General features: G+C 70.3%; 54 protein-coding genes, 2 tRNA genes, 2 pseudogenes and 1 riboswitch (2 of these 59 cut by a window edge). Of the genes and pseudogenes, 24 read left to right on the top strand and 34 right to left on the bottom strand.

Annotated features, from left to right (window positions below):
- Positions 1–324 carry the 5' end (the start) of a hypothetical protein gene (locus tag IE160_RS08870; protein WP_191150852.1) on the bottom strand. The gene continues 450 nt to the left of window position 1, outside the view, so only the first 324 of its 774 coding nucleotides appear in the window; its start codon is at positions 322–324; the stop codon falls past the left edge of the window.
- 103 nt (positions 325–427) lie between these two features.
- Positions 428–1621: pseudogene (locus tag IE160_RS08865) on the bottom strand (IS3 family transposase).
- Between the two features lie 132 nt (positions 1622–1753).
- Between IE160_RS08865 and IE160_RS08860 the strand changes: the two are divergent.
- Both IE160_RS08860 and IE160_RS08855 read left to right on the top strand, forming a co-directional pair.
- A complete protein-coding gene (locus IE160_RS08860; protein ID WP_191150851.1) occupies positions 1754–2713 on the top strand; it encodes an aldo/keto reductase in 960 nt (319 codons plus the stop codon).
- Positions 2714–2730: 17 nt separating this feature from the next.
- Positions 2731–3591, top strand: coding sequence for a DUF3097 family protein (locus IE160_RS08855; protein WP_224744428.1), 861 nt, complete (start codon positions 2731–2733; stop codon positions 3589–3591).
- 233 nt (positions 3592–3824) lie between these two features.
- Here IE160_RS08855 and IE160_RS08850 read toward each other — a convergent pair whose 3' ends face one another.
- Positions 3825–4028 (bottom strand): cold-shock protein, encoded by a 204-nt coding sequence (locus tag IE160_RS08850; RefSeq protein WP_152583240.1) that lies wholly within the window; start codon positions 4026–4028, stop codon positions 3825–3827.
- A 262-nt stretch (positions 4029–4290) separates the two neighbouring features.
- On the opposite strand from IE160_RS08850, the gene IE160_RS12575 reads away from it, so the two are divergent.
- From IE160_RS12575 to IE160_RS08825, 5 genes are all read left to right on the top strand, one after another.
- The gene (locus IE160_RS12575; RefSeq protein WP_224744427.1) at positions 4291–4836 is read left to right on the top strand and encodes a hypothetical protein; all 546 of its coding nucleotides are present in this window, start codon (positions 4291–4293) and stop codon (positions 4834–4836) included.
- Position 4837: 1 nt separating this feature from the next.
- Positions 4838–5335: a DUF427 domain-containing protein gene (locus tag IE160_RS08840; protein WP_152583241.1), complete on the top strand. Its 498-nt coding sequence runs from the start codon at positions 4838–4840 to the stop codon at positions 5333–5335.
- A gap of 83 nt (positions 5336–5418) precedes the next feature.
- Positions 5419–6498 carry a VIT1/CCC1 transporter family protein gene (locus IE160_RS08835; RefSeq protein WP_152583242.1) on the top strand — a complete coding sequence of 360 codons (1080 nt, stop codon included), beginning with the start codon at positions 5419–5421 and terminating at the stop codon, positions 6496–6498.
- Between the two features lie 222 nt (positions 6499–6720).
- Positions 6721–7404, top strand: a complete 684-nt coding sequence (locus IE160_RS08830; RefSeq protein ID WP_165638052.1) for a M23 family metallopeptidase — start codon at positions 6721–6723, stop codon at positions 7402–7404.
- A 126-nt stretch (positions 7405–7530) separates the two neighbouring features.
- Positions 7531–9012, top strand: coding sequence for a radical SAM domain-containing protein (locus IE160_RS08825; RefSeq protein ID WP_191150850.1), 1482 nt, complete (start codon positions 7531–7533; stop codon positions 9010–9012).
- A 19-nt stretch (positions 9013–9031) separates the two neighbouring features.
- Here IE160_RS08825 and IE160_RS08820 read toward each other — a convergent pair whose 3' ends face one another.
- From IE160_RS08820 to IE160_RS08805, 4 genes are read right to left on the bottom strand one after another with little or no spacing between them, the layout of a single operon-like run.
- On the bottom strand, positions 9032–10096 hold the full coding sequence (locus tag IE160_RS08820) for an ABC transporter ATP-binding protein (RefSeq protein ID WP_165638053.1): 1065 nt from the start codon (positions 10094–10096) through the stop codon (positions 9032–9034).
- Positions 10093–11001: an ABC transporter permease gene (locus IE160_RS08815; protein WP_210416772.1), complete on the bottom strand. Its 909-nt coding sequence runs from the start codon at positions 10999–11001 to the stop codon at positions 10093–10095. The genes IE160_RS08820 and IE160_RS08815 overlap by 4 nt, the downstream gene beginning before the upstream one ends.
- A 9-nt stretch (positions 11002–11010) precedes the next feature.
- Positions 11011–11928 (bottom strand): ABC transporter permease, encoded by a 918-nt coding sequence (locus tag IE160_RS08810; protein WP_224744426.1) that lies wholly within the window; start codon positions 11926–11928, stop codon positions 11011–11013.
- Positions 11901–13145: an ABC transporter substrate-binding protein gene (locus IE160_RS08805; protein WP_224744425.1), complete on the bottom strand. Its 1245-nt coding sequence runs from the start codon at positions 13143–13145 to the stop codon at positions 11901–11903. The genes IE160_RS08810 and IE160_RS08805 overlap by 28 nt, the downstream gene beginning before the upstream one ends.
- Before the next feature lie 144 nt (positions 13146–13289).
- Here IE160_RS08805 and IE160_RS08800 point away from each other — a divergent pair, with 144 nt between their 5' ends.
- The gene (locus IE160_RS08800; protein WP_224744424.1) at positions 13290–13970 is read left to right on the top strand and encodes a TVP38/TMEM64 family protein; all 681 of its coding nucleotides are present in this window, start codon (positions 13290–13292) and stop codon (positions 13968–13970) included.
- Positions 13970–14596, top strand: a complete 627-nt coding sequence (locus IE160_RS08795) for a CDP-alcohol phosphatidyltransferase family protein (protein ID WP_191150848.1) — start codon at positions 13970–13972, stop codon at positions 14594–14596. Before IE160_RS08800 ends, IE160_RS08795 begins: the two co-directional genes overlap by 1 nt.
- Positions 14597–14813: 217 nt before the next feature.
- Here IE160_RS08795 and IE160_RS08790 read toward each other — a convergent pair whose 3' ends face one another.
- Positions 14814–16256 (bottom strand): dihydrolipoyl dehydrogenase family protein, encoded by a 1443-nt coding sequence (locus IE160_RS08790; RefSeq protein WP_191150847.1) that lies wholly within the window; start codon positions 16254–16256, stop codon positions 14814–14816.
- Positions 16257–16348: 92 nt separating this feature from the next.
- Between IE160_RS08790 and IE160_RS08785 the strand changes: the two genes are divergently transcribed.
- The gene (locus IE160_RS08785; RefSeq protein ID WP_224744423.1) at positions 16349–16885 is read left to right on the top strand and encodes a GNAT family N-acetyltransferase; all 537 of its coding nucleotides are present in this window, start codon (positions 16349–16351) and stop codon (positions 16883–16885) included.
- Between the two features lie 29 nt (positions 16886–16914).
- A complete protein-coding gene (locus IE160_RS08780; RefSeq protein ID WP_224744422.1) occupies positions 16915–17772 on the top strand; it encodes a glycosyltransferase family 2 protein in 858 nt (285 codons plus the stop codon).
- Here the strand turns inward: IE160_RS08780 and IE160_RS08775 are convergent.
- The 4 genes from IE160_RS08775 to IE160_RS08760 all read right to left on the bottom strand — a co-directional run bounded on the left by IE160_RS08775 (position 17766) and on the right by IE160_RS08760 (position 22114).
- The gene (locus IE160_RS08775; RefSeq protein ID WP_191150845.1) at positions 17766–18845 is read right to left on the bottom strand and encodes a baeRF3 domain-containing protein; all 1080 of its coding nucleotides are present in this window, start codon (positions 18843–18845) and stop codon (positions 17766–17768) included. The genes IE160_RS08780 and IE160_RS08775 overlap by 7 nt on opposite strands.
- A gap of 151 nt (positions 18846–18996) precedes the next feature.
- The gene (locus tag IE160_RS08770; protein WP_191150844.1) at positions 18997–19653 is read right to left on the bottom strand and encodes a response regulator; all 657 of its coding nucleotides are present in this window, start codon (positions 19651–19653) and stop codon (positions 18997–18999) included.
- Positions 19650–21266 (bottom strand): GAF domain-containing sensor histidine kinase, encoded by a 1617-nt coding sequence (locus IE160_RS08765; protein WP_191150843.1) that lies wholly within the window; start codon positions 21264–21266, stop codon positions 19650–19652. The genes IE160_RS08770 and IE160_RS08765 overlap by 4 nt, the downstream gene beginning before the upstream one ends.
- On the bottom strand, positions 21263–22114 hold the full coding sequence (locus IE160_RS08760) for a TerC family protein (protein ID WP_191150842.1): 852 nt from the start codon (positions 22112–22114) through the stop codon (positions 21263–21265). Before IE160_RS08760 ends, IE160_RS08765 begins: the two co-directional genes overlap by 4 nt.
- A gap of 30 nt (positions 22115–22144) precedes the next feature.
- Positions 22145–22255: riboswitch (TPP riboswitch) on the top strand.
- A gap of 58 nt (positions 22256–22313) precedes the next feature.
- Here IE160_RS08760 and IE160_RS08755 point away from each other — a divergent pair.
- The 3 genes from IE160_RS08755 to IE160_RS08745 are packed head-to-tail and all read left to right on the top strand — an operon-like array spanning position 22314 to position 25711.
- Complete coding sequence (locus IE160_RS08755) at positions 22314–22943, top strand: ECF transporter S component (protein WP_191150841.1); 630 nt, start codon at positions 22314–22316, stop codon at positions 22941–22943.
- A 4-nt stretch (positions 22944–22947) separates the two neighbouring features.
- On the top strand, positions 22948–25221 hold the full coding sequence (locus tag IE160_RS08750) for an ATP-binding cassette domain-containing protein (RefSeq protein WP_191150840.1): 2274 nt from the start codon (positions 22948–22950) through the stop codon (positions 25219–25221).
- Positions 25208–25711 carry a nucleoside/nucleotide kinase family protein gene (locus IE160_RS08745; RefSeq protein WP_191150839.1) on the top strand — a complete coding sequence of 168 codons (504 nt, stop codon included), beginning with the start codon at positions 25208–25210 and terminating at the stop codon, positions 25709–25711. The genes IE160_RS08750 and IE160_RS08745 overlap by 14 nt, the downstream gene beginning before the upstream one ends.
- Before the next feature lie 9 nt (positions 25712–25720).
- Here the strand turns inward: IE160_RS08745 and IE160_RS08740 are convergent, their stop codons facing one another.
- From IE160_RS08740 to IE160_RS08710, 7 genes and pseudogenes are all read right to left on the bottom strand, one after another.
- Positions 25721–26965 carry a D-alanyl-D-alanine carboxypeptidase family protein gene (locus IE160_RS08740; protein ID WP_191150838.1) on the bottom strand — a complete coding sequence of 415 codons (1245 nt, stop codon included), beginning with the start codon at positions 26963–26965 and terminating at the stop codon, positions 25721–25723.
- Positions 26962–27333 carry a metallopeptidase family protein gene (locus tag IE160_RS08735; protein WP_224744421.1) on the bottom strand — a complete coding sequence of 124 codons (372 nt, stop codon included), beginning with the start codon at positions 27331–27333 and terminating at the stop codon, positions 26962–26964. Before IE160_RS08735 ends, IE160_RS08740 begins: the two co-directional genes overlap by 4 nt.
- Positions 27323–27838 (bottom strand): annotated as a pseudogene (locus IE160_RS12570) (DUF2017 family protein). Before IE160_RS12570 ends, IE160_RS08735 begins: the two are co-directional and overlap by 11 nt.
- Positions 27835–28170 (bottom strand): ATP-dependent Clp protease adapter ClpS, encoded by a 336-nt coding sequence (gene clpS, locus IE160_RS08725; protein WP_179872241.1) that lies wholly within the window; start codon positions 28168–28170, stop codon positions 27835–27837. The pseudogene IE160_RS12570 and the gene clpS overlap by 4 nt, the downstream one beginning before the upstream one ends.
- Positions 28171–28256: 86 nt before the next feature.
- Positions 28257–28332 (bottom strand) — tRNA-His (locus tag IE160_RS08720).
- 38 nt (positions 28333–28370) lie between these two features.
- On the bottom strand, positions 28371–28991 hold the full coding sequence (gene orn, locus IE160_RS08715) for an oligoribonuclease (RefSeq protein WP_191150835.1): 621 nt from the start codon (positions 28989–28991) through the stop codon (positions 28371–28373).
- Positions 28992–29000: 9 nt separating this feature from the next.
- Positions 29001–29648, bottom strand: a complete 648-nt coding sequence (locus tag IE160_RS08710) for a GDSL-type esterase/lipase family protein (RefSeq protein ID WP_191150834.1) — start codon at positions 29646–29648, stop codon at positions 29001–29003.
- A 165-nt stretch (positions 29649–29813) separates the two neighbouring features.
- On the opposite strand from IE160_RS08710, the gene IE160_RS08705 reads away from it, so the two are divergent.
- A complete protein-coding gene (locus IE160_RS08705) occupies positions 29814–30077 on the top strand; it encodes a thioredoxin family protein (RefSeq protein ID WP_191150833.1) in 264 nt (87 codons plus the stop codon).
- Here IE160_RS08705 and IE160_RS08700 read toward each other — a convergent pair.
- Positions 30014–30772, bottom strand: coding sequence for a potassium channel family protein (locus IE160_RS08700; protein ID WP_191150832.1), 759 nt, complete (start codon positions 30770–30772; stop codon positions 30014–30016). The genes IE160_RS08705 and IE160_RS08700 overlap by 64 nt on opposite strands.
- Positions 30773–30845: 73 nt before the next feature.
- Here IE160_RS08700 and IE160_RS08695 point away from each other — a divergent pair.
- Positions 30846–30918 (top strand) — tRNA-Arg (locus IE160_RS08695).
- A 140-nt stretch (positions 30919–31058) separates the two neighbouring features.
- Here IE160_RS08695 and IE160_RS08690 read toward each other — a convergent pair.
- The 3 genes from IE160_RS08690 to IE160_RS08680 are packed head-to-tail and all read right to left on the bottom strand — an operon-like array spanning position 31059 to position 33892.
- The gene (locus tag IE160_RS08690) at positions 31059–31844 is read right to left on the bottom strand and encodes a hypothetical protein (RefSeq protein WP_191150831.1); all 786 of its coding nucleotides are present in this window, start codon (positions 31842–31844) and stop codon (positions 31059–31061) included.
- Between the two features lie 55 nt (positions 31845–31899).
- Positions 31900–32928 carry an EamA family transporter gene (locus IE160_RS08685; protein WP_191150830.1) on the bottom strand — a complete coding sequence of 343 codons (1029 nt, stop codon included), beginning with the start codon at positions 32926–32928 and terminating at the stop codon, positions 31900–31902.
- The gene (locus IE160_RS08680) at positions 32873–33892 is read right to left on the bottom strand and encodes an aldo/keto reductase (RefSeq protein ID WP_191150829.1); all 1020 of its coding nucleotides are present in this window, start codon (positions 33890–33892) and stop codon (positions 32873–32875) included. Before IE160_RS08680 ends, IE160_RS08685 begins: the two co-directional genes overlap by 56 nt.
- Positions 33893–33955: 63 nt before the next feature.
- On the opposite strand from IE160_RS08680, the gene msrA reads away from it, so the two are divergent.
- Together msrA and IE160_RS08670 are read left to right on the top strand one after the other, a co-directional pair.
- The gene (gene msrA, locus IE160_RS08675; RefSeq protein ID WP_191150828.1) at positions 33956–34483 is read left to right on the top strand and encodes a peptide-methionine (S)-S-oxide reductase MsrA; all 528 of its coding nucleotides are present in this window, start codon (positions 33956–33958) and stop codon (positions 34481–34483) included.
- Positions 34484–34575: 92 nt separating this feature from the next.
- Positions 34576–34788, top strand: a complete 213-nt coding sequence (locus IE160_RS08670; RefSeq protein ID WP_191150827.1) for a methyltransferase — start codon at positions 34576–34578, stop codon at positions 34786–34788.
- Between the two features lie 26 nt (positions 34789–34814).
- Here IE160_RS08670 and IE160_RS08665 read toward each other — a convergent pair whose 3' ends face one another.
- Complete coding sequence (locus IE160_RS08665) at positions 34815–37160, bottom strand: PAS domain-containing hybrid sensor histidine kinase/response regulator (RefSeq protein ID WP_224744420.1); 2346 nt, start codon at positions 37158–37160, stop codon at positions 34815–34817.
- Between the two features lie 203 nt (positions 37161–37363).
- On the opposite strand from IE160_RS08665, the gene ssb reads away from it, so the two are divergent.
- Entirely contained in the window at positions 37364–37858 is a 495-nt protein-coding gene (gene ssb, locus IE160_RS08660) for a single-stranded DNA-binding protein (protein WP_191150825.1), read from the top strand.
- A 26-nt stretch (positions 37859–37884) separates the two neighbouring features.
- Here ssb and IE160_RS08655 read toward each other — a convergent pair whose 3' ends face one another.
- From IE160_RS08655 to IE160_RS08640, 4 genes are read right to left on the bottom strand one after another with little or no spacing between them, the layout of a single operon-like run.
- Complete coding sequence (locus IE160_RS08655) at positions 37885–38544, bottom strand: response regulator (protein WP_191150824.1); 660 nt, start codon at positions 38542–38544, stop codon at positions 37885–37887.
- Positions 38541–41219, bottom strand: coding sequence for a hybrid sensor histidine kinase/response regulator (locus IE160_RS08650; RefSeq protein ID WP_191150823.1), 2679 nt, complete (start codon positions 41217–41219; stop codon positions 38541–38543). The genes IE160_RS08655 and IE160_RS08650 overlap by 4 nt, the downstream gene beginning before the upstream one ends.
- Positions 41216–41608 (bottom strand): response regulator, encoded by a 393-nt coding sequence (locus tag IE160_RS08645; protein ID WP_191150822.1) that lies wholly within the window; start codon positions 41606–41608, stop codon positions 41216–41218. Before IE160_RS08645 ends, IE160_RS08650 begins: the two co-directional genes overlap by 4 nt.
- Positions 41609–41663: 55 nt before the next feature.
- Entirely contained in the window at positions 41664–43076 is a 1413-nt protein-coding gene (locus tag IE160_RS08640; RefSeq protein WP_191150821.1) for a hypothetical protein, read from the bottom strand.
- Between the two features lie 385 nt (positions 43077–43461).
- Here IE160_RS08640 and IE160_RS08635 point away from each other — a divergent pair, with 385 nt between their 5' ends.
- The 4 genes from IE160_RS08635 to IE160_RS08620 are packed head-to-tail and all read left to right on the top strand — an operon-like array spanning position 43462 to position 47440.
- Entirely contained in the window at positions 43462–43926 is a 465-nt protein-coding gene (locus IE160_RS08635; RefSeq protein ID WP_191150820.1) for a DUF6993 domain-containing protein, read from the top strand.
- 2 nt (positions 43927–43928) lie between these two features.
- Entirely contained in the window at positions 43929–45611 is a 1683-nt protein-coding gene (gene ettA, locus IE160_RS08630; RefSeq protein ID WP_179872226.1) for an energy-dependent translational throttle protein EttA, read from the top strand.
- Positions 45612–45653: 42 nt separating this feature from the next.
- The gene (locus IE160_RS08625; RefSeq protein WP_191150819.1) at positions 45654–46982 is read left to right on the top strand and encodes a DUF2254 domain-containing protein; all 1329 of its coding nucleotides are present in this window, start codon (positions 45654–45656) and stop codon (positions 46980–46982) included.
- Positions 46979–47440 (top strand): acyl-CoA thioesterase, encoded by a 462-nt coding sequence (locus IE160_RS08620; RefSeq protein WP_191150818.1) that lies wholly within the window; start codon positions 46979–46981, stop codon positions 47438–47440. The genes IE160_RS08625 and IE160_RS08620 overlap by 4 nt, the downstream gene beginning before the upstream one ends.
- A 41-nt stretch (positions 47441–47481) precedes the next feature.
- Here the strand turns inward: IE160_RS08620 and IE160_RS08615 are convergent, their stop codons facing one another.
- Positions 47482–48369 (bottom strand): acyl-CoA thioesterase, encoded by an 888-nt coding sequence (locus tag IE160_RS08615; protein ID WP_191150817.1) that lies wholly within the window; start codon positions 48367–48369, stop codon positions 47482–47484.
- A gap of 20 nt (positions 48370–48389) precedes the next feature.
- Between IE160_RS08615 and IE160_RS08610 the strand changes: the two genes are divergently transcribed.
- Positions 48390–49058, top strand: a complete 669-nt coding sequence (locus tag IE160_RS08610) for a DUF8185 domain-containing protein (RefSeq protein ID WP_191150816.1) — start codon at positions 48390–48392, stop codon at positions 49056–49058.
- Between the two features lie 19 nt (positions 49059–49077).
- Here the strand turns inward: IE160_RS08610 and IE160_RS08605 are convergent, their stop codons facing one another.
- The 5 genes in view from IE160_RS08605 to IE160_RS08585 are tightly spaced (at most 58 nt apart) and all read right to left on the bottom strand, a layout consistent with a single transcriptional unit that may run on beyond the window.
- Positions 49078–50730 carry an FAD-binding dehydrogenase gene (locus IE160_RS08605; protein WP_191150815.1) on the bottom strand — a complete coding sequence of 551 codons (1653 nt, stop codon included), beginning with the start codon at positions 50728–50730 and terminating at the stop codon, positions 49078–49080.
- A gap of 47 nt (positions 50731–50777) precedes the next feature.
- Complete coding sequence (locus IE160_RS08600) at positions 50778–51194, bottom strand: globin (RefSeq protein ID WP_191150814.1); 417 nt, start codon at positions 51192–51194, stop codon at positions 50778–50780.
- On the bottom strand, positions 51191–52168 hold the full coding sequence (locus IE160_RS08595) for a mechanosensitive ion channel family protein (protein ID WP_191150813.1): 978 nt from the start codon (positions 52166–52168) through the stop codon (positions 51191–51193). The genes IE160_RS08600 and IE160_RS08595 overlap by 4 nt, the downstream gene beginning before the upstream one ends.
- A 34-nt stretch (positions 52169–52202) precedes the next feature.
- Positions 52203–54746, bottom strand: coding sequence for an aminopeptidase N (gene pepN, locus IE160_RS08590; protein WP_191150812.1), 2544 nt, complete (start codon positions 54744–54746; stop codon positions 52203–52205).
- Positions 54747–54804: 58 nt separating this feature from the next.
- A protein-coding gene (locus IE160_RS08585; protein ID WP_224744614.1) for an alpha-amylase family protein crosses the window boundary here: on the bottom strand, positions 54805–55888 show its 3' portion. 827 nt of this gene lie beyond the right edge of the window; 1084 of the gene's 1911 nt are visible here — the last part of the coding sequence; its start codon lies beyond the right edge, outside the window — the gene reads right to left on this strand; its stop codon occupies positions 54805–54807.

Genomic DNA, 55888 nt, shown 5'->3' with positions numbered 1-55888 from the left:
GAGCAGCGCGAGGGCGGCGCCGGCCCCGATGCGGCGACGCACGGCGGGGTCGGGCAGCGGTTCGGGTTCGAAGGGGTACAGGATGCGCTGCCGCGGTTCGAGCGGCGTGCTCGCCGCGCTGTCCGCGCCGCCGAGCTCGCGAGGGCTCAGGCTGCGCAGTCCGCGCGCGACGGCGGCGAGGTTGAGCGCACCGCCGAGCAGGATGAGGGCGAGCGCGAGCCAGCCGAGCGCGGCGCCGAAGGGCAGCACCCACCAGGCGAGGAGCGTGAACGGCACGAGCAGGAGGCACGTGAGCCCCCACCGGAACAGTGCGGCAGCGCGCATCCTCATCATCTCCTCGAGTCGGCGCCCACCCTATCGAGCGCGCGTGACCGATCACCGGCCAGCGGGAGCGCCTACGGTGGACTCACGACCTCTCGCACTCGCACTACGGCAGGAGCCACCATGAAGATGCGCACCTGGCCTGACCCCGTGTTTCGGTCCACGCCGTTTGGGAGTCGTCACGGGTTTCGATGCGTGCAGTCCCGAGCATAGGCCGCCGGGGTCCGGTAGCCGAGCGCGGAGTGGCGACGGCCATGGTTGTAGTCCCTTTTCCAGTCGCCGATCACGACCCGGGCATGGTGCAGGCTGTAGAAACTGTTCAGGTTCAAACACTCGTCGCGAATGCGGGAGTTGAACGATTCCACGTAGCCGTTGCGCCACGGCTGGCCCGGCGGAATGTAGGAGATCCCCACCGAGTCGTTCGCCCAGTCGGCGAGGGTTTGGGAGACGAACTCGGGCCCGTTGTCGCACCGCAACACAGTCGGCAGGCCACGGTGGGCGACGATGCGCTCCAGTTCGTCCACGAGCCGGTCGGCGGTGATCGAGCGCTCCACGAGCCCGCCGACGCATTCGCGGGTGTGCTCATCGATGATCGAGGCGATCTTCAGGTTGCGACCGTTCTCGGTGGCATCGAACTGGAAATCCACCGCCCACACCGTGTTAGGCGCGTCAGCCGGGATAGGTTCAGCGGTGGAGGCGCCGACGCGTTTGCGGCGACGACGCACGATCACCCGCAGGCCTTCCTCACGCCAGAGCCGTTGGATCTTCTTGACGTTCACCACCCAGCCCTCACCGACGGCGTCGGCGTGGGCGTTGCGGTAGCCGCGCCGAGGATGAGTCTTCGCCCACGCTCGCAGCCACGTCCGCAATGCAGCGTCTGGGTCGGCGCAGGTCTCCGAGACCAAGGGTCGGCGCCAGGCCGATCTGCTCAGCCCGACCAGACGACACGCCATCCGCTCACTGATGTCGAACACGCTCAGCAAGTGACGGATCGCGGCGCGGCGTCTGCCCGGGCCTAAAAGTTTCCCTCTGCCAGCTCCTTCAACGCCGCCTTCTCCAGCTCCGCCTCAGCCAGCAGTCGCTTCAAGGTCGCGTTCTGTTTCTCGAGCTCTTTGAGCCGTTTCGCGTCTTCTGCTTTCAGGCCGCCGTATTGGTTGCGCCACCGGTAGTAGGTCTGCTCCGACACGCCGAGCTCCCGGCAGGCAGCTGCAACGTCGCCGCCATCGGCCAGGACACGGTCAGCGATGCCGAGCTTGCGAACGATCTGTTCCGGCGTGTGCCGGCGCCTTCTCGTGGTCATGATGAATCCAGTCTTCCTCCCCGACGAGCGGGGCAACAAGACGACTCTCATAACGAACGGACCGAAAATCTGGGGTCAGGCCACACCCTCGGCAGCACCGGCACGATCGTCAGCAGCGTCGCCCTCGGCACCATGACGTTCGGCGCGGAGTCGGACGAAGCCGAGAGCCACGCGATGCTCGACGCCTTCGCCGCGGCAGGCGGCACGCTCATCGACGCGGCCGACGTCTACAGTGCGGGGCTCAGCGAGCAGATCATCGGGCGCTGGCTCGCGGCCAACCCCGAGACGGCCGAGCGCATGGTCGTCGCGACGAAGGGCCGGTTCCCCATGGGTGCCGACGCGAACGACCTGGGCACCTCGCGCCGCCACTTGCGCCGCGCACTCGACGATTCGCGGCGCCGTCTTGGCCTCGACCACATCGACCTCTACCAGCTGCACGCGTGGGACCCGATCACGCCGCTCGACGAGACGCTGCGCTTTCTCGACGACGCGATCCGCTCGGGGGCGATCTCGTACTGGGGCGTCTCGAACTTCACGGGGTGGCAGCTCACGAAGGCCGTGCACCGCGCCGCCGCGATGGGCATGCCCGCTCCCGTGACGCTGCAGCCGCAGTACAACCTGCTCGCGCGCGAGATCGAGTTCGAGATCGTGCCAGCCGCGCTCGACGCCTCGGTCGGCCTGCTGCCGTGGGGCCCGCTCGGTGGCGGCTGGCTCACGGGCAAGTACCGGCGCGGCGAAGCCCCCACGGGAGCGACGCGCCTGGGCGAGGACCCGTCGCGCGGCATGGAGGCTGTCGACCGCCGCGGCACCGATGAGCGCACGTGGCGGGTGCTGGATGCCCTGCACGAGGTCGCGGCCGCGCACGAGGTGCCGCCGGCTCGGGTCGCGCTCGCGTGGCTGCAGTCGCGCCCCGGCATGACCTCGGTGATCCTCGGCGCACGCACGGTCGCGCAGCTGGAGGACAACCTCGCGGCGGGCGAGATCGAGCTCACGGCGGAGCAGCTCGCCGACCTGGACGCCGCGAGCGCGCCCGTCGTGCCCGACTACCCGTACGGCGAGCTCGGCGTGGATCAGCGCTCCCGCGCGTTGTAGCCCGTAGGGTCGCGGTCGTGGACCGCTACAGCAACGACGTGCTCTCCGGCGACTGGCGCGCAGTGGGGCGCCGGGTCGTGCCCGAGGTGCCCGCCGAGCGCGACCTCGTGGTCGAGCTACCGGACGACGGTCTGGAGGGCAGCGGATTCGTCGGAGCCGTCGTGCTCGTCGACGCCGGCAACGTGCACCTCGAGGATCGCCGGGGGAGGGTGCGGGCGTTTCCCCTGGGCGGCGGCTTCCTCGTCGAGGGCGAGCCGGTCATCCTCGTTCCGCCGGCCGCGCGCACCGCACCGGTCGCCCGACAGCGAACCGCGAGCGGGTCGTTCGCTGTCGCGGATGCGCCCGCTCGCGTGGCGCGCGCGAGCCGCATCTGGGTCGAGGGGCGCCACGACGCCGAGCTTGTCGAGCAGGTGTGGGGCGACGACCTGCGAGTGGAGGGCATCGTCGTCGAGTACCTCGAGGGCGTCGACCACCTCAGTGACCGCCTGCGCGAGTTCGCGCCGGGCGCGGGGCGCCGGGTGGGGGTGCTCGTCGACCACTGGGTGGCCGGGTCGAAGGAGGAGCGGCTCGCGCGCGAGGCGCTCGCGAGCCTCGGCCGCGCGGCGGCGAGCAGCGTGCGCGTCGTCGGGCATCCGTTCATCGACGTGTGGCAGGCGGTGAAGCCCGAGCGGGTGGGCATCGCGGCGTGGCCGGAGGTTTCGCGCGGCGTCGACTGGAAGACGGGCACGTGCCGCGCCCTCGGCTGGCCGCACGACTCGGCGGCGGACCGCGCGGCCGCGTGGCGGCGCATCCGCGGCAGCGTGCGCGGGTTCGCCGACCTGGAGCCGGCGCTGCTCGGCCGCGTCGAGGAGCTCATCGACTTCGTGACCGCCGACTAGGTGGACCTCCGGCTTTTCTCACGGTTTCCGACACCTCGCACGCTTGTGAGCATGCGAGGTGTCGGTTTCGGTGCGACGCGCGCGAGCGGCGTCACCGGGCGAGGAGTTGCGCCGGCAGAGAGCGCCCTGGCGACGAAACGTCGCCGGGAACGACGAAAGCCGCCTCACATCGTCGGGAGGCGGCTGTCGTTCAGTCATCGGCAGGCAAGCCCGCCGAGACGCAAGGGGTCGAACTAGATGGGGCGGATGTTCTCAGCCTGCAGACCCTTGGGGCCCTGCGCGACGTCGAATTCGACCTTCTGGTTCTCGTCGAGCGAGCGGTAGCCGCTCGACTGGATGGCGGAGAAGTGCGCGAACACGTCGGCGCTTCCGTCATCGGGGGTGATGAAGCCGAAACCCTTTTCGGCGTTGAACCACTTAACAGTGCCTGTCGTCATTTACTGACTCCTTGTTACTCACGGAGTTTCGACTGTCGAAACCACCAGTCGAACCACTCATGAATCCTGCTCTATACGAGAGCAACCTGCTGCTGTCACACTGCATGTTTCGGATCGCCGAGGCGTATCAACTTCACCGCTCACAGTAGTGCACAAAGGTGCACGCGAGAACATCCTTCACCGAGTTGTTACCGGGCTGTCACTCAGCCCCTCCCTATCGTCGCGCCGTAGCGTGGGGCTCATCGCACCCTCGGGAGGACCCATGAGTTTCTTCGACCGACTGTTCGGCGCCCCCACGCCGGAACCGCAGGCCCGCGACGACGCCCCGCGCGGCGTTCGCGGCGACGATGAGCGCGCCGTCGAGCGCTATCGCTACCTGCTCGAGACGGCGCCTCCCGAGGCGATCGAGCAGGTGCACGCCGAGGCCTTCGCGAAGCTCACCCCCGAGCAGCGCCGCCTCGTCTTCGCGCAGCTCACCGAGAACGCGCCGGCGGGGGATGCGCCTCGCGCCGACGACCCCCAGTCGCTCGCGCAGTCGGCCACCCGATCTGAGCTGCGGCAGCCTGGCACGATGGAACGCTCGCTCGCCGGCCCAGGGTTCGGCCAGATGCTCGGGGCCTCGCTGCTCGGCACGGTCGCGGGCTATGTCATCGGCTCGGCGATCGTGAGCGCCTTCCTGCCGCCGGTCGACGCAGGGCTCACCGATGCTGGTGCAGATGCGGGTGCCGGCGCCGACGCCGACCCGGGTGCCGATGCGTTCGGTGATGCGGGCGGCGGGTTCGGCGACTTCGGCGATTTCGGGTTCTGACATGCCTCGACCTCAGCGCCAGAAGCCCGGGCCCGGCCAGGAGTCCGTCTGGGACTACCCGCGCCCACCCCGCGTCGAACCCGTGCACGCCCGCGTGACCGTCGAATTCGGCGGCCGCACTATTGCCGAGTCGACGCGAGCGGTGCGCGTGCTCGAGACGAGCCATCCGCCCGCGTTCTACCTGCCGCCGGGGGACTTCGTCGAAGGTTCTCTCGTGCCGGCCGAGGGCACCTCGTTCTGCGAGTTCAAGGGCCGCGCGCAGTACTACGACGTCGTGAGCGGCACGGAGTCTGCGCCGCGCAGCGCCTGGTACTACGCGAGCCCGAGCCCTGGCTTCGAGTCGATCGGGGGCTTCGTCTCGGTGTACCCGGGCCGCATGGACCGCTGCACCGTCGACGGCGAGGTCGTGCAGGCGCAGGAGGGCGACTTCTACGGCGGCTGGATCACGGCGAGCATCGTCGGGCCGTTCAAGGGCGCGCCCGGCACGTGGGGCTGGTAGCCGCCCTCGCGTGATCTACCTCGTGATGGGGCTTTCGGGCCGCCGAACTGCGGAGCGAGGGAGGCCGCTGGCAGGATGACCGGATGACCGACCCTGCGCCGCGCCCCGCCGAGATCCGCCGGTGGCGACGCTATCTGGCCGATGAGCGCGCCGAAGCCGCCGTCTACCGCGACCTCGCGGTACGTCGTGAGGGGGAGGAGCGCGCTATTCTTCTGGCGCTCGCCGACGCCGAGGGTCGCCATGAGGCGCACTGGCTCGAGCTCTTGGGCCCGCATGCCGCGCGCGTGCCCGCAGTCTCGGTGCGCACGCGCATCCTCGCCTTCTTCGCGCGCCGATTCGGCAGCGTCTTCGTGCTCGCCCTCGCTCAGCGTGCCGAGTCGCGGTCGCCCTATGAGCGGGATGCCGATGCCACGCCCGCGATGGCCGCCGACGAGCGCATCCACGGCGAGGTGGTGCGCGGGCTCGCGGCGCGCGGGCGGCAACGGCTGGCCGGTTCCTTCCGGGCAGCGGTGTTCGGCGCGAACGACGGCCTCGTGAGCAACCTGGCACTCGTGCTCGGCATCGGAGCGACGGGCGTGGCGACCGGGACGGTACTGTTCACGGGCCTCGCGGGGCTCCTGGCGGGTGCACTCTCCATGGCGGCGGGCGAGTTCGTGTCGGTGCGCTCGCAGCGCGAACTGCTCGCGGCCTCCACCCCCGACCCTGATGCGCACACGGCGGTCGCCGATCTCGACGTCGACGCGAACGAGCTGGCGCTCGTCTATCGAGCGCGCGGCATGAGCGAAGCGGATGCCGAAGCGCGGGCGGCGGCCGTCATCGGCGCGACGGGCGCAGGCCGGCGTGAGCGGCTCGGCCCCGCGGCGCCTGTCGACGAGCACGAGGCAGTGGGGTCGGCGTGGGGTGCTGCCGGGTCGAGCTTCGCGTTTTTCGCGTCTGGGGCGGTCATCCCCGTCATCCCGTATCTCGTGGGCCTGGAGGGCATCATCGCGGTTCTCACCGCGGCGGTCCTCGTCGGCGCCGCGCTCCTGCTCACCGGTGGGATCGTCGGGGTGCTCTCGGGCGCCTCGCCCGGCAAGCGCGCCTTGCGGCAGCTCGCGATCGGCTACGGCGCGGCGGCCGTGACCTATCTTCTCGGCCTCCTCTTCGGCGCGGCATTCGTCTAGCGAACACTGTCTGGGTGCCCCGATCAGGGGTTTCCCATGTTCGCGTCGTACCGTGGAGGGTCGACCAGATGGGTCGGCGAGGAGCGAGTGCTCCCGGTGTGAATGATCCGCCGGGCCCGTCACGATGACCTCCGGCTCCCTACCGAGGAGCAGTTGCGCAACGACGTGCACCGACCGTGTCCCCGGCCCCGATGGCCGCCACCAAGATTGCCGATACCTCTTATGCTCCACTCGCTCTACGTCTCTGCCGTGCGCACTGCGCACCTCGACCCCTATCGCTTTCGGCACCGGCTGCTGGCCGCCGCCGCCGTGATCGTCGCCACCGCGGCCGTCCTGCCGACCGGCATGACGGCGATCGCCGCGACCTCGAGCGAGGAGAGGGCTGCCGCTGCGCCTCCCGAGCAGACCTTCGAGCCGAGCGAGCTGGCGACGATGCCCCTGCTCGAGCGGGAGGAGATCACGATGGATGTTCGGCCGCCGATCATGTACCCCGTGGGTGACTTTGCTGTGTCGAGTGGGTTCGGCCTCCGTGAGGCAGCCTGCGGGGCGTGCTCGACGAATCACCGCGGAGTGGACTGGGCTCTGTCCTATGGAACGGAGATTCGAGCCATGGCAGACGGCGTGGTGACAGAGGTCGGTACTCCCGCAGGCATCGCCGGTAGCCTGGGGTATTGGATGACGATCGAGCATGTCGTCAATGGGCAGCGCGTCGTGAGCCTCTACGCTCACCTGATCGAGGATTCGAATCCCTATCAAGTCGGCGACGACGTACGGGGCGGAGACGTGATCGGCCTGCTGGGTTCCACGGGTGTGACGACCGCACCGAACTTGCATTTCGAGCTAGAACTCGACGGAGTCAAAATCAGTCCGCTCCCGTGGTTGCGCGCCAATCGGGCGGCTGGATAGCAGGCGTCTCACCAGATCTCGTGCGGTACCAACCTGCGGAAGGGACCGCTCCGAATACCCCGTGCATAGACTGGCGCGAGCGCGTCACAGTCAGGCCACCGCCGACCGATTGCACGAGGAGCCCCCATGTCACTGGTTTCATTCGCCCGTCGCATCGAGCTGGAGACGCGCCCGATCCACCCGGACACTCGGCGGGCCCTCGACAAGCGCTGGGCAGAGCTGCCGGAGCACGCCCGCACGCCGGAGCAACTTCTCGGCAAGTGCGCCGTCGGCTGCGAGGGCACGCACGGCGTCTTCCCCAAGTGCAACCTGACGTGCTCGCCGTGCTACCACTCGGCCGACGCGAACAAGGTGCGCATCGACGGCAATCACACCGTTACCGAGGTCACGAAGCAGATGAACTACCTGCGCGAGATCCGCGGCCCCCGCGCGCACGCCCAGCTCATCGGCGGCGAGGTGAGCCTGCTCGCGCCCGAGGACCACCGTGCGGCGCTGCAGGCCATGCGCGCCGTCGGCCGCGAGCCCATGTCGATGACGCACGGCGACTTCGACTACCAGTACCTGCTCGACGTCGTCCTCGACGAGACCGGAAAGCCCGCCTTCAAGAAGGTGTCGTTCGCCGCGCACTTCGACTCGCTCATGCGCGGACGCACCGGCGCCGTGCGCCCCAAGAACGAGGCCGAGCTGAACCCGTTCCGCGAGAAGTTCGCGCAGATGTTCCTCGACCTCAAGAAGCAGCACAAGGTCGACTCCTACCTCGCGCACAACATGACCGTGACGCCGACCAACCTCGACGAGGTCGAGGAGGTCACGCGCGACGTGCTCCAGATGCCCTACGACATGATGTCGTTCCAGCCGGCGGCCTTCATCGGCGACGACCGCCGCTGGAAGGAGAACTTCGAGGAGGTCACGATCGATGCGGTCTGGACCCGCATCGAGGCCGGTGTCGGGCAGGAGCTGCCGCACAAGGCCGTGCAGTTCGGCGACCCGCGCTGCAACCGCCACACGGTCGGCGTCATGGTCGAGAACCGGTTCGCGAGCGTGCTCGACGCCGATGAGCCCAAGGACATCGCGGCGCGCGATCGCTTCCTGAAGCACTACGGCGGCATGATCTTCGGCGACATCCCCCGCTGGGCGCTCACCGTCAAAGTCATGCGTGCGGTTCTGAGCCACCCGCAAGACCTCCCCCCGCTCGTCGGTCTCATGACGCGCATCCTGCGCCGCGCCGGTGGCCTGCGCGCCGTCCTGCGCGCCGCGCGCAAGGGCAAGGTGAGCTTCAAGACCTTCGTCGTGCACAACTTTATGGACGCCGAGCAGGTCAAGCCGGCGTGGGAGATGATGAAGAAGGGCATTGTGGCGGAGGACCCGAAGCTGCTCGAGACTCAGGAGCGCCTCGGCTCGTGCATGTACGCCATGAGCCACCCCGAGACGGGCGAGCTCGTGCCGGCGTGCACGCAGCACTCGGTTCTCGACCCGATCGAGAACATCGGCCTGCGCAAGCTGCTGCCTCTCGAGCCCAAGGACAAGGCGGCGAAGAACAACGCCGCGACCGGCATCTCGAACGGCCGCGTCGACGAGCTCATGAAGGAGCCGGCCTCGCGCTGGTAGCGCAGCTGCCGGTCTCCCGCTACCCGGGTACCGGCGTTACCACCGTGCATGCTGAGCGCGGAATGTGCGCGGCGACCTCCTGGCCGATGGTGAGAGGCCGACTCGCGGGCACCTCGGCGGCGAGCGTCGCTGAGCCCACCGCGAGCTCGATCGCCGCGCGCGGCCCCCGGGCGTGCCGCGCCGTCACGACAGCCGTGACCCCGGTCATGCCCTGCGGCGCAGGCACCGGGGGCGAGGCGAGGTGCACCGCCTCGTGCCGTACGACGAGCACACTCTCGCCCTCGGGCCACGACTCCCCAGCGGGTGCCTCGATGCTGCCGAGCGGCGAGCGATGCACGCCCTCCCGCACGACACCCGCCACCTCGATACGACCGCCCATGAGGCGCGCGACGTCGAGGGATGCCGGCCGCGTGTAGAGCCGCTCGACGGTGTCGTGCTGCAGGAGCCGCCCCGTGCGCAGGAGCGCGACGCGGTCGGCGACGATCGCAGCTTCGTCCCGATCGTGCGTGACCATGACGACGGTGGGCTTGAGGCGCTCGCGCAGCTGACCCAGCAGCTCGTGCATGTCGGCCCGCAGCTCGGGGTCGAGAGCGCTGAAAGGCTCATCGAGCAGCAGCACGCGGGGCCGTGCGGCGAGGGCTCGTGCGAGCGCGACGCGCTGCTCCTGCCCACCGCTGAGAGCCGTGACGGGTCGGCTTCCGAAGCCCTCGAGCTGCACGAGCGCCAGGAACTGGCGCGCATCCTCTCTCGCCTCGCCCCGCGGAGTGCCCGCGACGGTCGCGGCGAACGCGACATTGTCGAGCACGCTCAAGTGCGGAAAGAGCAGGGGACGCTGGAAGACCATGGCCATGCCGCGGCGCTCCGGCGCGACACCCGCGACATCGGTGCCGTCGACGAGGATGCGCCCGCTCGTCGGCGAGTCGAGACCCGCGATGGCCCGCAGCACGCTGCTCTTGCCCGAGCCGGAGGGGCCGAGAATGGCGAGGCACTCGCCGGGTTCCACCGTCAGGGACACCGCGTCGACGGCGTTGGCGCGGCCGTCGAAGCTCTTGGTCAGCGCATCGAGGCGCAGAGTGGCGCTCACAGGAAGCCCTTCTCTGATCGGGCGAGCGGCGAGGCGCTCGGAGTGCGGGTGCCGCCGGCGTAGCGGCGGCCGAAGCGGCCCAGGGCGAGCAGCAGCAGGAGCGGCGGCACGATTGCGCTGAGAGAGAGCACCGCGACGATCGCGTCGTTGCCGACCCCCGCGGCGAACGACCCCACGAGGAAGGGCAGGGTCACGATCGTGCCGCCGCCGACGAGCACGGTGATGACGTAGTCGCTCCACCCGACGAGGAAGGAGAGGAAGGCGGCGCGCGCGAGGCCGGGCGCGACGAGCGGCAGGTGCACGCGCCACAGCACCTGCAGGCGTGAGGCGCCGAGCGTGCGGGCCTCCTCCTCGAAGGCGAGGTCATGGGCCGCGTAGGTGACGCGCATCGTGTAGACCGTGTAGGGCAGGGCGGCGGCGACGAGCAGCAGCAGTACGCCCACGATGGCGGGCACGCGCAGGCGCAGCAGGACGACGGTCAGGCCCATGACGGCCACGAAGGCGGGCAGGGCGAGGGGGGCGAGAAGGATGCCGCTCACGAGTCGCGGCGCCGGCACCGACCCCACGGCGAGCGCGCGGGCGGCCATGGCACCCAGGGGTGTCGCGATGGCCGCTACCGCGAGGCTCAGCAGCAGCGAGCGCCCGAAGGCCTCGACCCCGCCCTGTGCGAGCGCCGTACCGAGGCCGTCGAAGCCCCATTCGGTCGGCAGGGGAGCGGGGAACGACCAGCGGTTCGCGACCGACCACAGCAGCAGGGGCACGAGGGGCAGCGCGAACCAGAGGGCGAGCATCCCGCTCAGGATGATGCGTGCCGCGCGGCCGACGGGGCGCGGGCGCATGAGACTGCGCGAGGTCGCCTGGCGGTCGGGGGTGACGCGCTGGCCGTAGGGGATCATCATCGTCATCGCTCGGCCCTACTTCCACAGGGGCGTGCGCCGCAGCGCCGCCATGCCGAGCGCCACGACGGCGAGGGAGATGAGCGTCGTCACGACCGCGACGGCGGCCGCCTCGGGGCGCGCGGTGAGCGTGATCGAGGTGAAGAGGCGGAAGGCGAGCACGGGCAGCGGCTCGGGGTACGGGCGGCCGAGCAGCCACGCGACCTCGTAGGAGCCGAGCGTGTAGACGAAGATGATGATCGCGCTCACGATGACGGCGGGGCGTGCGAGCGGGATGACGACGTGGCGCAGGCGGCGAGCACGGGATGCGCCCAGCAGCGCCGCGGTCTCGTCGTACCGCGCGACGCGGCTCGCGAGCACCCCGGCGACGACGAGCGCGACGAACGCCGACTCCTTCCAGGTGTACTCGAGCACGACCGCGATCCACCAGGATCCCCCCACGATGTCGGGCCACTCGGTTCCCGGTATGCCGAGGATGCGGGGGATGATGCCGGCGTCACTCAGCAGGAGGCCGACGGATGCGGCGCCGACGAGGTGAGGAATGGGGATCGTGAAGGCGCTGAGCCCCGCCACGAGCCGGCCAGTGCTGCGGCCCTGCGTGATGACGAGCGCGGCGGTGAGGCCGATGATGCACGACAGCGCGGTCGACGCGGTCGCGATCGCGAGCGAGAGGCCGATGCCGCGCACGAGATCGTCCCCGTTGGCGAGGTAGGCGTCGAGGCTCAGCGATGCCTCGCCGACGAGGGGGAGCAGGCCGAGGCTCTGCACGAGGGAGAAGCCGATGCCGCCGCCCACGACGAACAGCGCGATGAGCACCGCGGGGGCGACGAGCGCGATCGACGACCAGCGGCGGGAGCCTCTCGGGGAGACTCCCGCCGCCTGCCTGTCGAGCGCGGTGATGGTGGTTCCTACCGCGCGAGCACCTGAGCGCGCCACGCCTCGTCGATCGGCGTGACCCACGCGGCGGCGAGCTCGGGGTTCGCGTTCTCGCTCAGCACGTCGTAGCTCGGCACGACGGGCGAGGTGGGCAGAGCCTCGAACAGCGCACGCTCCTCGTCGCTGAGCTGGTCGAGGTCGAGCACGGTGAACTGGCCCCACACATCCGGCTCGGCCTTGGCGACCTGCTGCTCGACCGAGAGCGCCAGGTTCGCGACGACCATCGCACCCGCCTTGCTGCCCGAGGTCGAGGCGAGGCCGAGGAAGCTCGCGTTGCCGACGGTGCCCTCGTCGAGCGTGAGCACCTGGGTTCCGGCGGGGTAGGTGCCGTCGGCGACAAGCTCGGTGAGCGTCGCCGGGCCGTACGTCATCGTGACGTCGACTTCTCCGTTCGCGAAGAGCTCGTTGAGCTCGTTCGAGTTCTGCGGGTAGGTCTCGCCTCCCCTCCACAGGGAGGGGGCGAGGTCGGTGAGCTCGTCGTAGAGCGCCGGCGTGAGCTCCTCGAACGCCTCCTCGCTGTAGGCGAGGGGCACATTCTCGTAGCCGCCGCTCACGCTGTAGAGAACCTCGCGCACGAAGACCGAGCCGGTGAAGTCTGGCGGCGCGGGGTAGGTGAAGCGCCCCGGGTTCGCGCGTGCCCAGTCGAGCAGCTCATCGAGAGTGCTCGGCACGTCGGTGACAGTGTCGCTGTTGTACACGAAGGTGAACTGCGCCTTGTGCCACGGAGCCTCGCAGCCGTCGACGGGCGTGCCGAAGTCGTCGAGCAGCAGCGGATCGGCGGGGTCGGTAAGCGCCATGTTGGGCAGAAGGTCGGTCCAGCCGCACTCCCACGCTCCCGCCTCCTTGCCCGTGCCGAAGTTGTTGCCGTTGACCCACACGAGGTCCACTTCGCCGTCGGTCTCGCCAGCCTGCACCTCGCTGAGTATGCGGTTGAGCGCGTCGGGCGTGTCGGCGATCGGCACCTGCTCGAGCGTCACGCCCTGCTCGGCGGCGGCCAGCACGAGCACATCGTTGACATAGGCGTTGCCCTGCTCGTCGCCGCCGTACATCCATAGCTTCACGGTCTGGCCCTCGGCCGCGGCGACGACCTCGTCCCAGCTCTCGTAGCTCTGCTCGCTCGAGGCGCCGGCCTCGGCCGAGCAGGCCGCGAGCGTGGCGACGAGGCCGAGCGTCAGGCTCGCGGCGAGACCGGCGCGAGCGGGGTGGTGACCGTTCACGATTCTCCTTGGAGGTGGGGGAGGGTGCGGCGGGGTCGATGGAGACGGCACTCTCCTCGCCTGCTCCTACACTGACTGATGATGAGCGGTTTGCCGGTATTGCGCGACTCTGACGACGGTAGTGCTCGTCGAGGTGCCGTCCTGGTGCGCGCGATCACTCTCGGGGTATTCGTCGCCATCGCCATAGCGGTTGGGGTATTCGTCCCCCTGCCGGGGCTCGAGGCCCTGCGCGCGTGGACGGCCGATCTCGGCTTGGCGGGCGGTGTCGGCTTCGCGCTGCTCTACGCGGCGATCACCCTCACTCCGGCACCGAAGAACGTGCTCTCCGTCGCGGCGGGGCTTGCCTTCGGGTTCGGCTGGGCGCTCGCGGCGGTGTACGCGGGCGCGCTCCTCGGCGCGGCGGCGGCGTTCGCCCTCGGTCGCGGTCTGGGCCGCGACGCTGTCGAGCGCTTCACCGGTGCCCGCGTCGCGCGGCTCGATGACCTTCTGCGCCGCCGAGGGCTCCTGGCCGTCATCGGGGTGCGGCTCATCCCCGTTCTGCCCTTCACGGCGATCAACTACGGCGCGGGCCTCACGGCGGTGCGGCGCCGCGACTACGCGCTCGGCACCGCCGTGGGCATCATCCCCGGCACCGTCGCCTACGTCGCGCTCGGCGCCTACGGGCTCGAGTTCGGCTCGCCCGCGTGGACGGCGATCGGCGTGCTCGGCGCGCTGACTCTGGCCGGCGCGGTGTTCGCGGGCGTGCGACGTCGTCGCGGAGTCGAGCAGCCCGCGACCTCGACGCCATCCGGGTCAACATCCGCTGACCCGGAGGAGAGCGACTGATGCTCGATCGACCCCTGCGCGCCGTGCTCGCTCGACCAGTCGACGCGATCGCGCGGGTTCTCGACCGTCGCTGGATCTCACCGACCGGCCTCACCATGACGGGCCTCGCGCTCGGCGTTGCGGCGGCGGTCGCGGCCGGTCTGCAGTGGTGGTGGGCGGCTCTCGCGCTGTGGCTCGTCTCGCGCGTCGTCGACGGTCTCGACGGGGCGCTCGCGCGCCTGCGCAAGGCGGACGGCCGCGCGGGGGAGAGCGAGGCGGGCGGCTTCCTCGACATCACTGCCGACTTCGTGGCCTACGGCGCAACGGTCGTCGGCGTCGCCGTGGGGGTGACGGCGGGGTTCGCGGCGCCGTGGTGGCCGTTCCTGCTCGTCCTGTTCACGTACTACATCAACGGCACGGCGTTCCTCGCGTTCTCGTCGATCGCCGAGCGCACGGGCCGCACGATCGACGACGGCCGCTCGCTCTCGTTCCTCGGGCGGATCGCCGAGGGCACCGAGACGATCGTCGTGCACAGCCTGTGGTTCATCCTGCCGTTCTGGGCGGCCCCGATTGCGGTCGTCTGGGCGGCCCTCGTGGCGGTGAGTGCCGTGCAGCGCATGATCGCGGGCTACCGCGCCCTGCGCTGACACAGGCTGCGCTGAGGCGGGATGCCCGGCTCCGGTCTCGCGACGCTGTGCGACCCGCCAGTCACCTCGTCACTCTGATTGTGACAGGTCACGCCGAACGTTCGGCGTGACCTGTCACAAACGCCGCGTTTCGAGGCATGCGCCGCGCACCGTTTCGCGACCTTCGCCGAGAACGACGGCGTGGGGCCGTCGCGCGGGGCGGGCTGAGTGCACCTGCTCAGCGGGTCACGAGGCGGCGCACGCGCGCGAGCACCCCGATGACGGTTGCGAGTGCGCCCGACTCGAGCCGCGATCGCACGTCGGCGATCGCGGCATTCCACAGGGCGTCGCTGTAGGTCGGGTAGGGGTGGGTGGCGCTCGAGATCGCGCTCGTGCGAAGGCCCGCACTCACGGCGAGGCAGGCTTCGCCGATCGACTCGCCCGCACGGGGGCCGACGATCGTGGCGCCGCGCACACGACCTCGGCGGTCGATGACGAGCCGCGTGAATCCGACCGTCTCGCCTTCGGCGATGGCGCGGTCGGTATGCGCGTGCTGGACCTCGCTCACGGTGCACGTGTGCGCCGCGGCATCGTCGGGCAGCACGCCGACGGCGGCGACCTCGGGGTGGGTGAAGGTCACGCGCGGCACGGCATCTCGGTCGATGCGCCGGCGCAGACCGAGCACGGCGTTGGTCGCGGCGGTGCTGCCGCCGCCGCCGGCGAGGTGGGTGAAGGCGGGCAGCCCGGTCACGTCGCCGGCTGCCCAGATGCGCCGATTGCTCGAACGCAGCGCATCGTTGACCTCGACATAGCCGCGATCGTCGAGGCGCACGCCCGCGGCGGCGACGTCGAGGTCGTCAACGCGGGGGCTGCGCCCGAGGGCGACGAGGATGCGGTCGAACCGCACCGCGTCGCCCGTCGAGAGGGCCGCGGTGCCGCCTCCTCCCGTCGCGGCGGTGATCGACTCGAGCTCGGTGCCGGTGAGCACGTCCACGCCGTCGGCGCGCAGCGCCTCCGCGACGATCGCCGACGCGGCTTCGTCCTCCTTGGGCAGGAGGCGGGCGTTGCGCTGCACGAGGGTCACGTGCGACCCCAGCCGGGCGAAGGCCTGCGCGAGCTCGCAGCCGATCGCCCCGCCGCCGAGCACGAGGAGCCGCGAGGGCAACTCATCGATATCCCACACCGTCTCGCTCGTGAGAGCGTCGACACGGTCGAGACCCTCGATGCCCGGCAAGACGGGCGCGGAGCCGGTCGCGATGATCGCCTGACGGAAGCGGATGCGCTCGCCGTTCACCTCCGCCTCGCGGGGGCCGAGAAAGTGCGCCGAGCCGAGCGTGACGCGGGCGCCCACGGCGTGGAGAGCTTCGGGGGAGTCCTCCGGCTCGATCGTGCTGATGGCGGCGTGCACGTGCCGCATGACCGCGGCGAAGTCGACGGCGACCTCGCTCGCCCGCACACCGAGCTCGGCGCTCGAGCGTGCGCGGGTCGCCGCATCGGCGGCGGCGATGAGCGACTTGGAAGGAACGCAGCCGGTCCACAGGCAGTCCCCGCCCATGCGGTCGCGCTCGACGAGCAGCACGTCGGCGCCGAAGCGCGCCGCAGTCTTGGCCGCGACGATTCCCGCTGTGCCTCCCCCGACCACGAGCAGGTCGACAGCGGAGCCGGAGCGAGTCTCAGTCATGGGGCGAGAGTAGCGCCCCGCCCTGCCCCGCGAGTGTGCTCCAGCGCGCACGACGCGCTCGTCAGCACCCGCGATTGCTACGCTGACCGATCGTGACCACTCTTCGCACCGGCGACGCTTCCACGGAATACCGGGTACGGCCGCTCGTCGCTGCGGACGCCGCCCGGCTGCAGCCCCTCAACGACGCCGCGGCCCCCGCGGTGCCGATCACGTCGGCCCACGAGCTGGCGGCTCTCGTCGCCCTCTCCGCTCTCGCGCTCGGCGTCGAGCGCGACGACGCAGAGGGCGCGTACGCGCTCGTCGGCTTCGTGCTCGCCCTCGCACCGGGTGCCGCCTACGAGAGCGAGAATTACCGCTTCTTCGAGTCTCGCGACGTCGACCACCTCTACGTGGACCGCATCGTCATCGCCGAGGCGGAGCGCGGTCGCGGGCTCGGCGCGATCCTCTACGACGCCGTCTTCGAGGCCGCTCGAGAGCAGGGCCGCGCCGAGGTCACGTGCGAGGTCAACCTCGACCCGCCCAACCCGGGCAGCATGGCCTTCCATCGTCGGCGCGGCTTCCGCGAGCTGGGCAGCCAGCCGACGAAGGGCGGCACCGTGACCGTGGCGCTCCTGAGCGCGCCGCTGTGACGACACCAGAGCCTGCCCCCGGATCGGGCGTGGCGCCGCTCACCGTCTCGATCGTCATCCCCGCCTTCAACGAGGAGCTCACGATCGGGCCGTGCGTGCTCGCCGCGCTCGCGCAGACCGCACCCGCCCACGAGATCATCGTGGTCGACAACCGGTCGACGGATCGCACGGCGGAGATCGTCGCCGAGCTGCAGGCCGAGCATCCGGATGCCCCCCTGCAGTACCTGCGCCAATTCGATGAGCAGGGGCTCGTGCCCACGCGCAACCTCGGCCTCGACGCCGCGACCGGTCAGGTGATCGGCCGCATCGACGCCGACTCGGTGCTCGAGCCGACCTGGGTCGAGGAGGTGCAGAAGGCATTCGCCGACGAGACCGTGGCGGCGGCCACGGGACCGGTCGTCTACTACGACATGCCGCTGCGACGCTTCGGGCTCAAGGCCGACGACACCCTGCGGCGGGCGATGCTCATGCTCGCGCGGGAATACCACTTCGTGTTCGGCAGCAATATGGCACTGCGCGACACGGCGTGGCAGCGCATCCGCGGGGAGGTCTGCCGAGACGAGGAGGACCTCTTCCACGAGGACATCGACATCTCGGTGCACCTGCACGACTGCGGTCTGAAGGCGGTCTACGTGCCGACGATGGTCACCGGCATGTCGGCGCGGCGCATCGACGACAGCCCGCGCTACTACTACTCGTACGTGGGCCGCTTCGACCGCACCTACACCCACCACCACGTGCGCAACCGGGCCCTGCGCGTGCCCGCGTGGGTGTTCCTGGCCGTGTATCCGGCGCTCAAGGGCATCCGCTGGGGACAGAACGAGATCGCCGCGCGCCGTGGGCCCGCGGCGCCTCCCGCGGGCCCGGCGCTCGCCGCGGCTCAGTAGCGCAGGATCGCGACGGGATGCTCGATCCCGGCCTCCTCGTCGACGAGGTGGATGCTGCCGCTCGTGCTCACCGTGTCGGCCACGAGCTCGGCGAGGCCCTCGTCCGGCTCGTCGAGACTCGAGCGCGGCACGATGAGGGTCTCCACGCGGCCGTCGCTCGCCGCAGCGCGCACGGCGCCGGGGCGGCTTGCTGCGCGGTCATCACCGGAGCCGGCGAGGGAGCGGTAGCGGTCGAGGAGCTCGAGGAGGCTCTGCTCCGCCGCGGGCCGCAGCGCCTCCCACGCCCGCGCGTGCAGGGCGTCCTCGTCGAGCACGTCGGGGTTGACCTCCACGTCCGCCGTCAGCAGCCCGGTCGACCGCAGTCGGCCGATGATGTCGGCTCCGGCGAGGAGGACGACGGGGGGCTTCTCCGCGGCGGTCACGCGCTCGAGCTCGCTCGCGATCTTCTGCACGAAGTCGTCGAGACGGGTCTCGCGCCACTCCGGGGGGCCGTCGCCGTAGACCTGGGCGCGGCTGATGTTCGCCGACCCCGTGTTGGGGCGTGCGGGAGGGCTCGCCTGCGCTGGCGCCTCGTAGTCGTTCTCGGCGGCGTCCTCGCTGACGCCGCCGGGCAGGTCCGCATCCAGCTCGGTGAGCGAGTCGCGCGTGGCGCGGTAGAGATGCGCGCCCGAGGCGGTGGCCGTCAGCACGAGCGCGCTCTCGTTCTCGCCGAGGAGGGGCAGGAGGGGGGCGGTGTGGAATCGCTGCCCGACGACGACCCGCTCCTCGAGCGTGTACGGGATGCGGTGCACCAGCGCTCCCTGCTCGCTCGCGAAGACGGCGAGGCCCGCGCTCTGGTGCTGCCAGAAGTCGTGGTCGTCGAGAAGCTCGCGCGCGGCCGCCAGGAGCTCCGCGATCGTGTCTCCCTCGACCCCGGACTGCGCGAGCTCGCTCTCCGCGTCGCGCAGGGCGTTGGTGAATCGGATGGGGTTCTGCGTCGTCTCGGTGCCGGTGACGTGCATCGGCAGGAGGATGGACACTCCCGGGTCGGGTGTCGCGGTGATGAGGTCGGTGACGTCGGCTCGACTGATCATGCTGCGCTCCTCTCGTCGGCGGCGCGCCGGTATCCCGACGCGGGGCGCCCACGATAGTGAGGCAGTCTGGGCGGCTCCCAGGTTTCGCTCGACCAGCCTTCGAGAGTCGATCAGGGGTGCATCAGGCGCGCCCGCCGCTGCGAGCGCGGACTCACCCGCCGGGGCGCTCGCGCGGCAGCCACTCGGTGGCGAGCACGGCGGCCTGCGTGCGGCGCTGCATGCCCAGCTTCGCGAAGATCGCGCTCACATTGTTCTTGACCGTCTTCTCGGCGAGGAAGAGCCGAGCGCCGATCTCGCGGTTTGACAGGCCCTCGGCGATGAGACCCAGCACGTCCTTCTCGCGCGGTGTCAGCGCGTCGAGCGGCGAAGGTCCGTCGACGGGCTGCGTCAGGCGCGCGGTGACGCGCTCGGTCACGCCGGGCTCGAGCAGCGATTCGCCCGCCGCGACGCGTCGGATCGCATCGACGAGAGCCGTCGCCCGCAGCTCCTTGAGCAGATACCCGTTGGCCCCCGCGAGCACCGCGGCGAGGACCGCTTCGTCGTCGTCGTACGAGGTTAGGATGAGGCAGCCGATACCGGGGTCGAGCGACTTCACGTCGCGGCACACGTCGATGCCGCTGCCGTCGGGCAGGCGACCGTCGAGCACGGCGACGCGGGCGCCCGAGGCGAGAATGGCGTCGGCGGCACCGTGCGCGAGGCCCGCCTCGCCGACGACGGTGATGCCGTCCTCGTGCTCGAGCAGGTCGCTGAGCCCACGACGCACGATCTCGTGGTCGTCGAGCAGGAAGACGGTGACGGGCTCGCTCATCGTGCCTCCCACGGTACCGTCCAGCTCAGCACGGTGCCGTGCGGGTCGACACTCGCCACCGAGAACTCTCCCGCCCGCTGCCGCGCACGAGCGGCCAGGTTGTCGAGGCCGCTGCGACGCGAGTGCGGGCCGATGCCGACGCCGTCGTCGGACACGGTCACGGTGACGTGGGCTCCGCGCACGGCGATCGAGACGGCGACGCTCGACGCCCGGGCGTGCCGCACCGCATTGGAGAGGCTCTCGCGCACGACTGCGGCCACCTCGTCGCCGAGCTCGGTGTCGACGAGCGTGTCGACGGGGCCCGAGAACTCGAGCCTCGAATCGAGATCCTCACCCTCGAGGGTCTGCCGCACGAGCGTGTTGATGCGGGCGCGCAGGCTGTAGTCGCTCGCGCCCGCCGGCGATTCCAGCCGATAGATCGCGTGGCGGATCTGCCGGATGGTCGCGTCGATCGCCTCGACCTGAGCGGCGATGCGGCTGCCGACGGGTGTGCGGGGGTCGCCGACGACGCTCTGCAGCGAGAGCCCGACGGCGAAGAGGCTCTGGATCACGTGGTCGTGCAGGTCGCGCGCGATGCGGTCGCGCTCGTCGGCGAGGGCGATGCGCTCCTCGTCGCTGCGCGTGCGGGCGAGGTCGCGCGCGATCGCGACAGAGCGCGCGAACCGCGTGATGGTCTCCCGCTCTTCGGTCGTGAAGGGGTGCCCGCGCTCGCCGCGCGCGATGCCGAGGGCGCCGGACTCCCGATCGGGGCCGCCCTCGAGCGGCACGAGCAGCACGGGCCCGAGCGGGGCACCGTCGGCGCGACGGTCGAGCTCCTGCCGGGCGTGCGCGAGAGCGTCGCCCGCCGAGCCGCCGGCCGAGTCGACGGCGACGACAACGTCGGCACCGGAGAGCTCTGAGGCCACGTCGGCGACGACGGTCAGGTCGTCGGGGTCGAGCTCGCCCGCCAGCAGGCGCTGGTTGAGGCGCTCGGAGGCGGCGAGCCAACGCCGGTCATCCCGTGACTGCTCGTAGCGGCGGGAGTTCGCGATCGCCGTGCCCGCCATGGCGGCGAGGGAGGCGATGACCGCTTCGTCGACCTCGTCGAAGGGGCCGTCGGCGCGCTCGGTGAGGTAGAGGTTGCCGAAGACGGCGTCGCCGACGGGAATCGGCACGCCGAGGAACGATCCCATGGGCGGATGATGGGCGGGGAAGCCCACCGAGCGCGCATCATCGGAAAGCGTGTCGAGGCGGATGCTCTGCCTCTCGGTGATGACCGCGCCGAGAATGCCCCGGCCGCTCGGCGGGGGCCCGAGCGCCTCCACCTGCTCTGGTGTGAAGCCGTCGTGCAGGAACCGTTCGAGCCCGCCGTCGGGGGCGATGACGCCGAGAGCGCCGTAGCGGGCTCCGACGAGCTCGCGCGCTACCTCGACGATGCGCTGCAGAGCGGCAGTGAGGTCGAGCTCCTGCGTGACCGATCCCGCGGCGCTCAGCAGCACGGCGAGCCGACGGTGCCCCTCCTCGGGGCTCGCGGCACGATCGAGCACGCGCGTGATGAGCGTCTCGATGTTCGGGCTCAACGGTGCGCCCGACGAGCGGTCGGCGGGCGGAGTGCGGGAGGAGCTAGAGCTCACGGGGCCCCGTCTGGGTGGTTCATCGAGTCGGAGACGGCCCGGCGCTCCGCGCCGACCGGTACCGGCGTGATGCGCCCCTCGGGGGCGTCCTTGATGATGAAGGGTCGCAGCGTCACGGGCTGCGGCTCGGCCGCGCGCCGCTTCGCCTGGCGCCCGCGGTAGATGAGGTTGAGCACCTCGACGCCGATCGCGAAGGCGATGGGGCCGTAGATGAGCGCCTTGTCGATGTGCACGTCGAAGCCTTCGGCGATGAGGGTGGCGCCGATGAGCACGAGGAAGGCGAGCGCGAGCATCTTGACCGTCGGGTGCTTGCTGACGAAGTCGCTGATGGCCTTCGCGGTGAAGAGCATGAGCACGATCGCGATGACGACTGCGGCGATCATGATCCAGAGCTCGTCGACCATGCCGACGGCCGTGATGACGGAGTCGAGGGAGAAGACGATGTCGATGAGCAGGATCTGCACGATGACGCCGCCGAACGTGGCCGCCTTGCCGCCGCTCGCGTGCTCCTCCTCGCCCTCGAGCTTCTCGTGGATCTCGATGACGGCCTTGTAGACGAGGAAGAGCCCGCCGAGGATGAGGATGAGGTCGCGCCCCGAGAAGCCCATGCCGAAGATCGCAAAGAGGTCCGCGGTGAGCCCGATGATCCAGCTCGCGGCGAACAGCAGCCCGATGCGCAGGAACATCGCGAGCGTGAGCCCCGTGATGCGCGCGCGGTTCTGCTGCTCGGCCGGCAGCTTGGCGGCGAGGATCGAGATGAAGACGACGTTGTCGATGCCGAGCACGATCTCGAGCACGAGCAGCGTGGCGAAGGCGATGAGCAGCTCGGGGCTGAAGGCGAGTTCCATGGTCGCGATCCTACTGAGTGCACGTAGACTGGGCATGTACACGGGAGCCCGGTGAACCGGGCTGAGAGGAAGCGCACCTACGCTTCGACCGTCGAACCTGATCCGGATCATGCCGGCGCAGGGAGGACTTCTCTTCACACCCGTGCCACGATCGGCGGGCGCGAGAGCCGTGCCCGCGCTGAGCGAAAGGCACACCCTCATGGCTGCATCCAGCACCACCAGCACGGCACCCGCGCGACCCTCGTTGCGCTGGCGCGTCGTCGACATCGTCATCGCGAGCGTCCTCGGCGTCGCGGGCGGGCTCGTCTTCGTGCTGTGGAATCTCGCCTACAACCCCGTCACGGCGCCCCTCGAGGCGTTCCTGCCGGGCCTGCAGGCGCTCTTCCACGGCATCTGGCTGTTCCCGGGCGTGCTCGTCGCCCTCATCGTGCGCAAGCCCGGTGCCGCCCTGTACGGCGAGATCGTCGCCGCGAGCGCCTCGGTGCTCATCAGCGGCACCGAGTGGGGACCGCTCACGCTGCTCTCGGGCCTCGTGCAGGGTCTCGGCGCCGAACTCGTCCTCGCGATTCTGCTCTACAAGGCGTGGGGTCTCATCCCCGCGATCCTTGCGGGCGCGGGCGCGGGTGTCGGCATGGTCGTCCTCGACCTCATCCTCTGGTACCCGGGCGCGGCGCTCGAGTTCGCAAGCATCTACGCCGTGAGCGGCGTGGTCTCCGGCGCGATCTTCGCGGGACTCGGCTCGTGGCTCATCATGCGCGGGCTCGCCCGCACGGGTGCGCTCAGCCGCTTCGCGGCCGGTCGCGAGCTCGGGTCGCGTGCCGCATCCTGACCCGATGACGCCGGATGCTGCGCTCGGGTCGAACCCGGGCGCCGCATCGCTCGCCGCGCACGACTGGAGCTGGACTCCTGCGGGCCGCGCCGAACCCGTGCTCGAGGGCATCGAGCTGAGCATCGCGCCCGGCGAGCGCGTGCTGCTGCTGGGTGCCTCCGGCAGCGGCAAGTCGACGCTGCTGCAGGCCTGGGCCGGGGTGCTCGGCGGTGACGACGAGGGGCTGCAGAGCGGCGCGCTCACGGTCGACGGGGCGGCCGTGAGCACGGTGCGCGGGCGCACCGGCCTGCTGCTGCAGGATCCGGATGCTCAGCTCGTGCTCGCGCGTGCGGGAGACGATGTCGCCTTCGGCCCGGAGAACCTCGGCGTGCCGCTCGAGCACATCGCCCAGCGTGTGCCGGAGGCCCTGAACGCCGTCGGTCTCGAGCACCTCAGGGCCGACCACGACACGACGCAGCTCTCGGGCGGCCAGAAGCAGCGGCTCGCGCTCGCGGGCGTGCTCGCGATGCGGCCCGGCGCCCTGCTGCTCGACGAGCCGACGGCGCAGCTCGACCCCGCCGGGGTGCGCGAGGTGGCGGCGGCCGTGGCCGCGCTCACCGAGGAGCGCTCGATGACGCTCGTCGTCGTCGAGCACCGCGTCGACGTGTGGGCTCCGCTCGTCGACCGGGTCATCGTGCTCGAGGAGGGCCGCGTCGTCGCCGACGGCCCGATCGAGGAGGTGCTGCAGGTTCGCGGCGCCGACCTCGCGGCCGGGGGAGTGTGGGTGCCCGGGCAGGAGCCCGAGCATCCCGCCCCCGCTCCCGAGGCGCCGGGGGCGACGCTGCTGTCGGCGCGCGGGCTCGCCCTGCGACGCCCCGGCGGCACGGTCTTCGCCCGGGACATCGATCTGGAGGTGCGCGCGGGCGAGGTGGTCGCGCTGACGGGGCCCAACGGTTCGGGCAAGAGCACGCTGCTGCTCGCCCTCGCCGGGCTGCTGCCCGCGGCAGAAGGGGCATCGCACGTGGCGGATCACGGGGATCCCGCGTTGTGGAGCTCACGCGAGCTCGTCGAGCGACTCGGAGTGGTGTTCCAGAACCCTGAGCACCAGTTCGTCGCCGCCACCGTGCGCGAGGAGCTCGCGGTGGGGCCGCGGGTCACCGGCGAGGATCCCGCGCGCATCGCGGATCGCTCTACTGCGCTCCTCGAGCAGCTGCGGCTCACCGCGCGTGCCGCCGCGAGCCCGTTCACGCTCAGCGGCGGCGAGCAGCGCCGACTCTCGGTCGCGACCGCGCTCGCGACCGCGCCGCCGATCCTGCTGCTCGACGAGCCCAGCTTCGGGCAGGACTCCCGCACGTGGGCCGAGCTCGCCGCCCTGCTCGCCGCGCACCGCGACGCCGGAGGAGCGGTCGTCATGGCGACGCACGACCGCGCACTCGTCGCCGCGCTCGGCGCGCGCGAGGTGCGGCTGCCCGCCGCCGAACCCGCTGAGACCAGCGTCGACGGTGCGGCGCCCGGGCAGCCCGCCTCGACGACGGCAGCCCGCCGACCCCCCGTCGACCGCATCAACCCGGTCGCGGCGCTCGCCGCCTCACTCATCCCCGCCCTGCTGCTCGTCGTCTCGATCGACCCGGTCTCGGCGGCCACGGCACTCGCGCTGCAACTGCTGCTGCTGCCGCTGCTCGGCGTGCCGCTGCGCACGCTCGCGCTGCGCAGCATCCCCATCCTCATCGCGGCGCCCTTCACGGCGCTCACGATCGTGCTCTACGGTCGCCCCTCCGGCGAGGTGCACGTCGAGTTCCTGCTCGTGCGCATCAGCGACGGATCGATCGAGCTCGCCCTCGCGACCCTCCTGCGCGTGCTCGCGATCGGCCTGCCCGCGATCGCGCTGTTCTCGCGACCCGACGCGACGCGGCTCGGCGATGCGCTCGGGCAGACCCTGCGCCTGCCGGCACGCTTCGTGCTCGGCGCGGTCGCGGCGCTGCGCCTCGTGACGCTGCTGCGCGGCGACGCGGCGACGCTCGAGCGGGCGCGGCGGGCGCGCGGTGTGGGCGACCGCGGGCGCATCCGTCGTTTCGCCGGCATCCTGCTCGGCCTCCTCGTGCTGTCGCTGCGGCGCGGTTCGGCCCTCGCGATCGGCCTCGAGGCGCGCGGATTCGGGGCCCCCGTCGCTCGCACGTGGACGCGGCCCGCGCCGTGGACGACGCTCGACACCGTCGTGGTGGTGATCGGGATGCTCGTCTCGAGCATCGCGCTGCTCGCCGCCGTGCTCACGGGAAGCTTCACGGGTGTTCTCCGCTGACCCTTCCCGAGGGCGCCTGACGCTCGTCGACGGGCGCTCGGGCTCGGGCAAGACAACTTTCGCGACCGAGCTCGCGCGGTCGACCGGTGCGCAGCTGCTGAGCCTCGACGATGTCTACCCGGGATGGGACGGCCTCGAGGCGGCGGAGGCGCACGTGCTCCACCACGTGCTGCGGGCGATCGCGGAGGGGCGCCCGCCCCGCTGGAGGTCGTGGAACTGGCCGGATGCCCGACCCGGCACCTGGTACGACCTCGACCCGCGGCGGCCCCTCGTGATCGAGGGGTGCGGTGCCATTAGCCCGGCCGCGCGCGCGCTCGCCGACTACGCCCTCTGGATCGAGCTGCCAGACGATGCCGAGCGGCGACGCCGGGCGATCGCGCGGGACGGCGAGGCTTTCGCCCGCAACTGGCAGCGGTGGGCGCGCCAGGAGGACTGGCACGCGCACCTCCACGACCCGCGCGGCACCGCCGACGAGCACGTGCCGGGCTGAGCGGGCGGCTCAGTCCGTCCAGCGGCCGATGACCGTCGCGGGGTCGGCGAAGCGCCAGGCGACCCCCGGCTGCGCGATTGTGGCACCGGCGACGAGGTTCGACACCTGCTCGCCGTCGGGAGTCGTCACGACGAGCTGCCCGATCGTGGTGCCCTCGAGCACCGTCTGGCGCTCGGGAACGTTCAGGCGCACCTCGAACGTGGCGGCGTCCAGCTGGGTGACCGTGATCGCGTCGCGGGCGAGGATGCTCGCGCTCGGCCCCCACGCCGCCCGCAGCTCGCCGACCGTCGCACCGGCCTCCACGATGGTGGTGGGTGCGACGACGTCGGCGAGGGAGGCGATGAGTGCGCGCACCGCGACCTCGGCCTGCGCGTAGCCCGGCTGGCCGAGCAGTGCGAGGGCGACGGGAGTGGCCGACTCGCCTCCCGCGCCGGCGGCCACGACGGGCACGGCCAGGAGCAGCACGACTCCGGCCGCATCCGTGTAGGTGCGGGCGAGGCCGATCGCGCCGGTATCGACCACGTACGCGGCCTCGTCGCCCCACGAGGCGCCCGCGGTCGCCGTGCGCGGCCGGTCGGTCATGAGCTCGCCGAGCGCCGGGTGGGCGAGAGTGAGCTGAGCGAGTAGCGCGAGGTCGCGCGCGGTCGAGATGTTGCCCGAGTCCAGCCCCGTCGCGTCGACGACCGCGGTGTCGGCGAGCCCGACCGAGTCGAGCCACGTCGAGGCCGCCGCCGTGTAGGCGTCGAGGCCGCCGAAGACCTCGAGCATGAGCAGCTCGGCGATGTTGTTGCCCGAACCGATGACGGTCGCCGCGAGCAGATCGCGGCGCGTCCAGACCTGACCCTGCACCACGGGCACGGTGCGCGCGCGCGCCGTCGTGAGCTCCCGGTAGCGGGATGCGGTCGCCGCATCGATCTGCACCGTCTCGCCCGTGCGCCCCGCCTCGAGAGGCTCCGCGTCGAGGGCGACGTGCGCGAGCACGAGCTTGGCGACGCCCGCCATGGGGCGAGGCTCCTGCGTGCCGGCGAGAATCGGCTCGCCCGAGGGCAGGGAGACGGCCGTCGCGCCGGCCTCCGGCAGCACGAGCTGGTCGAGTGAGGCGCCCACCGCGCTCGTGTCGAGGTCGCGCGGCTGCACCTCGAGCGCCGGTAGCGGGCTGAGCAGCGCGGCCGCCGCGTAGGCAGCGCCGCCGACGATCAGGACGGCGACGACGCCGCTCACGATCGCCCGCGCCCGACGCGCACCTCTGCTCATGCCCAGCCCAGCCGGTGCAGCTCGTCGTCGTCGATCCCGTAGAAGTGGGCGATCTCGTGCACGAGAGTGATGTGGATCTGCTCGTGCAGCTCCTCGAGGTCCCCTTCGGCCGCGGCGAGCAGCGGCTCCCGGTAGAGGATGATGCGGTCGGGCAGCTCACCGAAGCCGTACTGGCCGCGGTCGGTGAGCGCGACCCCCTCGTACAGCCCCAGCAGGTCGAGGGAGCCGTCCTCGGGCCTCGCCTCGGTCACGAAGATGACGTTGTCGAGCCCGTCCACCATCTCGTCGGGCAGCGCGTCGAGCTCCTCCACGACGAGCCGCTCGAACGCGGCCTCGTCGAGGTCGAGCTCGGCAGGCTCACTCGACACCGTCGGCACCGCTCTCGCCCGACTCGAACACGCGCACCAGGTCGTCTTGAATCCACGCGAGCCAGTCGTACAGCTCTCGCAGCCCCGGTTCCGCCGACATGCCATCGTCGCCGTCGACGACGATGCCGATGCGGTCGGCGATCACGAGCCGCAGGTCGCCCACGGCCCGCACTCAGTCGAGGGCGTCGTCGGCGTCGAGCGTGATCGTCGTCGGCTCCGAGGCGACGGCAGGGGCCGCGAGAGCCCGGCTCAGGGTCGCAGCGTGCGCGACCTTGCGCTCGACGAGGCCGCGCCGACTCAAGCGGCGCCACTCCTCGGCGGCCTCGGCATCATCGCGGTAGGCATTGGGCAGCAGGCGACGCACAGCGCCGTCGGCGAGGGCATCCGGTTCGAGGCTGTCGGCGAGCAGCGACTGCAGCTGACGGCTCAGCGAGAGCAGGATGCGCGCCTCCTCCGGCTCGAGGATCGCCTGCCAGCCCGCCTCCGTCGCCTGGAAGCCCCTCATCGCGGAGCCTTCTCGACGGTTGCCCACAGTCCGTACTCGTGCATCGCCTCCACGTGGCGCTCCATCGCCTCACGATTCCCCTCCGCGACCGTCGCGCGACCGTCGTGGTGCACGGCGAGCATCGCCCGCTCGGCGTCCTGTCGCGTCATGCCGAAGTGGCGGCGGAACACCCACGAGACATAGCTCATGAGGTTCACCGGGTCGTTCCAGATGACCGTCGACCACGGCACCTGCGAGGCGTGCAGGGTCTGCTCGTCGAGCCTCTCGGCCACGGACGAGGAGGTGCCGGCGGGGGGAGTCACGCTCCTAGTGTCGCGCAGGCGACTGAACATGCGGGGAGGACGCGGGGGTGGCGCCGCACGAGGGTGCTCCAGAGACGCCGATCGGGCCCGGGAAGAACCCGAACCCGATCGGCCAGTGGGGTGAGTAACGGGGCTTGAACCCGCGGCCTCCTCGACCACAACGAGGCGCTCTACCAGCTGAGCTATACCCACCGCGTCACCGTGCTCGCGCACGCTGCCGCCCCAGTGTATTACAGCCGGGGCTCCCACTTCTGCACGATGTCGGCCGCGACCGCCTGAGCGTCGTCAGAGCTGGGCCCCGGCTCGGCGACGAACCCCGCCCTGCGGTAGTAGTCGAGCTCGCGAATCGACTCGAGAATGTCGGCCATCGCCCGGTGCCCGCCATCCTTCGCGGGCGCGTTGAAGTAGATGCGGGGGAACCACCGGCGCACGAGCTCCTTGATGGAGGAGACGTCGACGCTGCGGTAGTGCAGATGGGCGTCGACCTGCGGCAGAGAGCGCGCGAGGAAGGCGCGGTCGGTGCCGATCGTGTTGCCCGCGAGGGGAGACTGCCCGGCGGTCGGAACGTGCTCGGTGAGGTAGGCCATGATCTGCGCCTGAGCATCCTCGAGCGGCACGCCCTGCGGCAGCTCGTCGAGCAGCCCGCTGGAGGCGTGCATGTCGCGCACGAAGTCGCTCATGTTCGCCATCCCCCGCTCGGTGGGGGCGATGACGATCGAGAAGCCCTCGTGCACGGGCTCGAGGTCGTAGTTCGTGATGACCACGGCGACCTCGATGAGGTCGTCCACGGCGAGGTCGAGCCCCGTCATCTCGCAGTCGATCCAGACGAGACGATCAGTGGCGGCACTCACTCCGGCAGTCTAGCCGCCTGCCGCCGACGCTCGAGGGCGGCCGCCCAGCTCGACGAACGGCAGCCCCAGGACGTGCACGGCCCGCGTGCCCAGCTGGCGGTGGCCCTCCTCGCCGAGATGCACGCGATCACCCGTGCCGAGCGGGCGCAGGCGCGCATCGCGCAACGACCAGGCATCCACGACCGAGGCGTCGTGCGTGCGGGCGATCGACCACAGCTCTGCCGTGAACTCGGCCGTGCGCACGCGCCGCCGTCTGGGCACGATCGCCGTCGGCGGGTTGAGGCACGTCGCGAGCACGACGTCCACGCCTGCCGCGGTGAGCGTGCGCACGCCCGACTCCAGACGACGGGCGAGCGCGGCCGGCCGCGCGGAGCCGTCGAGCAGCTCCGACGTGCCGATGAGGATCGTCACGAGGTCGGCGCCCGCCTCGAGCGCGCGCGGCACCTGGTCGTGCACGAGCTGCTCGACGGTCGCGCCGGGGCTCGCGAGCGAGCATCCCTGCGCAGCCTCCCCGCGCAGCCGGGCGACGCTCTCGACGGCGAGGGCGACCCGATCGGTCCACGACCAGGTCGGGGAATCGAAGGTGAGGTCGCTCGCGTCGCGGCGCATCGTGCTCACCGAGTCGCCGAGCGCGCGATAATTCCCCCACCGTGCCATTGCAGGAGTCTCGCCCGCGACGGTGAACATGCAGCGACGCGCGCGCGACCGTGGGGCAGACGTCACGCAGAATTCACCCGGCGTTGGCCGGAACGCGAAGGTCCGGCCGTTCGCGTTGCCCGCGGCGATCAGGGGGCACGGATGCTCCGCCTCTAGGCTTCACGCATGCGCCTCGAGCTCTACACCTCAGCCTTCTGCGAGCCCTGCCATCGGGCCCGTGAGGTCGTCGCCGAGGCTGCGCGGCTCGTGCCGAGCCTGCAGTGGGACGAGCTCGACGTGGCCCACCACCTCGAGCGCGCCGCAGCGCGCGGTGTCACCCGCACCCCCACCGTCGTCGTCCTGGACGACGGGGGCGCCGTCGTCGTTCAGGCCGAGGGCGTTCCCCCGCTGCCGCGGCTGCTCGCCGCGCTCGCCTCCGCCGCCGACTGAGGTGCGTTCCCGGCCTCCTGGTCGTGCTCGTCGCCACGCGTCACTGCCGCGGTCGCCGGCTCCGAGGTCGCGGGCGCCGCGGTCGCGGGCGCCGCGACGCGCTCGACGAACCACGAGGCGAACGTCGCCGTCACCGAGCCCAGCAGCGCGATGCCCGCCACCATGAGCCCCGCGGCCACCAGTCGCCCCGCCGTGGTCACCGGGTACAGGTCGCCGTAGCCGACCGTCGTGATCGTCACGAACGCCCACCAGATGGCGTCGCCGAACGACGTGATGAGCGCCCCGGGAGCATCCTGCTCCACATCGAGGATCGCGACCGACGCGATGAGGATGAGCATGCTCGACGCGGTCACCAAGTACATCGTCACCTGGCCGCGGAACGCGCTCGCCTTGCTCAGCAGCCCCACGAGGCTCACGAGGCGAATGAGGTACAACGGGCGGAAGAACGGCAGGATCACGATCGCCAGCAGATGCAGGTGACGCACGAACCACTGCAGCCGGTTCGTGGTCAGCACGAGGCGCGCCACGTAATCCACAACGAACATTGCCCAGATGATCACGAGAACAACCTCGATGGTGATCTCCAGCGCGGTAGGAGGCTCGCCGATCACGAGCCAGGCGTAGATGCCGAAGAAGACGAGGGCGGCGGCCGCGAGAGGCCACTCCGAGACGCGGGTCCAGTGAGCGTAGGTCATCCCCCGAGGCTACGTAATCGATGCGCGGCTCGGCCAGTGGCGCTACTCGACCAGTATCCTGGGGGAGCTGGATGCCCCCGTAGCTCAGCGGATAGAGCAGGAGCCTTCTAATCTCTTGGTCGCAGGTTCGACTCCTGCCGGGGGCGCGCGGAGTGGATCTCGCGGTGCCTTCTCATCTCTTGGTCGCAGGTTCGACTCCTGCCGGGGGCGCGCGGAGTGGATCTCGCGGTGCCTTCTCATCTCTTGGTCGCAGGTTCGACTCCTGCCGGGGGCGCTGGACCAATCGTCAGTCGTGGTCGGTCGAGTCGATGCGCTCCCGCACGACCGAGGCGGCCATCGGCCGCGGGGCGTCTTCCGCGTCGTCGACGATCGCGGGGCTCGCTGCCGTGCGGGTGCTCGGCGGGGGCGCCGCAGCGAGCGCTGCCGCGAGGGCGGGGTCGCGCACGGGGCCTGTCGTGGCGGGCGGTTCGGGCAGCTCTGATGCGGCGGCCGAGCTCGTCACGGGCGAGGCTTCCCGCGCTGTCTCGATCGATGCCGGGGTCGCGGGTTCCTCGGCGGGCGGCTCCGCCGTCTCATCGGTCTCGTATCGCCACCGCTCGAGGTCGGCGCCGAAGAGCTTCTTGGCTGTGCGCGGTTTCTGCGACCAGGCGATGAGCGCATCCCGATAGTCGCCGAGGGTCTGCTGGGCCTGGAACCGGAAGCCCGAGGAGTGCCCCTTCATTGACTCGAGCTGGTGGGTCGCCCAGTTCGCGGCGAGAGCCGCGCCGGGTATGGGCAGGAGGCGCAGGCGCGTCTCGGCCTCCGAGATGAGTTCGTCGACGTGTCGGCGCTCGGTGTCGCTGTGGTCGTGCCACTCGGCCGCGGTGCGTCCCGCGAGCACGAACGCTCCGACGGCGCTGGTCAGGGCATCCCGATCATGGTGCTTCAGCAGGCGCTTCGTGGAGCCGCGCGCGATGAGCGCGGCGACCACCCCGGCGACCAGGATCGCGAGCGCGGGGATTACCGCGCCCGTGAGCACGCGCCAGCCCTCGTCAGAGGCCCACCATTGGACGACGTCGTTCCCCCATGTCATGCCCTGCACTGTACCCCCGAACGGGGGTCGTGGCGAGCCCCGAGCTGACGAAAGGTCAGCGAGGGGATACGTCGACGGTCGTGATCGGCCCCGTATTGAGGGCCAGATCGGCGTCGACGACCGTCTTCGTGCTGCGGGCCGTCTGAGCGAGGATGATCCCCGCGAGCACGACCGCGGCGCCGACGATCTGCACGAGCCCGAGGGTCTCGCCGAGCCACACCCATGCGACGGCGAAGGCGAAGACCACTTCTGAGGAGGCGACGACGCCCGCCGCTGTCGCCGTCAGGTACCGCAGCGAGGCGAGGCTCAGCATGAAGGGGGCGAACGACCCGAGCGCGACGTTCCAGGCGAGCGGCAGCCACATCGGTACGAGAAGCTCCGCACCCTGGCCGCCGAGGTCCACGTGAGCCGTGAACACCGTCGGGTCGAGCTGCCACCAGCCGCTCACGAACGCCCAGAAGATCGCGGCGAACGACATCGTCCAGAACGACACGGCGAGCGGCGAGGTGCGCACGACCTGCTTCTCGCCCACGAGGAAGTAGGTGGCGAGGCAGATCGCGGCCGCGAGGCCGAAGAGCACGCCGAGCGCGTTGAGCGTGCTCGCCCACACCTGGGCGACCACGGCAAGCCCCACGAGCACCAGGCCGATCGCGGCCCACAGCCGCGCCTTGACCTTCTCATGGAAGAAGAAGAACGCCACGAGGGCGACGAGGAGCACCGCCAGGTACTCGAGCAGCAGAGCGATGCCGACCGGCAGCAGCTGCACGGCGGCTGCGTAGGTTCCCTGCAGGAAGGCGACCCCGACGACGCCCAGGACGATCATGATCGGCCACTGCCGGCGCGGCATGCGGAAGGCGCGACGGTCGATCGCGAGCAGCACAGCGCCGGCGATGAGCGCGGCGCCCACGAGGCGGAACTGCGTCACCTGCGCGGGGGTGAGACCCGCCTCCATGATGAGCTTCGTGACGCTGCCGTTCGCGCCGAACAGCACTGCCGCGAGCAGCGCGTAGACGTATCCCACCGTCGGGCTACCGGGTACCGGTGCCGTGCACGGCGTGCGGCTCGATCGCCGCGATCTCGTCATCGGTCAGCGCGTCGCCGTGGAGCGCGTCGAGACTGTCGTCCAGCTGGCGCACGCTGCTCGCGCCGATGAGCGCGCTCGTCACCTGGGCATGCCGCAGCACCCACAGCAGGGACATCTGCGCGAGCGACTGCCCACGGGCCTCCGCGATCGCGTTGAGGGCCCGTGCGCGCTCGAGATACGTGTCGTCGATGGTGTCGCTCGAGATCCAGCGACCCTCGGCGGCACGCGAGTCGGCGGGAATGCCGTCGAGGTATCGGTTGGTGAGCAGGCCCTGCGCGAGGGGGGAGAACACGATGCTGCCCAGGTCGAGATCGGCCAGAGCATCCAGGAGCCCGTCCTCCATGCGCCGGTCGAACATGTTGTAGCGGGGCTGATGGATGAGGAGCGGGATGCCGAGCTCGCCGAGAATGCGGTGCGCCTCGCGCGTCTGATCAGCGTCGTAGTTCGAGATGCCGACGTAGAGCGCCTTGCCGCTCGTGACCGCGGTGGCGAGCGCCCCCATGGTCTCCTCGAGCGGGGTGTCAGGGTCGGGGCGGTGCGAGTAGAAGATGTCCACATGGTCGAGGCCGAGGCGGCTGAGGCTCGCGTCGAGGGAGTTCAGCAGGTACTTGCGCGAGCCCCACTCGCCGTAGGGCCCCTCCCACATGAAGTAGCCGGCCTTGGACGAGATGACGAGCTCGTCGCGGTACGGCAGGAAGTCTTCGGCCAAGATGCGGCCGAAGTTGCTCTCCGCGCTGCCGGCGGGCGGGCCGTAGTTGTTGGCGAGGTCGAAGTGCGTCACGCCGCGGTCGAAGGCGCGGCGCAGGATCGCGCGCTGCGTCTCGATCGGCTTGTCGTCGCCGAAGTTGTTCCACAGCCCCAGCGAGACGCGCGGAAGCTTCAGGCCGCTGCGCCCGACGCGGGCGTACTCGAGCTGGTCGTAGCGGTCATCGGCGGCGGCGTACGGCGTGTGTTCGGTGGGCATGCGTCCAGCGTACGACCGGGGAGCGCTCGGCCCGTGCACGGGCGACGGTCGTACACTCGCCCCATGCGCACATTCCACCTCGCCGGAGGCTGCTTCTGGTGCCTCGACGCCGTCTACCGCACGATCGAGGGCGTCTCCGACGTCGTCTCGGGCTACACGGGCGGTCACGTCGAGAACCCCACCTACGAACTCGTCTGCACGGGCTCGACGGGGCACGCCGAGGCTGTTGCCGTGACCTTCGACCCCGATGTCGTGCCCGCCGACGTCATCCTCGACATCTTCTTCACGCTCCACGACCCTCGCCAGTTGAACCGGCAGGGCAACGATGTGGGCACGCAGTACCGCTCGGCGATGTTCTACGCCGATGAGGAGCAGAAGGTGCTGTTCGAGGCGGCCCGCGACCGCGCATCCGAGATCTGGGATGGCGGCATCGTGACGGAGATCTCGCCGCTCGGCCGCTACATCATCGCCGAGGACTACCACCAGGACTTCTTCGCGAAGAACCCCGGCCAGGGGTACTGCCTCGCCGTCGCCCTGCCGAAGGTCAACAAGGTGCGCAAGGCCTACGCGCCGTACGTGAAGGCGCGCTGAGAGACTCCTCGGCGCCCTCGACAGGCGCCCGCCTTCAGGCGTATTTTCGTATCTCGCACCACGAGGCGTCCATCGACCGAAGGGAGCGCACCATGAGCACACCGATCGAGATCGACCAGACGTGGGCCGCGCACGGCCCCGCGGGAGCCGTCGGCTCCGTTCAGCGCAGCGGTGGCGATTTCTACGTGTCACTGCCCGGTGAGGATGCCCGGCGCGGGCCGTACGAATCGCTCGACGTCGCCAAGCGCGCGCTGCACGCCGCGCTGGGGCCGGGTGCTGAGCGACCCGACTTCACGGAGCACTAGGCACGAGGCGTCGAGTTCGCGGGTCGTTACGCGGTGCCGTCGAGCGCGAGTCGCACGGCACCGAGCAGCGTCGGCACGGTGTAGGGCTTGGCGAGGAACGCGGTGATGCCGCTCGTGGCGCTCGGCATGAGCTCGGCTCCCGCGGTGAGCCCGCTCGCCGCCAGCACAGGAATGTCGTGGGGCGACGCGGCGACGTGGGCCGCGAGGGAGGCCCCGTCCATGACGGGCATCATCATGTCGGTCAGGATCAGGTCGATGCTCTCGCCCTCTTCGTGGAGCATGCGCAACGCCTCGTGACCGTCGTCCGTGGTCAGCACGTGGTAGTCGTGGGCGCGCAGCGCCTCCGCTGTGGTGGCGAGGATGAGGGGCTCATCGTCGACGAGCAAGATGGTCTCACCCTCTCCCGGCGGGGTGTCGTCCCCGCGCCCCGGAGGTGCTGGCGCGAGCTGGGCGGCGGGGAGGACGACATCGAATCGAGTACCCGCCCCCGGCTGGCTCCGCACGGAGATGCGGCCGTCATGGCTCTCGATGATCGCGGCGGACGTCGGCAGGCCCAGGCCCGTGCCCTCGCCGAGCGGTTTGGTCGTGAAGAAGGGCTCCCACAGTCGTTCGATGACGTCGGCCCTCATTCCGACCCCGGTGTCGATGATGGAGAGCGCCACGTGGTCCTTCTCGAGCACCGCATGCGGCAGGGGGTCGTGCTCGGGCGGCTCGTGAGGCGAGCCGCTGTGCGTGGCGAGCGTCAAGGTGCCGCCGTCGGGCATGGCGTCGCGGGCGTTGAGGATGAGGTTCTGCACCACCTGCATGAGGTGGGTGGTGCTGCCGAGCGTGCCGTGGCGCGCCTCGTGCCGCACGAGTATGTCGACCGAGTCCGGCAGGGTGTCGCGCGCGAATCGGTGCGCCTCGGCGAGCAGATCGGCGAGGTCGATGGGCGCACGCTCGACATCCACTCCACGGGCGAACGTCAGCATCTGACGGATCATCGTGGCGCCTCGCCGTGCGCTCTTCTCGATGGTGGTCAGCATCTCCCGATCGCGGTCGCTGCGGTCGTCGGCGAGCAGCACCTGGGTAGCGAGGAGGAGCGGTGTGAGCACGTTGTTGAGGTCGTGGGCGATGCCGCCGGCGAGAGTGCCGAGGCTCTCCATGCGTTGCGCGCGCTCGCGCATGTCCTCGATGCGCCGGTAGTCCGTGACGTCCGACGTGACGGCGAAGATGGCGACGGGGCGATTGTCGTCGTCGCGCAGCAGATGCCAGCGGGCATCGCCGATGATGATGCGATTGTCACGCGTGCGCTCTCGTATCTCGTCCGACCAGTAACCGTCGCGCAGCACGGCAGCGCAACTCTGGTCGAATTCGCGCGTGTCGCGATACAGCAGCGACCGCGCCGAGCGGCCGACGGCCTCGTCTGCGGTCCAGCCGTAGAGGTTCTCGGCGCCGCGGTTCCAGTACCGGATGGTGTGATTGAGATCTCGTACGATCATGGCATCGCGCGAGACGTCGAGCAGTGCTGCTCGCTCGCGTACGAGCTTGGTGAGGGAGTGCACGTCCTTCTCGTGCTCGCGCACCTCCGCCTCTCGGGCCGCGCGCTCCGAGACCACGGGAGTGATGTCGGTGTGGATGCAGAGAATCTCGCCGGGCTGCTCGTCGTCGTCGAGGAGCTGCCAGCGGCAGTCGGTGACGATGGCTCGGCCGTCGTGGGAGTGCTGGGCGATCTCACCGCGCCACGTCCCGGCTCTCATGAGCTCGGCAACGGCGCTGGTCTCCTGCTCAGGATCGTCGATCGTCAGGATCGTCTCGATGCGCGCGCCGATGGCCTCTCGGCGACCACGCGCGTATAGCGCTTCAGCGCCGCGATTCCAGTACCTCACCGTTCCGTCGCCGTCGAGCACGATGATCGCATCGTTGATGGCGTCGAGGAGCGCATTCTGGCCCTGCCGGCCACCGATGTTCGAGTGCAGGCGCTGCTGGCTGAGCACCTCGCGCGTCACGTCGCGCAGCTGCACGGCGAGGCCGCTCTCGAGCGGCTGGATCGAGCTCTCCAGCCAGCGCTGGTGCTCCTCGATGTACTCGACGACGACGGCGTGCGTGCGGTCCACCATGGCGCGCTCATGCGGTTCGCGAAACGCTGGGGCGGCGAGGGCAGGGAAGAGATTCCAGACGCTCTCGCGCGAGAGCTCCTCGGGGGTGAGGCCGGCGTGGCGCAGCGCTGCGGCGTTGGCGTAGGTCACGCGCCAATCCGAGGCAAGGACGAAGATCAGGTGGGGCGATGACTCCAAGATGGAACGCAGCAATTCGGGCGTCGGAGACCACGTCGACTCGCGTTCTGCCTCCTGGTCGCCCCCTGTCGATCGAGGCCGATGATAACTCGGCATACTCCCAGCCTAGGGCGTGCGGTTCCCCGGTGGGAACCGTCGGCTCCTCCCCACTGAGGGGGTAGACGCCGCCATCCCCGATGCCTGAGTCTCGTCTCGGCTCTCCGCGATCGGCGAGCACACTCTCCCGTACGAGACGCCGGGCGCTCTTCCGGCACGAACCGTCCGGCGCCTCGCCCATCCACTCACGACCGGAGGACACCATGACCGACACCATCACTCTCACGGGGCTCGTCGCGACGAACCCGCGTCACATCGTCACGAGCGAGGGGCTCACGATCACGAGCTTCCGCCTCGCCTCGAATCAGCGCCGCTTCGACCGCGGCCAGAACGCGTGGATCGACGGGGACACCAACTGGTACACCGTCACCGCCTTCCGTCAGCTCGGCACGCACATCGCGACCTCGCTCGAGAAGGGGCAGCGCGTGCTCGTGACCGGTCGCGTGCGCATCCGCGACTGGGAGACCGACGAGAAGTCGGGCACGTCGATCGAGATCGACGCCGAGGCGATCGGGCACGACCTGACGTGGGGCCGCGCGACCTTCACGCGCAGCGTCATCGCGAAGAGCACGGCCCGTGACGACGCATCGGAGACGAGCGAGGGGACCTCCCAGGGACCCACCGAGGACGACACCGCGCCGGCCGAGGAGACGGCGGACCAGAACCGGGACGAATCGCTTGCCGCGACCCCGTTCTAGCACTTCACTGGTGCTAGGCCCTCGGCTCAGTCGCCCGCCCGTCGCACGCGGATGCCTCCGCGCTGCCACAGGGTGACGGCGGCGACCCGGGGGCTCGCGTTCTCGCCCGTGTCGAGGCCGAGGGCGAGGAAGAGGCGGTTCAGCATCGTCTCGACCGCGCGAACCGTCGTTCCCCGGTGCTCGGCGAGGGCGCGCGTCGACGCACCTTCGGCGAGCATCCGCAGCACCTCCGCCTGCGCGGCGGTCACAGTGGGCACGTCGTCGTCATCGCGAACCACGTCGGCGTCGATCTGGCCGCTGATCGCGCGGTGCACCGCATCGGCGAGCTCGTCGACGCGGCTCAGCTGCGATTTCACGAGGTAGACGACACCCGCCGGGATGAGCTCGGGATCGGGCACCGCCAGCTCGGGCGAGCGGTGGGATGTCAGCACGACGAGACCGATCCAGGGGAAGTCGTCGGCGACGCGATCGAGGAGCGCGGCACCCGTCCGACCCGTCCCGAAGTTGAGGTCGCTCACGAGCGCGTGAGGGTCGACGCGTGCGACCGCGTTGAGTGCTTCCTCAGCGCTCGTCGCTGAGGTCACGTCGAAACCTTGTGCTTCGAGCCCTCCCGTGACGAGGGACAGGGTGAAGGGGTCGTCGTCGGCGACGACCACCCGCAACGCCCGAACACCGGATTCGTTCACGACTCGTCCTCCAGTTCGTGGTCGAAGGGCACTCCGCGCAACGTGTCAGCCACGGTCGTCAAGAGCAGGCTCGTCGTGAAGGGCTTCGGCAGGAATCGGGTGATGCCCATGCCGACCGTACGCGACACGGAGCCGTTCGAATTGAGCCCGCTCATGGCGACGATCGGAATCTGCGGGTGATGCTGCTCGAGGTACGCGCTCGTCGCGGCGCCGTCCATGACGGGCATCATCATGTCGGTGAGCACGAGCTCGATGTCCTGGTCGTTCCTGTCGACGATGTCGAGGGCCTCGCGGCCGTTGCGGGCGGTCAGCACCCGGTATCCATGCGACTCGAGCGTCTGTGCTGTCACCTGCAGAATCATCGGTTCATCGTCGATGACGAGCACGAGCTCACCCGAACCGTGGGGTGTGAGCTCATCAACGCGCGCGGCGCGCTCGACCGCGTCCTGGGCCGTGTCGACGATGGGGAGCGCCACGAGGAACTTGCTGCCCTTGCCCTCCTCGCTGTACGCCTGCATGAAGCCCCCGTGGCTGCGGACGATGGCGAGAGAGTTGGCGAGTCCCAGTCCTGTGCCCCGACCTGCCCCCTTCGTGGTGAAGAACGGCTCGAAGACCTTTTCGACGACTGCGGGAGGCATTCCGTGACCATCGTCCTCGATCTCGATCGTGACGTAGTCGCCAGGTTCGGCGGTGTGGCTGACCGAGGTGTAGCGCTCGTCAACGGCCGCGCGGCGTGCTCCGATGCGCAGACGACCGGTGCCGGTCATCGCGTCCCTGGCGTTCGTGACGAGGTTGATGAGTACCTGCAGAAGCTGCGTCGGGTCCCCCATCGTGTCCGCGTCGATGTCACCGCGCTCGATCGTGACGGAGATGCGGTCGGGAAGCGCGTCACGCGCGTACAGGGCGAGATCGTCGAGTAGGTCGCCCACCGAGACGCGAATGCGACGACCCTCCACTCCCCGCGCGAAGGAGAGCACCTGGCGGATCATGTCGGCACCCCGCTTGACCGAATCCTCGATACCGCCCAGAATCTGCAGCTCGCTCACGTCGCTCGTGCGTTGGGCGAGCAGCTGCACAGACATGAGGATGGGCGTGAGCACGTTGTTGAGATCGTGTGCGATCCCTCCGGCGAGCGTTCCGAGGCTCTCCATGCGCTGCGCCCGCAAGCGCGCCTCCTCCGCCTTCCGCTGCTCGGTGATGTCGCTGTTGACGGCGAAGATCGCAGAGGGCTCACCGCTCTCGTCCAGCACGAGCTGCCAACGACTGTCCACAACGAGCGACCGGCCGTCCCTGGCCCGTTGTTCGAGAGCTCCGCTCCAGAAGCCATCTCGCAGAACCGCAGCGGTGGCATTGTCGAAAGCGGTCGTGTCGTCGAAGATGAGCGCGGTGATCGGCTGCCCGATGGCCTCGCCAGCGTCCCACCCGTACAGCTCGGTCGCGGCGCGATTCCAGTACTGGACCCGGTGATCTAGTCCGCGGACGATCATCGAGTCCCGCGAGGCGTCGAGCAATCTGGCTTGGTCGGAAAGACGGCGCTGGTTCGCGACCATGCGCTGGCGTGTGAGCTCGTCCTCGGTCACATCGCGCACGTACAGTGCGAGCCCCGACGCTGTGGGATACGCGGTGATGTCGAACCACGTGTCACGGTTCTCGTCCAGCGATCTCACCTGTTGGCGAGCACCCGTCTCGAGGGCGCGACGGTATGTCTGCTCCCACTCGGACCCTTCCGATTCGGGGAAGGCCTCCCAGTACGACTTCCCGAGCAGTTCAGCTTCCGACTTCCCGGTGAGCTCGAGTGCTCGAGGGTTGGCGAACGTGAATATCCAGTCGCGGTCGAGGAACATGATGCCGTCACTGATGGTGTTGAGCGCGATCGTCAAGCGCTCCTCCAACTCCACGAGCTTGGCCTTCTCCGCCTCGACCTCGGTCACGTCCCAGATGGCGCCGAGCGCGCGCGCGACCGCCCCCGTGTGGTCGCGTTCTGGTCGGCCGAGGATGCGCGCGACGACCTGCGAGCCGGTGATCGTCACGATGTTCAGCTGCAGATCGAAGCCCCGGCCTTCTTCTAGGCATTCGCGCATGGCTCCCCTCAGCTCGTCACGCGTGCGAGAAGGTTGTGCGTCGAGCAGCGCGCTGAGCACGATCTCCGCGTCGGGCGCGATCGCGAGAATCGTGCGCGCTTCGTCGGAGAGTCGCAGAACCCGGTCATTCGCATCCATCGACCAGCCTCCGAACCCTGCCATGCGGCCGGCGATCTGCAGAAGCTCTTCAGCGGACTCGCGCTCGCGAGCCACGGTGATGGCCTCCGTGACATCGCGGGCGGTACCGAGGACGGCAACTACTTCGTCGCCGTCGCGCACGGGGTGCAGCGTCACGTCCGACACGTACTGAGTCTCCTCGTCGAGCGTTCTCACGACCCGGAACGACGTGACGTGACCCTTGAGCGCGCGGTGCAAGTGCTCGCCGGTGACCTCGCGATCCTCGCCGTGGATGATGTCGAGGAAGTGCTGCCCGACGGCCTGATCGCGGGACAGGCCCGACCGAGCCAGGAGCACCTTGTTGACGGCAATGACGGAGCCGTCGATGTCGACGACGAACGTGATGTCGGCGAGGTCCGCGATGGCGCTGTCGAGTACGGCGGCGAGGGTCGCGTAGTCGCGGAGCGGCGAGGTCATGGGCGGGGGCCGTTGCCCGTGCGGTCGAGGAGGCGCTCCACACGCTCCAGGAAGTCGTCGAGTTCGATGGGCTTGCGCGCGAACTCGTAGTCGGCGTTGTCCAACTCTGCGGGGGGAGACATGTCGCCGCTCAGCACGAGCACCGGCAGGTGCGCGTGCGCGGCGCGCAGCGCTGCGACCGCGTCGAGCACGGAGCCTCCCGGCATGTTGATATCGAGCACCGCCAGGTGCACAGCCTGCGCCTGTGCTGCACGGCGAGTCTCCTCGACGTCGGAGGACTCGACCACGGCGAGCCCCCGCGAGGCGAGCGCCATGCGCAGGACCGATCGCACGAGGGCGTCGTCGTCCGCGACGAGGACGACGATGTCGGTCGGCTCCGGGTCAGCCATGCGCGCAAGTCTAAGCGCCATGATGGCGCTACGGGGCCCGTCTAGGGAGGGAGAACTACCCCTGTTCGGGGGTTGCCGCGCGGTCGTCGAGCGATGCGAGCGCGACGAGATCGGCAGAGACATCGGTGAGGTGCGCCAGTATCGAGTCCAGCATCGCGGGGACGCGGTCTTCGTCGGCCGGGTCGGGCGCGGCAGTCGTGTGGAAGTTGAGCGCCATGACGCACGCAGCGAGCCGCCCCTGGATCGGGCCGTGCATCAGGATGGCGAGGCGTCGGCCTTCCCGCTCTCGAACCTCATCGTTCTCGGCCGTGAGAGCCTCGATCGTGGCGCGGGTCTCGGAGATCAGCTGCCCCGCCTCCTCGTTGATGCGGAAGAGCGCCGAGGCGAGGGCGAACACGACGCTCGCGAGGATGAGCGACACGGCGAGGAGCGGGGTGATGAGGAGTCCGTGCCAGGTGATCGGATCGATCCCGCTCGCGAGCATGATCTGTGTCATGGCACCGAGCGCGAAGACGAGGGAGACGACGGTCACGGCCTGCCCCGGAAAGACCGAGACGCGATGACCCGTGCGCAGCGCGATGGCGGGCCCGACGCCGAGGAAGAGGCCGGCGACCACGGTCGCCATGACGACCTCGATGGCCGCGAGGTGCCCGAACACGCGCCATGCATCGGGGACGATGAGCGTGATGGTGGCGACCGTCACGAGCAGGGCGGTGAGCGCGGGCCTGCCCGGCCGCACGTCGAAGGCGCGCCGCACCGACGCCCGCTCGCCGGAGTCTGTTCTCTCGGCGCTGCCGTTGCCCGCGGCGTCGACCACCGCCGCGACCTCATCGTGCACGCGCCTCAATTGAGCGCTCAACTCTTCCAGCCGACGACGCGACAGCGAGTCGCGCGAGTTCGACAGGCTCCCCTGCAAGTCGTCGAGAACGGGCTGCAGCGTCTGCCGCACCGACTCCCGGAGCCTGCGCTGCACGTCGTCGGCCGACTCGGCGGTCATGTCTCGCGCACTCTCGAGCTCGCGTCGAGCCGCATCGAGCGAACCGAGCAGCAGGCGCCGCCGATCGAACTGCGCGAGCGTGTAGACGAACACCGGTACCCAGAGCGCGCTCGCCACGACCCAGGTGACGATGCGGAACACGTACTCGGGGTCGACGCCGGCGACGCTACCCGCGACCGCGCCTCCGATGACGCCTCGAACGATGGCCGCGACGCCCCAGATGGAACCCGCGACGGCCAGCGGCAGCACAGCGTGCCGGCGACGGCCGAGCGCCGCGCCGAGGGCGATGACGACGCCGACCATGAGGTGCTGCACGGTCGCCGAGAGGAGCGGCCACCACCACTCCGGGAAGGGCGTGACGGTCTCGCGCAGGAGGACGAGCAGAGTCGTCGGCGGGTAGAGGCTCACCCAGACGAGCCAGTGCGACGCCCACGGGCCGCCGAGAGCGTTGCGGATCGTCAGACCGCCCACGCCGCTCACCTCCCTTGTCCGAGAGGGAGTGTAGGCCGACTCGGTTCGACGCCACTGAGCTTGAGGAAGGCGGTGGCCTCTGATCTCACCCGAAGAGATCAGAGGCCACCAGCACTTGTCCCAGCGGTTCGGGCCCGACCCGAACGGGCCGAAGCGCTGCCACGGTTCGCGGTCCCCCGGTGATCCCCCGATCACCAACCGCTTGCGTTGAGATGAGTCTGCTCCAGCCGGCGAGATGCTCGCAACCGTTGCCCGTGGGGCGTGTTCGATTACCGAACGCGGCCTGCGTAGACTCGCCCTCGGGTCGCGACGCGGCCTCGTCGCCGCAGGCAGATCACGGAGGTTCGGGATGCTCTCGCGCCCGTCGCCGCGCAGCCTCCGAGTCGTGACGCTCGCGGCGGGCATCCTCGTCGGCGGCCTCGCCCTTGCCGGCTGTGCCGCCGAACGCGACCCGATTCCCACCCCCTCGAGCGACGCTCCCGTCGATCCGGTCGAGCAGCCTCGTGTCACGCCCGGGGTGGTTCCCGAGTTCGTGGAGGGCGGCACCGCCGCCGAGAACCTCGACTACTTCGCCTTGCGCCTCGACGCCCTGCTCGCCCAGAACGCGTCGCCGTCGAGTCGCGAGCTCGTCGACGAGCTCGTCTCCTCGGGCTTCGACAGGGCCGCCATGGAGGTGACGGCCGACACGACCCCCACGGGCATGCAGGCCGACTCGATCCTCGTCGCGGTGCGCGTGGGCGAGGACTGCCTGCTGGGCCAAGTCGCCGACGGTGCTGCCGTCGCCGACGATGCGGCGGCCCTGAGCACCGGGCGGTGCCTGGTGGGCCGCACGCTCTCCCTAGACTGGTAGGCATGGCCGAATTCATCTACACCATGGTCCGCGCCCGCAAGACGGTCGGGGAGAAGCTCATCCTCGACGACGTCACGATGTCGTTCTTCCCCGGCGCCAAGATCGGCATGGTCGGCCCGAACGGTGCTGGCAAATCGACGATCATCAAGATCATGGCCGGTCTCGACCAGCCGTCGAACGGCGAAGCGCGCCTGAGCCCCGGCTACTCGGTCGGCATCCTCATGCAGGAGCCCGAGCTCGACGAGTCGAAGACGGTGCTCGAGAACGTGCAGGACGGCGTGCGCGAGCTGAGCGACAAGCTCGCCCGCTTCAACGAGATCTCGCTCGCGATGGCCGACCCCGAGGCCGACTTCGACGCCCTCATGGCCGAGATGGGCACGCTGCAGGAGGAGATCGACGCGGCGAACGGCTGGGATCTCGACAGCCAGCTGGAGCAGGCGATGGATGCTCTGCGCTGCCCGCCCGGAGACGAGATGATCACCCACTTGAGCGGTGGTGAGAAGCGCCGCGTCGCGCTCTGCAAGCTCCTGCTCGAGAAGCCCGATCTGCTCCTGCTCGACGAGCCCACCAACCACCTCGACGCCGAGAGCGTGCTCTGGCTCGAGCAGCACCTGCAGAAGTACCCGGGCGCCGTCATCGCCATCACGCACGACCGGTACTTCCTCGACCACGTCGCCGAGTGGATCGCCGAGGTGGACCGCGGCCGCCTGTACCCGTACGAGGGCAACTACTCGACCTACCTCGAGAAGAAGGCCGCGCGCCTGGAGGTGCAGGGCAAGAAGGACGCGAAGCTCGCCAAGCGGCTCGCGGGCGAGCTCGACTGGGTGCGATCGAACGCGAAGGGCCGGCAGGCGAAGTCGAAGGCGCGCCTCGCCCGCTACGAGGAGATGGCCGCGGAGGCGGAGAAGACGCGCAAGCTCGACTTCGAGGAGATCGTGATCCCCGTGGGGCCGCGCCTCGGCTCGCAGGTCATCGAGGCGTCGAACCTGAAGAAGGGCTTCGGCGAGCGCATCCTCATCGATGGACTCTCCTTCACCCTCCCGCGCAACGGCATCGTCGGCATCATTGGGCCCAACGGCGTCGGCAAGACGACGCTGTTCAAGACGATCGTCGGGTTCGAGGAGCTCGATGGCGGCACGCTCAAGATCGGTGACACCGTCGACATCTCGTATGTCGACCAGAGTCGCGGCGGCATCGACCCGAACAAGAACCTGTGGGAGGTCGTGAGCGACGGCCTCGACTACATCCAGGTCGGCAAGACGGAGATTCCCTCGCGAGCATATGTCTCGCAGTTCGGCTTCAAGGGCCCTGACCAGCAGAAGAAGGCGGGCGTGCTGTCGGGCGGTGAGCGCAACCGTCTGAACCTCGCGCTCACGCTCAAGCAGGGTGGCAACCTGCTGCTGCTCGACGAGCCGACGAACGACCTCGACGTCGAGACGCTGGGCAGCCTCGAGAACGCGCTCCTCGAGTTCCCCGGCTGCGCGGTGGTCATCACGCACGACCGGTGGTTCCTCGACCGCATCGCGACGCACATCCTCGCGTACGAAGGCACGGAGGAGAACCCGAGCTACTGGCACTGGTTCGAGGGCAACTTCGAGGCGTACGAGGAGAACAAGATCGAGCGACTCGGCCCCGACGCGGCGAAGCCGCACCGCTCGACCTACCGCAAGCTCACGCGCGACTGACCCGGCGCCGGGTCGGCCGGCAGATCGATCGAAGGGGGAGTCGTGAACCGCATCGCCTACTGGCTCGCGCGCATCCGCGACTCGTTCTGGTTCGTCCCCGCCGTCCTCATCGCGCTCGCCCTCGCGCTCGCCGAGGCGCTCGTGGCGGTCGACCTGTCGGCGGACTGGGAATGGCTGCCGCTGCTCGGAGTCGGCCCGGACGGTGCGCGGGGGCTCCTCGCCGCGATCGCGACCTCGATGCTGTCAGCCGCGGCCACGATGTTCTCGATCACGATCGCCGTGCTCGCGCTCACCTCCTCGGCGTACGGCCCGCGCCTCGTGCAGAACTTCATGGCCGATCGCGGCAACCAGCTCGTGCTCGCCGTGCTCGTGTCGAGCTCGCTGTACTCGCTCATGGTGCTGCGGCGCATCCGCTCCGGCTCTGAGGCGTTCGTACCGGAGCTCGCCGTCACGGTGGGTCTCGCCCTCGCCCTCGTCGGCGTGTGCGTGCTCATCTACTTCATCCATCACATCAGTGCGGGCATCCAGATCGCCAACCTCGCCGGGGGAGTGCGCCGCGAGCTGGCGGGTCGCCTCGCGGACCAGTATCCGGCGACGGCGGATGCGCGTCGTCGGCCCGCGGACTCGTGGCCGAGCGGCAGCGTCGCCCGCGAGGCGCTCGCCGACGCGGACGGATACGTGACGAGCGTCGCGCTCGACGATCTGGTGTCGGCCGCGACTCGCCACGAGGGGCGAGTGGATGTGCTGGTGCACCCCGGGACGTTCGTCTGCAGGGGCGACGTGATCGCCCTCGTGACCGTGGAAGCCGACGCCGAACACGACGATGCTGACCGCGAGCGGGCGACGGCCGAGGAGCGGCTCGAGCAGCTGTGCCGGGCGACCGTGGGCCGGGTGTCGATCGGTGACCAGCGCACGCCGTATCAGGATGTGGAGCACCTGGCACGGCAGCTCATCGATGTCGCGGCCCGATCGCTGAGCCCGGGGGTCAACGATCCGTACACGGCGCTCAACGCCATCGACGCGCTCAGTGCGGCCTTCGCACCGACCGCTGCTCGCCCGGACCCGCACCCGGTGCTCGTCGACGACGACGGCACGGTGCGCACGCGGGCGTCGAGCCGCGCGTGGATCGACCTCGTCGTCGACACGATCGACACGCTGCGGGTCTACGCGTCGACTCAGCCGGTGGTGGGCGAGCGGCTCATCGACTGCGTCGGGCGACTGCTGAGGCGCACGACGGACCCCGAGCGGCGGGTCGCCCTGCTCGCGGCGGCGGATCGTGTGGTCGAGGGGGCGGACGCCTCCGCGATGCTGCCGCACGACCTCGAGCGGTTGAGGGCGGCCCGCACCATCCTGGAAGGGAGAACCTCGTGACGCGACTGCATGTGCCCGTGCCGGTGCGCTGGAGCGACCTCGACGCCTACGAGCACGTCAACAATGCGCGCATGCTCACCCTGCTCGAGGAGGCGCGCATTGCGGCGTTCTGGAGCGACCCGGCGGGCGGCGCGCCCACCGCGGTGCTCGAGACCGGTCCGGGCTCGCCGTCGATCACGCTCGTGGCGGCACAGCGCATCGAGTACCTCGCGCCGATCCCGTTCCACCGCGAGCCGCTCGACGTGGAGCTGTGGATCGGCAGGCTCGGGGGTGCGAGCCTCGAGGTCTGCTACGAGATCTACAGCCCTCCGGTCGCGGAGCCCCGCACCCTCTACACGCGCGCGGCCTCGACGATCGTGCTCGTGGATAGTGCGACGGGCGCTCCCCGCCGACTCGGCGACGAGGTGCGGGAGGCCTGGCAGCCCTGCGTCGAGCCGCCGATCGCTTTCCGCGACTGACTTCGAGGCGAGAGTGAGCGCAGCAACGGCGTGAGCGCGCGCTACTCGCGCGACTCCGGCACGCGCACCATTCCCTCCTGAGCGACGGAGGCCACGAGCAGCCCGTCGTGCGTGAAGATGCGCCCCGTCGACAGGCCGCGCCCGCCGATCGCGTTGGGGGATTCCTGCACGTACAGCAGCCACTCGTCGACACGGGCGAAGCGGTGCCACCACATGGCGTGGTCGAGGCTCGCCATCTTCAGGCCAGGGGTCGACCAGCCGAGGCCGTGCCGGCGCAGGATCGGCTCGAGGATCGAGTAGTCGCTCGCGTAGGCGAGGGCAGCGCGGTGCAGGTTCTCGTCGTCCGGGAGGCGCTCGAGGCACTTGAGCCAGACAGCCTGGTGCGCCACCTGGTCGCCACTCGCGTGCAGGTACACGGGCGTATCGACGTGGCGCATGTCGAAGGGGCGGCCCTTCGCCCAGTACTGTGCGGCCGGGTGATCGATCGCCCCGAGGATGTCGGCGGCGCTCGGCAGGGTCTCAGGGGAGGGCACGTCGATCGGCATGGCCGCCTGGTGCTCGAGGCCGGGGTCGTCGTCCTGGAAGCTCGCGATCATCGACAGGATCGGGCGGCCGTCCTGATAGGCCTGCGTGCGACGCGTCGAGAACGAGCGGCCGTCATGGATGCGGTCGACCGAGAACGTGATCGGCTGGTCGATGTCGCCGGGCCGCAGGAAGTAGCCGTGCATGGAGTGGATGAACCGGTCGGGCTCGACGGTGCGCATGGCCGAGAGCACGGCCTGCGCCATGACCTGTCCGCCGAACACGCGCCGTTGCGGGGTCCAGAGGCTCGGCGCCGTGAAGATGTCCTCGCTCGTGCGCGCCCCCGTGTCGGTGAGCGTGAGGGCGGAGAGGAGGTCGGCGACGGGGTCGCGAGGCGCATCAGTCATCCGTCGTAGTCTAGAGAGCGATGAACGACTCGTTCACCCTCCCCACTGCCGCCGCCGCACAGGATCTCGCCGTGCTGCTCGGGCGTGCCGCGCGCCTCGACGACGCGGCGGCCGTGCGCCTCATCGCCGACTCGGGGGTGCTGGCCATGTACGTCGCGGTCATCACGCCTAAGGGCCTCCTCGATCGCGGCCCGACCGTGCTGGGACTGCGCACGACCGCGCTCCTCGAAGGCTCCTTCGACACGGTCGTGCCGATCGCGTCGCTGCAGGCGCGAGTGGATGCTGCGCTCACGTCTGCCGAGGAGGGTCCCGTCGCCGTGCGCGTGCCGACCGCCGTGCACACCGTCGTCTGGGCGGGCATCTCGCCGCCCCGCGGGGGGTGGCAGCGGATGACGTCGCTCGACCCTGCCCCGCTCGCGGCTGCGGCTCGTGCGGGTATCGAGGAGGTCGCTGCGACGATTCCCGAGAACACGGGGGAGCAGATCGTGCACCGTGTGCGCTCGGAGGTGTGGGGTCGCCCGCTCGAGGGCCACGACCACCTTCCCGCGGGTGTCGCGTTCGCAGCGGAGGCGCTCGGGTTCCTGGGGGATGACCCCGTGCAGCAGTTCGCGGCTGGCCCGTGGATTCGCCTGAGCACGCAGCGCGGCCACGTGCTCGTCAAGCAGGGTGCCTGGTCGCTCGGCGGCTGACGCCACTCTCGACGCGGGGCTAGAGGCGCGCGATCGCGCGGCCCGCGCGCAGGCCCGAGTGCAGGCACCCGCCGAGGAAGGTTCCCTCGAGCGAGCGGTAGCCGTGCACGCCGCCGCCGCCGAATCCGGCGGCCTCACCCACGGCGTACAGACCGGGCAGCACGTCGCCGGAGGGCGTCAGCGCGCGCGAGTCGAGGTCGGTCTGCACCCCGCCGAGGCTCTTGCGCGTGAGCACGTGCAGACGCACGGCGATGAGCGGGCCGTGCTGGGGGTCGGTGAGGCGGTGCAGCGCGGCGACGCGGATGAGCTTGTCGCCCCGGTAGGCACGCGCCCCGCGGATCGCCGTGACTTGGGCGTCCTTGCCGAAGCCGTTGTCGAGCATCCGGTCGCGAGCCTCGATCTCCTGGCAGACGCGCACCGCGTCGAGCGGGGCATCCGGTTCGAGGGCGCGCATGCGCTCCACGAGGTCGGGGAGGGTGTCGGCGACGATGAAGTCGGCGCCAAGCCTCTTGAAGGCCTCGACAGGCTCGGTCGCGCCCTTCCCGAGGCGCTGGCGCAGCAGCTCGCGCACGCTGCGGCCGGTGAGGTCGGGGTTCTGCTCGCTGCCGCTGAGGGCGAACTCCTTCTCGATGATCGTCTGCGTCGTGACGAACCAGCTGTGGTCGTACCCGGTGTGCCGCAGGTGCTCGAGGGTGCCGAGGGTGTCGAAGCCGGGAAAGAGCGGCGCGGGCAGGCGGCGCCCGGTCGCGTCGAGCCACAGGCTCGACGGGCCGGGCAGGATGCGAATGCCGTGGCGCTTCCACACGGGGCTGTGGTTCTGGATGCCCTCCACGTAGTGCCACATGCGGTCGCCGTTGATCAGGCGCGCGCCGGCCGTCTCGGCGATGCCGAGCCCGCGCCCGTCGACGTGGGCGGGCACGCCGCTGATCATCCTCGTCGGGGCCGTACCGAGCCGCTCGGGCCACGCCGCGCGCACGAGGTCGTGGTTGCCGCCGATGCCGCCCGTGGCGATGACGACCGCGTCGGCGGTGAGGGCGAAGTCGCCGACGACGTCGCGGTTGGATGCGGCGCCGCGCTCGGCGTCGTCGGGGGCGAGCACGCTGCCGCTCGTGCCGGTCACGCGACCGTCGGTGACGGTGAGGGCGTCGACGCGGTGCCGGAAGAGCAGGGTCACGAGGCCCTCCTCGACACCGCGGCGCACGGTCGCGATGAACGGCTCAAGGATGCCAGGGCCGGTGCCCCACACGATGTGGAAGCGCGGCACCGAGTTGCCGGCCCCCGTGGCGGTGTCGCCGCCGCGCTCGGCCCAGCCGACGACGGGGAAGAACCGCACGCCCTTCGCGCGCAGCCACGACCTTTTCTCGCCCGCGGCGAAGTCGAGGTACGACTCGGCCCACTGCCGTGCGTGGTCGTCCTCTGGTCGGTCGAATCCGGCCGTGGCGGCCCAGTCCTGCTGGGCGAGCTCGATCGAGTCCCGGATGCCCATCCGTCGCTGCTCGGGGCTGTCGACGAGGAACACCCCGCCGAACGACCACCACGCCTGCCCGCCGAACGTCGCCTCGGGCTCCTGGTCGACGATCGTGACGCGCTTGCCGGCCTCCACGAGCTCGGCGGCGGCGACGAGCCCGGCGAGGCCCGCGCCGATGACGATCGCGTCTGCTCGCTCTGTCACAGTGACTCCTTCGTCGGTGGTGCGCGGCAGCGCCGGCCGTAGCGGTACTACTCCGGATTCTCCTCGAAGGTGTTGACCATGGCGTGCGCGGCGCGCTCCAGATACTCCCACAGGGCGGCCTCGTGCATCGGGGAGAGCTCGAGCTCGTCGACGGCGACCCGCATGTGGGCGAGCCACCGGTCGCGCGCCTCCGGGTTGACGTGGAACGACGCGTGGCGCATCCGCAACCGGGGGTGGCCGCGCTGCTCGCTGTACGTGGTCGGCCCGCCCCAGTACTGCTCGAGGAACGCGGTGAGGCGCCACACGGCGCCCTCCATGTCGTCGTCGGGGTACATGGGTCGCAGCACCTCGTCGTCGCGGATTCCCTCGTAGAAGCGCCGCACGAGCTTCTCGAAGGTGGCGTGGCCGCCCACCTGCTCGAAGAACGGGTCAGGGGGTCCGACGGGAATCGACGAGGGGCTCATGAGCGGGCCTCGTCGTCGGGCAGCGGGATGGGCTTCGTGCGCGGCGAGCCCTTGCGCGCCGTGGGGCGGTCGAGGCCGTCCATGACGACGCGGTTGAGGGCGGGCAGGCTCACGCCCATGTCGTCGAGGGCGAGCTTGAGGCGCAGTCGCAGCTCGCGCGCGATCTCCCACTGATCGGCGGTGCGCACCTTCACGACCAGGCGCACGACGAGCGCCTCCGCCGAGATCGACTCGATGCCCCAGATCTCGGGGGCTTCGAGCACCTTGCGCTTCCACGCGGGGTCCTGCGCGAGTCCGTTGGCGGTGGCGAGCATCGTCTCCTCGACGGCGTGCACGTCGCTCGAGTAGGGGATGGGCAGGTCGATGATGACGCGGGCCCAGCCCTGCGAGAGGTTGCCCACGCGCAGGATCTCGCCGTTGCGCACGAACCACAGGGTGCCGTTGACATCGCGCACCTGGGTGACCCGCACGCCCACGTTCTCGACGACGCCCGTCGCCTCCCCGAGGTCGACGATGTCTCCCACGCCGAGCTGATCCTCGAAGACCATGAAGAGCCCGTTGAGCATGTCCTTCACGACGCTCTGGGCACCGAAGCCGAGCGCCGCGCCGAGCACGCCCGCGGAGGCGATGAGGGCGGTCACCGAGAAGTTGAGCTCGCTGAGCACGAGCACGATCGCGACGGAGACGATCGCCCAGGTCACGAGGTTGCGCGTGACGCTGCCCATCGTGCGGGTGCGCTGCACGACGCGCACTGCGTGCAGCGGCGAGGCCGAGAGCTCCGTGGTGTGCTCGACGTTCTGGGCCTTCTTGACGCCGTACACGACACGGTCGACGACGCGCCCGATCGAGAGGAGGAGAATCCAGCGCAGCAGGACAGCCCCCACGATCACGCCGACGATGCGCAGGGGTGCCTCGTAGGTGACGGCGAAGGTGACGAGGTTCTGCCAGATCGCGGCCCAGTCGATGTCGTTCATGTGCCGCTCAGCCTACTCAGGCCCCTCAGGAAACTCAGCCGCGCGCGTCGCGCTCCTGCGCCGCGATCGCCCGTTCGACTCCCGCGAGGTTCTCGGTCACGAGTCGACGCAGGGCCGGGATGCCCGGGTTCGCGTCGAGCCACGCGCGGGTCGCGTCGACGAGGGTCTGGTTCGCGAGCGCAGCAGGGTAGAGACCGAGCACGAGGTACTCGGCGATCTTGTAGCTGCGGTCGTTCCAGATCGACGTGAGCGAGGCGAAGTACGGATCGACGAGCTCGTCGAACGCGCTCGGGTCGTTGGCGTGCTGCCAGCCGAGGCACGTCATGCGCACGATCGCGTTGGGCACGGTGTCGTCGCCCACGAGGTGGTCGAAGGTCGCGCGCTTGCTCGCGGCATCGGGCAGGGCGGCGCGCGCCCGGGCGGCGGCCTGCTGGCCGTTCGAGGTGTTGTCCTTCGCCAGGGCGGCGTCGATGTCGTCGGCCGTCGCGGCGCCGACGAGCGCGAGGCCCTCGAGCAGCAGCCAGTCGAGGTCGGTGTCGATCTCGAGCCCCGGCAGGGTGATCGAGCCGTTACGCAGACCGGCGAGCACCTCGCCGTGCGCGGGCGTCGCCGCGAGGTTCGCGAAGTACTGCACGAACTGGAACTGGGCGTCGCTGCCGGCCTCGGCACCCTGGGCGAGCTGCCACAGCGCGTCGGCGACCTCCTCGATCGTCGCCGCGCGCGTCGTCGGGTCGACGTAGGTGCGGGCGACGGCGGCGAGCTGCATGAGGGTCGTGCGAATGGTCGTCGACTCGGTCTCGGTCGCGATGTTGTTGAGCACGAGGCGCACGTAGTCGCGCGCAGGCGTCTCGGCGTCGCGCGTGGCATCCCAGGCGGCACCCCACACGAGAGCGCGGGCGAGCGGGCTCTCGATGGCCGCGAGGTGCTCGATCGCGACGGCGAGGGAGGCCTCATCGAGGCGGATCTTCGCGTAGGCCAGGTCGTCGTCGTTGAGGAGGACGAGCGCGGGGCGCGCGCGGCCGACGAGCTCGGGCACCTCGGTGCGCTCGCCATCCACGTCGAGCTCGTGGCGGTGGGTGCGCGTGAGCGCACCATCCTGCAGCTCATAGAAGCCGATCGCCATACGGTGCGGGCGGATCGTCGGGTAGTCGGGGTGCGCGCTCTGCAGCACGGCGAAGCTCGTGATGACGCCCGACTCGTCGACCTCGAGCTCGGGGCGCAGGGTGTTGACGCCCGCGGTCTCGAGCCACTGCTCCGACCACGTGCCGAGCTCGCGCCCGCTCGTCGTCTCGAGCTCGGCGAGGAGGTCCTTCAGCTCGGTGTTGCCCCAGGCGTGCTTCTGGAAGTATGCGGAGACACCGGCGAAGAAGGCCTCGCGGCCGACCCACGCGACGAGCTGCTTGAGGACGCTGCCGCCCTTGGCGTAGGTGATGCCGTCGAAGTTGACCTGCACGTCCTCGAGGTCGTTGATCGTCGCGACGACGGGGTGGGTGCTCGGCAGCTGGTCCTGCTTGTACGCCCAGCTCTTCTCCATGGCCTGGAAGGTCGTCCACGCCTCCGTCCACTCGGTCGCCTCGGCGGTCGCGATCGTGGAGGCCCACTCGGCGAACGACTCGTTGAGCCACAGGTCGTTCCACCACTTCATGGTCACGAGGTCGCCGAACCACATGTGGGCGAGCTCGTGCAGGATCGTGACGACGCGGCGCTCCTTGATGGCGTCGGTGACCTTGCTGCGGAAGACGTAGGTCTCCGTGAACGTCACCGCGCCCGCGTTCTCCATGGCGCCCGCGTTGAACTCGGGCACGAAGAGCTGGTCGTACTTGTCGAAGGGGTAGGCGACGCCGAACTGCTCCTCGTAGTAGACGAAGCCCTTGCGCGTGATGTCGAAGATGTAGTCGGCGTCGAGGTACTCGAAGAGCGAGGCCCGCGCGTAGATGCCGAGCGGGATCGTGCGACCGTCGCTGCTCGTGAGCTCGCTGTGCACGCTCTGGTAGGGGCCCGCGATGACGGCGGTGATGTAGCTCGAGACGGGCTTCGTGGGCTCGAAGACGGTCGTGGCGGCGTCACCCTGCTCGGTGCGGGTCGCGACGGGGTAGTTCGAGACGACGACCCAGTTCTGCGGCGCCGTGACGGTGAAGTGGAAGGTGGCCTTGAGGTCGGGCTGCTCGAAGACCGCGAAGACTCGTCGGCTGTCGGGCACCTCGAACTGCGAGTACAGGTACACCTCGCCGTCGACAGGGTCGACGAAGCGGTGCAGACCCTCACCCGTGTTGGTGTACTCGTGGTCGGCGACGACGGTGAGCACGTTGTGCTCGTCGAGGTTCGGCAGCTGGATGCGCGTGCCGTCGGCCACCGCGTTCGGGTCGAGCTGCTCGCCATTGAGCTCGACGCTGTGCACGGTGCGGGTGATCGCATCGATGAAGGTGCTCGTGCCGGCCGTCGCGGTGAAGGTGACCGTCGACGTCGAGCGGAACACCTCGTCCCCGGTCGTCAGGTCGAGGGCGACCTGGTAGCTCTCGGTCTCGAGAATGCTCTTGCGCTCGTGCGCTTCGGCGCGGGTCAGGTTGTCTCCGGGCACGGGTGTGGCCTCCTTCGGCTGCAGGGCGATGCGCGGTTCGTGGCCGCGACGATTCAGCCTAGCGGCGAGTACCGTCGGGGCCGCTGAGGGGTGCCGTCTCGGCCGGCTCGAGCACGGTGCGCAGCCAGACGAAGCCGTGCGCGGCGATCGTGAGGCCGCGGCTCAGGTCGTGATGCTCGCCCGTGACGAGGTCGAGGGCGCTCGACGGCATTCCCGAGAGCGTGAGCGGGTCGATGCGGGCGGGGTCGTCGCCGACGTTCGCGAAGCACACCACGAGGGTGTCGACGCCCTCGTGCGACCCCGGCCGCTGGTACCCGACGACGCTCGGTACCTTCGCGTCGAAGCCGATGAGCGTGCCGCCGGCGAACTCCGAGGTGCGGCCGCGCAGCTCGATGAGGGCGCGCAGGCGCGAGTAGAGCATCCCGGCTTCGGTGGTCGTATCGAGACGGTCACGGTAGCGATCGGCGGGGTAGTGGGGGCGGTGCGCCCAGCGGCTGTCGTCGGCGTGGCCCGGTTCCTCGGCCCAGTCGGGGTCGTTGAGCTGACCGACCTCGTCGCCGAGGTACAGCAGGGGCACGCCGCCGGTCGAGAGCACGATCGAGTGGGCGAGCAGAATGCGGTCGAGCCCGCCCGCGTCGCCGATCTCGAGGCCCGCGAGGGATGCCGTCGTGCCCGAGATGCGGCAGTCGCCGGTGGCCGGATTGTCTTGGAAGGGGATGCCGCGAGCGAAGCTGCCCGGGAACCGCCCCACGTAGAAGCTGTTGAGGAAGCGCCGGTGCTCGAACCCGTTGATGCCGAGCTCGGCGGCATCCTCGTCGGCGAAGGTCCACCCGATGTCGTCGTGACTGCGCACGTAGTTGACCCACGCAGTGCCCGGCGGCAGAGCGTGGCGGCGGTCAAGCGCCTGCTGCAGCAGGCGGGCGTCGCGCGTGGCGAGCGAGTTCCAGATGAGCGCCATCTGCAGGGGGTTGTAGCTGAGCTGGCACTCCTCGAGCGAGATGTACTCGGCGACCTGGTCGGGGTGCACGATGGCCTCCGACTTGAACAGCAGTGAGGGCGCGGCGATGCGGCACACAGCGTTGAAGGCCTGCAGCAGCAGGTGAGCCTCGGGCAAGGACTCGCAGCTCGTGCCGAGCTGCTTC

Source organism: Chryseoglobus sp. 28M-23, assembly GCF_014789785.1.
Taxonomy (GTDB): Bacteria; Actinomycetota; Actinomycetes; order Actinomycetales; family Microbacteriaceae; genus Microcella; species Microcella indica.
The sequence above is the reverse complement of the archived record's forward strand: the minus strand, read 5'-3'. Positions and strand labels throughout refer to the sequence as shown.

Bases quoted from the DNA above. Each gene is read 5' to 3' on its own strand.
- IE160_RS08645 (WP_191150822.1), bottom strand. From the start codon at position 41,608: ATGGCTGACCCGGAGCCGACCGACATCGTCGTCCTCGTCGCGGACGAC.
- IE160_RS08860 (WP_191150851.1), top strand. From the start codon at position 1,754: ATGACGTTCGGCGCGGAGTCGGACGAAGCCGAGAGCCACGCGATGCTC.
- IE160_RS08685 (WP_191150830.1), bottom strand. From the start codon at position 32,928: ATGACGAGATCGCGGCGATCGAGCCGCACGCCGTGCACGGCACCGGTA.
- IE160_RS08595 (WP_191150813.1), bottom strand. From the start codon at position 52,168: ATGAACGACATCGACTGGGCCGCGATCTGGCAGAACCTCGTCACCTTC.
- IE160_RS08750 (WP_191150840.1), top strand. From the start codon at position 22,948: ATGACGCCGGATGCTGCGCTCGGGTCGAACCCGGGCGCCGCATCGCTC.
- clpS (WP_179872241.1), bottom strand. From the start codon at position 28,170: ATGTTCAGTCGCCTGCGCGACACTAGGAGCGTGACTCCCCCCGCCGGC.
- IE160_RS08760 (WP_191150842.1), bottom strand. From the start codon at position 22,114: ATGGAACTCGCCTTCAGCCCCGAGCTGCTCATCGCCTTCGCCACGCTG.
- IE160_RS08850 (WP_152583240.1), bottom strand. From the start codon at position 4,028: ATGACGACAGGCACTGTTAAGTGGTTCAACGCCGAAAAGGGTTTCGGC.
- IE160_RS08775 (WP_191150845.1), bottom strand. From the start codon at position 18,845: ATGATCAGTCGAGCCGACGTCACCGACCTCATCACCGCGACACCCGAC.
- IE160_RS08755 (WP_191150841.1), top strand. From the start codon at position 22,314: ATGGCTGCATCCAGCACCACCAGCACGGCACCCGCGCGACCCTCGTTG.
- IE160_RS08830 (WP_165638052.1), top strand. From the start codon at position 6,721: ATGCTCCACTCGCTCTACGTCTCTGCCGTGCGCACTGCGCACCTCGAC.
- IE160_RS08840 (WP_152583241.1), top strand. From the start codon at position 4,838: ATGCCTCGACCTCAGCGCCAGAAGCCCGGGCCCGGCCAGGAGTCCGTC.
- IE160_RS08815 (WP_210416772.1), bottom strand. From the start codon at position 11,001: ATGACGATGATGATCCCCTACGGCCAGCGCGTCACCCCCGACCGCCAG.
- msrA (WP_191150828.1), top strand. From the start codon at position 33,956: ATGCGCACATTCCACCTCGCCGGAGGCTGCTTCTGGTGCCTCGACGCC.
- IE160_RS08705 (WP_191150833.1), top strand. From the start codon at position 29,814: ATGCGCCTCGAGCTCTACACCTCAGCCTTCTGCGAGCCCTGCCATCGG.
- IE160_RS08680 (WP_191150829.1), bottom strand. From the start codon at position 33,892: ATGCCCACCGAACACACGCCGTACGCCGCCGCCGATGACCGCTACGAC.
- IE160_RS08665 (WP_224744420.1), bottom strand. From the start codon at position 37,160: ATGCCGAGTTATCATCGGCCTCGATCGACAGGGGGCGACCAGGAGGCA.
- IE160_RS12575 (WP_224744427.1), top strand. From the start codon at position 4,291: ATGAGTTTCTTCGACCGACTGTTCGGCGCCCCCACGCCGGAACCGCAG.
- IE160_RS08610 (WP_191150816.1), top strand. From the start codon at position 48,390: ATGAACGACTCGTTCACCCTCCCCACTGCCGCCGCCGCACAGGATCTC.
- IE160_RS08710 (WP_191150834.1), bottom strand. From the start codon at position 29,648: ATGGCACGGTGGGGGAATTATCGCGCGCTCGGCGACTCGGTGAGCACG.
- IE160_RS08835 (WP_152583242.1), top strand. From the start codon at position 5,419: ATGACCGACCCTGCGCCGCGCCCCGCCGAGATCCGCCGGTGGCGACGC.
- IE160_RS08700 (WP_191150832.1), bottom strand. From the start codon at position 30,772: ATGACCTACGCTCACTGGACCCGCGTCTCGGAGTGGCCTCTCGCGGCC.
- IE160_RS08770 (WP_191150844.1), bottom strand. From the start codon at position 19,653: ATGAGCGAGCCCGTCACCGTCTTCCTGCTCGACGACCACGAGATCGTG.
- IE160_RS08670 (WP_191150827.1), top strand. From the start codon at position 34,576: ATGAGCACACCGATCGAGATCGACCAGACGTGGGCCGCGCACGGCCCC.
- IE160_RS08690 (WP_191150831.1), bottom strand. From the start codon at position 31,844: ATGACATGGGGGAACGACGTCGTCCAATGGTGGGCCTCTGACGAGGGC.
- IE160_RS08790 (WP_191150847.1), bottom strand. From the start codon at position 16,256: ATGACTGAGACTCGCTCCGGCTCCGCTGTCGACCTGCTCGTGGTCGGG.
- ssb (WP_191150825.1), top strand. From the start codon at position 37,364: ATGACCGACACCATCACTCTCACGGGGCTCGTCGCGACGAACCCGCGT.
- IE160_RS08740 (WP_191150838.1), bottom strand. From the start codon at position 26,965: ATGAGCAGAGGTGCGCGTCGGGCGCGGGCGATCGTGAGCGGCGTCGTC.
- IE160_RS08600 (WP_191150814.1), bottom strand. From the start codon at position 51,194: ATGAGCCCCTCGTCGATTCCCGTCGGACCCCCTGACCCGTTCTTCGAG.
- ettA (WP_179872226.1), top strand. From the start codon at position 43,929: ATGGCCGAATTCATCTACACCATGGTCCGCGCCCGCAAGACGGTCGGG.
- IE160_RS08650 (WP_191150823.1), bottom strand. From the start codon at position 41,219: ATGACCTCGCCGCTCCGCGACTACGCGACCCTCGCCGCCGTACTCGAC.
- IE160_RS08825 (WP_191150850.1), top strand. From the start codon at position 7,531: ATGTCACTGGTTTCATTCGCCCGTCGCATCGAGCTGGAGACGCGCCCG.
- IE160_RS08795 (WP_191150848.1), top strand. From the start codon at position 13,970: ATGCTCGATCGACCCCTGCGCGCCGTGCTCGCTCGACCAGTCGACGCG.
- IE160_RS08615 (WP_191150817.1), bottom strand. From the start codon at position 48,369: ATGACTGATGCGCCTCGCGACCCCGTCGCCGACCTCCTCTCCGCCCTC.